The 56626-nt window shown below is 72.7% G+C and carries 51 protein-coding genes and 2 tRNA genes (2 of these 53 only partly in view); 19 read left to right on the forward strand and 34 right to left on the reverse strand.

Annotated features, from left to right (window positions below):
- Window positions 1-324 carry the end of a hypothetical protein gene (locus tag ACQEVC_RS00650; protein ID WP_432872289.1) on the forward strand. It extends 822 nt beyond the left edge of the window, so only the last 324 of its 1146 coding nucleotides appear in the window; the start codon falls outside the window, past its left edge; its stop codon occupies window positions 322-324.
- A gap of 27 nt (window positions 325-351) precedes the next feature.
- Here the strand turns inward: ACQEVC_RS00650 and ACQEVC_RS00655 are convergent, their stop codons facing one another.
- The gene (locus tag ACQEVC_RS00655) at window positions 352-1014 is read right to left on the reverse strand and encodes a DUF998 domain-containing protein (protein WP_432872291.1); all 663 of its coding nucleotides are present in this window, start codon (window positions 1012-1014) and stop codon (window positions 352-354) included.
- Window positions 1015-1927: 913 nt separating this feature from the next.
- On the opposite strand from ACQEVC_RS00655, the gene ACQEVC_RS00660 reads away from it, so the two are divergent.
- A complete protein-coding gene (locus ACQEVC_RS00660; protein WP_432872293.1) occupies window positions 1928-2710 on the forward strand; it encodes a helix-turn-helix domain-containing protein in 783 nt (260 codons plus the stop codon).
- Window positions 2697-2888 (forward strand): DUF397 domain-containing protein, encoded by a 192-nt coding sequence (locus ACQEVC_RS00665; protein ID WP_432872295.1) that lies wholly within the window; start codon window positions 2697-2699, stop codon window positions 2886-2888. The genes ACQEVC_RS00660 and ACQEVC_RS00665 overlap by 14 nt, the downstream gene beginning before the upstream one ends.
- A 15-nt stretch (window positions 2889-2903) precedes the next feature.
- Here ACQEVC_RS00665 and ACQEVC_RS00670 read toward each other — a convergent pair whose 3' ends face one another.
- From ACQEVC_RS00670 to ACQEVC_RS00690, 5 genes are all read right to left on the reverse strand, one after another.
- A complete protein-coding gene (locus tag ACQEVC_RS00670; RefSeq protein ID WP_432872297.1) occupies window positions 2904-3968 on the reverse strand; it encodes an ROK family protein in 1065 nt (354 codons plus the stop codon).
- 642 nt (window positions 3969-4610) lie between these two features.
- On the reverse strand, window positions 4611-5735 hold the full coding sequence (locus ACQEVC_RS00675; RefSeq protein WP_432872299.1) for a cystathionine gamma-lyase: 1125 nt from the start codon (window positions 5733-5735) through the stop codon (window positions 4611-4613).
- 26 nt (window positions 5736-5761) lie between these two features.
- Window positions 5762-6757 (reverse strand): NAD(P)H-dependent glycerol-3-phosphate dehydrogenase, encoded by a 996-nt coding sequence (locus ACQEVC_RS00680; RefSeq protein WP_432872301.1) that lies wholly within the window; start codon window positions 6755-6757, stop codon window positions 5762-5764.
- A gap of 111 nt (window positions 6758-6868) precedes the next feature.
- Complete coding sequence (locus tag ACQEVC_RS00685; protein ID WP_432872302.1) at window positions 6869-7591, reverse strand: lysophospholipid acyltransferase family protein; 723 nt, start codon at window positions 7589-7591, stop codon at window positions 6869-6871.
- Window positions 7588-7743 carry a hypothetical protein gene (locus tag ACQEVC_RS00690; RefSeq protein WP_432872304.1) on the reverse strand — a complete coding sequence of 52 codons (156 nt, stop codon included), beginning with the start codon at window positions 7741-7743 and terminating at the stop codon, window positions 7588-7590. The genes ACQEVC_RS00685 and ACQEVC_RS00690 overlap by 4 nt, the downstream gene beginning before the upstream one ends.
- A 94-nt stretch (window positions 7744-7837) precedes the next feature.
- On the opposite strand from ACQEVC_RS00690, the gene cofC reads away from it, so the two are divergent.
- The 5 genes from cofC (at window position 7838) to ACQEVC_RS00715 (ending at window position 14135) form a co-directional block, all read left to right on the forward strand.
- Window positions 7838-8482: a 2-phospho-L-lactate guanylyltransferase gene (gene cofC, locus ACQEVC_RS00695; protein WP_432872306.1), complete on the forward strand. Its 645-nt coding sequence runs from the start codon at window positions 7838-7840 to the stop codon at window positions 8480-8482.
- A 118-nt stretch (window positions 8483-8600) separates the two neighbouring features.
- Window positions 8601-8798 carry a cold-shock protein gene (locus tag ACQEVC_RS00700; protein WP_318395431.1) on the forward strand — a complete coding sequence of 66 codons (198 nt, stop codon included), beginning with the start codon at window positions 8601-8603 and terminating at the stop codon, window positions 8796-8798.
- 476 nt (window positions 8799-9274) lie between these two features.
- Window positions 9275-11572 (forward strand): RNA degradosome polyphosphate kinase, encoded by a 2298-nt coding sequence (locus ACQEVC_RS00705; protein ID WP_432890917.1) that lies wholly within the window; start codon window positions 9275-9277, stop codon window positions 11570-11572.
- A gap of 68 nt (window positions 11573-11640) precedes the next feature.
- Window positions 11641-13170 (forward strand): CHAD domain-containing protein, encoded by a 1530-nt coding sequence (locus ACQEVC_RS00710; RefSeq protein ID WP_432872308.1) that lies wholly within the window; start codon window positions 11641-11643, stop codon window positions 13168-13170.
- Window positions 13158-14135 carry an NUDIX domain-containing protein gene (locus ACQEVC_RS00715; RefSeq protein WP_432872310.1) on the forward strand — a complete coding sequence of 326 codons (978 nt, stop codon included), beginning with the start codon at window positions 13158-13160 and terminating at the stop codon, window positions 14133-14135. The genes ACQEVC_RS00710 and ACQEVC_RS00715 overlap by 13 nt, the downstream gene beginning before the upstream one ends.
- Before the next feature lie 229 nt (window positions 14136-14364).
- Here ACQEVC_RS00715 and ACQEVC_RS00720 read toward each other — a convergent pair whose 3' ends face one another.
- The 3 genes from ACQEVC_RS00720 to leuC all read right to left on the reverse strand — a co-directional run bounded on the left by ACQEVC_RS00720 (window position 14365) and on the right by leuC (window position 17184).
- On the reverse strand, window positions 14365-14952 hold the full coding sequence (locus ACQEVC_RS00720; protein WP_432872312.1) for an HU family DNA-binding protein: 588 nt from the start codon (window positions 14950-14952) through the stop codon (window positions 14365-14367).
- 174 nt (window positions 14953-15126) lie between these two features.
- A complete protein-coding gene (gene leuD / locus ACQEVC_RS00725; RefSeq protein WP_432872314.1) occupies window positions 15127-15714 on the reverse strand; it encodes a 3-isopropylmalate dehydratase small subunit in 588 nt (195 codons plus the stop codon).
- A gap of 15 nt (window positions 15715-15729) precedes the next feature.
- Window positions 15730-17184, reverse strand: a complete 1455-nt coding sequence (gene leuC, locus ACQEVC_RS00730) for a 3-isopropylmalate dehydratase large subunit (RefSeq protein WP_432872316.1) — start codon at window positions 17182-17184, stop codon at window positions 15730-15732.
- A 49-nt stretch (window positions 17185-17233) separates the two neighbouring features.
- On the opposite strand from leuC, the gene ACQEVC_RS00735 reads away from it, so the two are divergent.
- On the forward strand, window positions 17234-17920 hold the full coding sequence (locus tag ACQEVC_RS00735) for an IclR family transcriptional regulator (protein ID WP_101370253.1): 687 nt from the start codon (window positions 17234-17236) through the stop codon (window positions 17918-17920).
- Between the two features lie 841 nt (window positions 17921-18761).
- On the opposite strand, the gene ACQEVC_RS00740 is transcribed toward ACQEVC_RS00735, so the two are convergent.
- The 3 genes from ACQEVC_RS00740 to ACQEVC_RS00750 all read right to left on the reverse strand — a co-directional run bounded on the left by ACQEVC_RS00740 (window position 18762) and on the right by ACQEVC_RS00750 (window position 19897).
- Window positions 18762-18834 (reverse strand) — tRNA-Glu (locus ACQEVC_RS00740).
- Between the two features lie 81 nt (window positions 18835-18915).
- Window positions 18916-18990 (reverse strand) — tRNA-Gln (locus ACQEVC_RS00745).
- 103 nt (window positions 18991-19093) lie between these two features.
- Window positions 19094-19897, reverse strand: coding sequence for a fumarylacetoacetate hydrolase family protein (locus ACQEVC_RS00750; protein WP_432872318.1), 804 nt, complete (start codon window positions 19895-19897; stop codon window positions 19094-19096).
- Window positions 19898-20053: 156 nt separating this feature from the next.
- On the opposite strand from ACQEVC_RS00750, the gene ACQEVC_RS00755 reads away from it, so the two are divergent.
- Both ACQEVC_RS00755 and ACQEVC_RS00760 read left to right on the forward strand, forming a co-directional pair.
- The gene (locus tag ACQEVC_RS00755; protein WP_432872320.1) at window positions 20054-22036 is read left to right on the forward strand and encodes a hypothetical protein; all 1983 of its coding nucleotides are present in this window, start codon (window positions 20054-20056) and stop codon (window positions 22034-22036) included.
- A 126-nt stretch (window positions 22037-22162) separates the two neighbouring features.
- Window positions 22163-23044: a 3-methyladenine DNA glycosylase gene (locus tag ACQEVC_RS00760; RefSeq protein WP_432872322.1), complete on the forward strand. Its 882-nt coding sequence runs from the start codon at window positions 22163-22165 to the stop codon at window positions 23042-23044.
- 38 nt (window positions 23045-23082) lie between these two features.
- Here the strand turns inward: ACQEVC_RS00760 and ACQEVC_RS00765 are convergent, their stop codons facing one another.
- A complete protein-coding gene (locus ACQEVC_RS00765; RefSeq protein ID WP_432872324.1) occupies window positions 23083-23841 on the reverse strand; it encodes an SDR family oxidoreductase in 759 nt (252 codons plus the stop codon).
- A 147-nt stretch (window positions 23842-23988) separates the two neighbouring features.
- A complete protein-coding gene (locus ACQEVC_RS00770) occupies window positions 23989-24705 on the reverse strand; it encodes a TetR/AcrR family transcriptional regulator (RefSeq protein ID WP_432872326.1) in 717 nt (238 codons plus the stop codon).
- A gap of 92 nt (window positions 24706-24797) precedes the next feature.
- Between ACQEVC_RS00770 and ACQEVC_RS00775 the strand changes: the two genes are divergently transcribed.
- Entirely contained in the window at window positions 24798-25835 is a 1038-nt protein-coding gene (locus tag ACQEVC_RS00775; protein ID WP_432872328.1) for an aminotransferase class V-fold PLP-dependent enzyme, read from the forward strand.
- Between the two features lie 15 nt (window positions 25836-25850).
- On the opposite strand, the gene arfB is transcribed toward ACQEVC_RS00775, so the two are convergent.
- From arfB to ACQEVC_RS00800, 5 genes are all read right to left on the reverse strand, one after another.
- Window positions 25851-26273, reverse strand: coding sequence for an alternative ribosome rescue aminoacyl-tRNA hydrolase ArfB (gene arfB, locus ACQEVC_RS00780; RefSeq protein ID WP_318395443.1), 423 nt, complete (start codon window positions 26271-26273; stop codon window positions 25851-25853).
- A 17-nt stretch (window positions 26274-26290) separates the two neighbouring features.
- Complete coding sequence (locus ACQEVC_RS00785; protein WP_346256233.1) at window positions 26291-27163, reverse strand: S1C family serine protease; 873 nt, start codon at window positions 27161-27163, stop codon at window positions 26291-26293.
- An 85-nt stretch (window positions 27164-27248) separates the two neighbouring features.
- Entirely contained in the window at window positions 27249-28208 is a 960-nt protein-coding gene (locus ACQEVC_RS00790) for a VWA domain-containing protein (RefSeq protein ID WP_432872331.1), read from the reverse strand.
- Window positions 28205-29206: a DUF58 domain-containing protein gene (locus ACQEVC_RS00795; RefSeq protein WP_432890919.1), complete on the reverse strand. Its 1002-nt coding sequence runs from the start codon at window positions 29204-29206 to the stop codon at window positions 28205-28207. The genes ACQEVC_RS00790 and ACQEVC_RS00795 overlap by 4 nt, the downstream gene beginning before the upstream one ends.
- A gap of 53 nt (window positions 29207-29259) precedes the next feature.
- Entirely contained in the window at window positions 29260-30309 is a 1050-nt protein-coding gene (locus ACQEVC_RS00800; protein ID WP_432872333.1) for an AAA family ATPase, read from the reverse strand.
- Window positions 30310-30479: 170 nt separating this feature from the next.
- On the opposite strand from ACQEVC_RS00800, the gene ACQEVC_RS00805 reads away from it, so the two are divergent.
- Window positions 30480-31616, forward strand: coding sequence for a hypothetical protein (locus ACQEVC_RS00805; RefSeq protein WP_432872335.1), 1137 nt, complete (start codon window positions 30480-30482; stop codon window positions 31614-31616).
- A 98-nt stretch (window positions 31617-31714) separates the two neighbouring features.
- Window positions 31715-32680, forward strand: coding sequence for an endonuclease/exonuclease/phosphatase family protein (locus ACQEVC_RS00810; RefSeq protein ID WP_432890922.1), 966 nt, complete (start codon window positions 31715-31717; stop codon window positions 32678-32680).
- Window positions 32681-32819: 139 nt separating this feature from the next.
- Here ACQEVC_RS00810 and ACQEVC_RS00815 read toward each other — a convergent pair whose 3' ends face one another.
- Entirely contained in the window at window positions 32820-33335 is a 516-nt protein-coding gene (locus tag ACQEVC_RS00815) for a hypothetical protein (protein WP_432872337.1), read from the reverse strand.
- 528 nt (window positions 33336-33863) lie between these two features.
- A complete protein-coding gene (gene cimA, locus ACQEVC_RS00820) occupies window positions 33864-35453 on the reverse strand; it encodes a citramalate synthase (protein WP_432872339.1) in 1590 nt (529 codons plus the stop codon).
- Between the two features lie 462 nt (window positions 35454-35915).
- Between cimA and ACQEVC_RS00825 the strand changes: the two genes are divergently transcribed.
- Both ACQEVC_RS00825 and ACQEVC_RS00830 read left to right on the forward strand, forming a co-directional pair.
- Window positions 35916-36392 carry a PRC-barrel domain-containing protein gene (locus ACQEVC_RS00825; protein ID WP_432872341.1) on the forward strand — a complete coding sequence of 159 codons (477 nt, stop codon included), beginning with the start codon at window positions 35916-35918 and terminating at the stop codon, window positions 36390-36392.
- A 144-nt stretch (window positions 36393-36536) separates the two neighbouring features.
- Complete coding sequence (locus tag ACQEVC_RS00830) at window positions 36537-37274, forward strand: tyrosine-protein phosphatase (protein ID WP_432872343.1); 738 nt, start codon at window positions 36537-36539, stop codon at window positions 37272-37274.
- Window positions 37275-37571: 297 nt separating this feature from the next.
- On the opposite strand, the gene ACQEVC_RS00835 is transcribed toward ACQEVC_RS00830, so the two are convergent.
- Window positions 37572-38669 (reverse strand): branched-chain amino acid aminotransferase, encoded by a 1098-nt coding sequence (locus tag ACQEVC_RS00835; RefSeq protein ID WP_432872345.1) that lies wholly within the window; start codon window positions 38667-38669, stop codon window positions 37572-37574.
- Window positions 38670-38855: 186 nt separating this feature from the next.
- Window positions 38856-39887, reverse strand: coding sequence for a 3-isopropylmalate dehydrogenase (locus tag ACQEVC_RS00840; RefSeq protein WP_432890924.1), 1032 nt, complete (start codon window positions 39885-39887; stop codon window positions 38856-38858).
- A gap of 250 nt (window positions 39888-40137) precedes the next feature.
- Between ACQEVC_RS00840 and ACQEVC_RS00845 the strand changes: the two genes are divergently transcribed.
- Both ACQEVC_RS00845 and ACQEVC_RS00850 read left to right on the forward strand, forming a co-directional pair.
- A complete protein-coding gene (locus tag ACQEVC_RS00845) occupies window positions 40138-40998 on the forward strand; it encodes an FAD:protein FMN transferase (RefSeq protein ID WP_432872347.1) in 861 nt (286 codons plus the stop codon).
- Window positions 40999-41368: 370 nt separating this feature from the next.
- Entirely contained in the window at window positions 41369-41722 is a 354-nt protein-coding gene (locus ACQEVC_RS00850; protein WP_432872349.1) for a hypothetical protein, read from the forward strand.
- A 60-nt stretch (window positions 41723-41782) separates the two neighbouring features.
- Here ACQEVC_RS00850 and serA read toward each other — a convergent pair whose 3' ends face one another.
- The 6 genes from serA to ACQEVC_RS00880 all read right to left on the reverse strand — a co-directional run bounded on the left by serA (window position 41783) and on the right by ACQEVC_RS00880 (window position 51270).
- The gene (gene serA, locus ACQEVC_RS00855; protein ID WP_432872351.1) at window positions 41783-43387 is read right to left on the reverse strand and encodes a phosphoglycerate dehydrogenase; all 1605 of its coding nucleotides are present in this window, start codon (window positions 43385-43387) and stop codon (window positions 41783-41785) included.
- A 315-nt stretch (window positions 43388-43702) separates the two neighbouring features.
- Window positions 43703-44947, reverse strand: coding sequence for a mannosyl-3-phosphoglycerate synthase (mpgS, locus tag ACQEVC_RS00860; protein ID WP_432872354.1), 1245 nt, complete (start codon window positions 44945-44947; stop codon window positions 43703-43705).
- Window positions 44948-45149: 202 nt separating this feature from the next.
- Window positions 45150-46163 carry a ketol-acid reductoisomerase gene (ilvC, locus tag ACQEVC_RS00865; protein WP_203858481.1) on the reverse strand — a complete coding sequence of 338 codons (1014 nt, stop codon included), beginning with the start codon at window positions 46161-46163 and terminating at the stop codon, window positions 45150-45152.
- A gap of 70 nt (window positions 46164-46233) precedes the next feature.
- On the reverse strand, window positions 46234-46749 hold the full coding sequence (gene ilvN, locus ACQEVC_RS00870; RefSeq protein WP_101370234.1) for an acetolactate synthase small subunit: 516 nt from the start codon (window positions 46747-46749) through the stop codon (window positions 46234-46236).
- A 10-nt stretch (window positions 46750-46759) separates the two neighbouring features.
- On the reverse strand, window positions 46760-48697 hold the full coding sequence (locus ACQEVC_RS00875; RefSeq protein ID WP_432872358.1) for an acetolactate synthase large subunit: 1938 nt from the start codon (window positions 48695-48697) through the stop codon (window positions 46760-46762).
- 254 nt (window positions 48698-48951) lie between these two features.
- Window positions 48952-51270, reverse strand: coding sequence for a putative bifunctional diguanylate cyclase/phosphodiesterase (locus tag ACQEVC_RS00880; protein ID WP_432890927.1), 2319 nt, complete (start codon window positions 51268-51270; stop codon window positions 48952-48954).
- 293 nt (window positions 51271-51563) lie between these two features.
- Here ACQEVC_RS00880 and ilvD point away from each other — a divergent pair, with 293 nt between their 5' ends.
- The gene (gene ilvD / locus ACQEVC_RS00885) at window positions 51564-53411 is read left to right on the forward strand and encodes a dihydroxy-acid dehydratase (protein WP_432872360.1); all 1848 of its coding nucleotides are present in this window, start codon (window positions 51564-51566) and stop codon (window positions 53409-53411) included.
- 53 nt (window positions 53412-53464) lie between these two features.
- Here the strand turns inward: ilvD and ACQEVC_RS00890 are convergent, their stop codons facing one another.
- The 5 genes from ACQEVC_RS00890 to ACQEVC_RS00910 form a co-directional block, all read right to left on the reverse strand.
- Window positions 53465-54499 (reverse strand): hypothetical protein, encoded by a 1035-nt coding sequence (locus ACQEVC_RS00890; protein WP_432872362.1) that lies wholly within the window; start codon window positions 54497-54499, stop codon window positions 53465-53467.
- Entirely contained in the window at window positions 54496-54864 is a 369-nt protein-coding gene (locus ACQEVC_RS00895) for a GntR family transcriptional regulator (protein WP_432872365.1), read from the reverse strand. The genes ACQEVC_RS00890 and ACQEVC_RS00895 overlap by 4 nt, the downstream gene beginning before the upstream one ends.
- Before the next feature lie 103 nt (window positions 54865-54967).
- On the reverse strand, window positions 54968-55891 hold the full coding sequence (locus ACQEVC_RS00900) for an alpha/beta fold hydrolase (RefSeq protein ID WP_432872367.1): 924 nt from the start codon (window positions 55889-55891) through the stop codon (window positions 54968-54970).
- Window positions 55884-56354 carry a hypothetical protein gene (locus ACQEVC_RS00905; protein WP_432872370.1) on the reverse strand — a complete coding sequence of 157 codons (471 nt, stop codon included), beginning with the start codon at window positions 56352-56354 and terminating at the stop codon, window positions 55884-55886. The genes ACQEVC_RS00900 and ACQEVC_RS00905 overlap by 8 nt, the downstream gene beginning before the upstream one ends.
- A 146-nt stretch (window positions 56355-56500) precedes the next feature.
- On the reverse strand, window positions 56501-56626 hold the end of the coding sequence (locus tag ACQEVC_RS00910) for a TetR/AcrR family transcriptional regulator (RefSeq protein ID WP_432872372.1). Its footprint extends 483 nt past the window's final position; the window shows 126 of its 609 coding nt (coding positions 484-609); the start codon falls outside the window, past its right edge; it ends in the stop codon at window positions 56501-56503.

The following is a 56626-nucleotide window of genomic DNA, read 5'->3' on the forward strand; positions in this document are numbered from 1 at the left end:
GACTTCAGCCCGGAGTCATTGCTGACACTCGAACAGATCGTACGACGCCGGATCCCGGACAAGGATGCCCTGCGCGGACCGGTGGACGACGACTTCGTCCAGGGGGCGATCTGGTACATCGGCGGGATCGCCCGGCGCCACCGCAACGCACACTGGCGTTACCACCCCAACCGCACCGGCACCAGCAAGAACCCGTACGCGGGCAGGCCATTCGTCCCACAAGATCGCGGCGGAAACGACGCGATACCGCTGCTCGAACTGGAGGCCGCTGTCTTGTCCGACGAGACCGGCGTACTCCTGGACCGGTTCGAGGTGTTCGATTAGCAGCAAGACGGACGCCGACGCGGGCTCCTAGCGGGCCGGGACCGCCCGGGACGGGTTGCCGGCGACCCGATGCAGCCGGGCCACCAACACCGCGAGCAGCGCCAACTCGACCAGCACCAGGATCCGTTCGACCAGGCCCATCATCACCCGACCACCGGGAAACGCGACGTAGTAGAGCGCGAGCAGCGCGAGCACGCTGGTCACCGCCAGCGCCCGCAACCGGCGTACGGCATCCCGCCAGCGGGCGTCGGCGGCGAGCCGGCGGATGGCCAACAGCGTCGCGACCGGCAGGGCGACGAAGGCGGCGACCGAGACGTACCTGTGCACGTAGCCCTGGGTACTCAGCTCGACCACCCCGATCGGGTCGGTCGGGATCAGCGCCGAGGCGATCAGCCCCAGGCACCAGACCAGCAGCAGCGCCTCGGCGAGGCGTCCCACCCTGACCCGGGCGGCCCGCAACGCCAGTGGCACGGCCAGCGAGGTGATCCCGAGGATCAGGATCGCGACGTTCATCGGCCAGCCGTTGTTCGACACCGCGTAGTCGCTGATGGTGAGCGACAGCGGGCTCATCCCGGGGTCGGGGGCGAGGTGCGCCGCGACGCCCAGGGTCGCCGTCAAGCAGATGCCGAGCGCCGCGACCAGGGTCAGCGGTCGAGCGGTCCACGGCTGCGGTAGGGATCCGGACATCATGTGACCAGCGTCGTCGCGCCGCCGCGTCGGCGAATCCGGCGTGATCCCGGACCGATCCCGGGGATCCGCGACCCTGAGCAGGTCAGGGTCGGGTTTCCCCTACCGCCGGCACTCCCCCCAGCACCATCGACACGGGCATCCCGGCCCGCTTCCGCCGCGCCCCGGGCCGCCGTGGGAGACGACAGCAGCGACCGGGCCGCCGTAGGAGAGGACAGCGGCGACCCGGGGCGCCTCGTGCGCGGACCGTCGTCACGGCCCGCCGGTGGGAACCCGCCAATCCGGGTAATGCCTGGCCGTCGGAGGCACACAGGGCGCCTGTCGCTGCGCCGAGACCGCCGGAGGGGAAGAGGTGGCCGGGTGCGCCGGGAGACCGGCCATCCGTTGCGCGAGCGCCCGCCTGATCATCCTTTCCGTCGGAACCCAGCCGAGAAACCGGCGGTGCAGTTCGGCCGGGTACAGCCCGGGGTTCGGGCTCAGTCGGAAGAGGTCCCCGGCCGCCTCGAACAGGGCCGCCCCGAGGTACACGAACAGCGACAGCGGCTCTTGCCGGAACTCCACCAGCAGCGACCGTTACTCAACAGGCACGGCCAGGGGGAGCCGCACTGGCGGCACGTCCACAATGGGCGCCGGGGCGAGTGCGGCCGGTTCGGGTCGGTCACCTCTCAGCTTGGCGGACAAGAAGGCGGGGACCGCCAGTGCCGCTGAATCGGTCCCCGCCCCTTGACGGAAGCGGCCCCCGGGGAGCGGATTTGCGGGCCGCGCTCCCGGCATGTCGACGGGCCGTTGTGATGGCTCCTCCGTCTGACATCCACCCTGGACCGCCAACGCGGGGTAACGGAAGATGTGTGCGGAGTAGTGGTAGGCCAGTGCCAAGAGGCAACCCGCAGTAGGCCGCAACTATGGAGTAATAGGGATGAATGATCTTCGGGAACTACTCCGGCGGGAGCGCAACAACCGAGGATTGACGCAGGATCAAACCGGCGTAACGGTCAACGTCTCGGCATCGTCCATCGGGGCGTTCGAGACGGGCCGCATGGTGCCGATGCCCGACACGGCCAAGGCGCTGGATGCGCTGTTCGAGACCGGAACTCAGATCCAAGAGCTGTCCGCCAGGGCGCGGGCCGAGGCGTCGGCCCCGTGGTTGCGGCCCTGGACCGACAACGAGCAGCGGGCAACCCTGATCCGCTGGTTCGAACACTCTCTGATCCCTGGACTCCTCCAGACCGAGGCGTACGCCCGAGCGATTCTCACTGTCGGTCCGCACCGACGGGACAAGCTGGACGAGCTGACGGCAGCGCGGATCGAGCGCCAGACCGCCGCGCTCGGCCCCGATGATCCGCCGGCGCCGGTGGGGATCATCGGCGAGGCGGCCCTCCGGTACGGCGACGGCGCGCTCATGAAAGAGCAGCTAGAGCACCTGATCGACGTTGGCGACCGGCCGAACGTGCAGATCCGGATCCTGCCCATGTCAGCCGGTCTGCACGCCGGCTTGGCCGGTGCCTTCGTCGTCGCCAGCCTGCCCGGGGCCGGAAGCCCTCGCCTCGCTTACCTGGACGACCAGCTACGGGGACGGACCGTAGCGGATGCCGAGGAGATAGGCGAACTCGACCGAACGTGGGAGAGTTTGAGTGGCCTCGCGCTTCCGTGTGGCCAGTCCCGAGACCTGATCCTGAGGATTATCGATGAGCACACCTGAGCCGACCTGGCGGAAATCCAGCCGCAGTAGCTCGAACGGCGGCGCGTGCGTCGAGGTGGCCGACAACCTCCCCGGCCGTGTCCTCGTCCGGGACACCAAGGACCGTGCCGGCGGAACCCTGGCTTTCGGCCCGGCCGCCTGGCGGGCGTTCGTCAACCTGGCGAAGTCGCACGGCTGACGCCGGGCCGAAGTCTCAGTTGGCCGGCTGATCCTGCCCTCGGGCGGCCGGGCTGGCCGCGCCGTCCAGCAGCTTCAGCGCGGCGATGGCGGCCCCCCGGGCCCCGGCCATGTCGAGATCCGGTACCAGCGCGAACCGGGCCCGCTCGGCCTGCTCGGTCCTGAGCGCGGTGTGTTCCCGGACGGTGGCCAGGAACCAGTCCCGGAACTCCGGCGCCGCCTCCACCACGCCACCGCCGACGAAGTACCCGTCCGGGTCGGTGAAGTTGGCGACGATGGTGAAGAGCCGGCCCAGGGCCATCGCCTGCTGCTCGAAGATCCGCAGCGCCATCGGGTCGCCGTCCACCCCGTACGACCGGACCTGCTTGGCGGCGCTGGACGGGTCGAGTTCGCCGAGCGGGTGCCCGGCGTACCGGCCCAGCCAGTACGGCAGCAGGTTGCGCCGGATGCCGGTCAGCGAGGCGATGCTCTCCACGTCCCCGACGAACCCGCAGTTGCAGACCGGCACCGGCTGCCCCTCGGCGAGCAGGCCGAACATCGGGATGTGCACGTGCCCGAGTTCGCCGGCCATCCCGGCGGTACCGGTCACCACCTGCCCGCACACCACCACGCCGCCGCCGAGTCCGGTGCCCACGATGGCGGAGACCGACGACCGCTGCGGCGCCTCGGCGCCGAAGTAGGAGTGGTGTGCGTAGAGCGCGGCGGCGTTGCCGTCGTTGTGGTAGACGACCGGCAGGCCGAGCCGGCGTTCGAGGGCGCCCCGGATGTCGTAGCCGCGCCAGGCCGGCTGGGAGAAGTTCGTCGAGCCCTTCGACGAGATGACCCCGGTGGCGCTGGCCGGCCCCGGGGTGTCCAGCCCGACGGCCCGGACCTGCTCCGGCCGGGTGCCGGTACGGGCCAGCACCTGTGCCATCGCCCCCGCCAGCGCCTCGACCGCCGCCTCCGGGCCCTCCAGCACCTGGCACGGGCTCTCGACCAACTGGTCGACCAGGAACCGGCCGGTCGCGTCCAGCACGGTGGCGTTGTTGCTGTTACCGCCGTTGTCGAGCCCGACCACGACCGGTATTTCCGAGTTCGTCATGGTGTGCCTCCCGGTTCGCCGGCCGACCCGGACCGGATCCCGGCGTCGGCAGCCGCCCGATGTTCATACCCTGCCGTACCCGAGCCACTCCCGCACCCCCTGCCGCCCGTCGAGACGTCGCGACCGGCGCCGGAATCCGGACCACCGGTCGCCGGAAAGGGGCGTCGGCCAGCGTCGTCCAGCCCTCCGACGGCGCGTCGATCCGGTCCACCAGATGCGCGCAGGAGAGCGCGGTCCCGGCACCGCCCGGTACCGGGCCAGGCGCCGCCGGACCGCCCGGGGATCCGGCGGTCGGGTTCGCGGACGCCGATCCGCCTCTCCGTCCAGCGCTCAACGCCCGGAGCCGCCATGCCTCGCCGCCGGACATGACCCTGCTGCGGAGACTGTCGAGCTGGGTGCACAGACGGGGCGCCCTGACAGTCCGTGGGGCGAGTCCCTCCGGCGGCGGGCATGGGGGTTGCTGGTCGGGTCGGGGTTGGGTGCAGGGACGGGGCAGCTCGACAGTCGGCCGGGTGGAGTTGGTCTGGCGGGCGTGGGGGTTGCTGGTCGGGTGGGCGGGTCCGGGTTGGGCTGGGTGCAGGGACGGGGATCGGGGTCGGAGTGGCCGTGCCGTGCCCGCTACCCGCCTCGGAGGCCGAGGTGTTACCCGCCGGCCGCGTCGAGCGCGGTGGTCAGGTCGGCGACCAGGTCGGCGGCGTCCTCGACCCCGCAGGAGAGCCGCACGAATCCGGCCGACACGTCGTCGCCCCACTGGGCCCGCCGGTCGGCGCTGGTGTGCAGCCCGCCGAAGGAGGTCGCCGCGAAGACCAGCCGGCTGGCGGTCAGGAACCGCGTCACCCGGTCGGCATCGCCGAGGTCGAACGCGACGATCCCGGGCACCCGGCGGAGCTGCCGGCTGGCGATCGGGTACGCGGGGTCGTCGGCGAGCCCCGGCCAGCGTACGCCGGAGACGTCGGAGCGGCCCCGCAGCGTCGCCGCCACCGCCGCCGCGTTGGCGCTCTGCCGGGCCAGCCGCAGGTCCAGCGTGGCCAGCGACCGGTGCGCCAGCCACGCGTCGAAGGCGCCCGGGATCGAGCCGGTGGTGGCCCGCCAGCCCCGGATCGTCTCCAGCAGTCCGGCGGTCCGGCTGGCCACGTAACCGAGCAGCAGGTCCGAGTGCCCCGTCAACGCCTTGGTGCCGGACGCGACCACCAGGTCGGCGCCGAGGTCCAGCGGTCGCTGGCCGAGCGGTGTCGCGGTGGTGTTGTCGACCGCGAGCAGCGCACCGGCGGCGCGCGCCCGGGCGGCCAGTTCGGCGATGTCGCAGACGTCCAGGCCCGGGTTGGCCGGCGTCTCGACCAACACCAGCCGTACGCCGTCGAACGCCGGGTACGGGCCGGCGGTCGGCACGAAGTCGACCCGTACCCCGATCCCGCGCAGCGTCTCGGCGGCGAACGCCCGCACCGGGAAGTACCCGTCGGTGGGGAGCAGCACGGTGTCACCGGGCCGGAGCACCGAGAGCAGCAGCGCCGTGATCGCGGCCTGCCCGCTGGCGAAGGCGAGGCAGTCCCCACCTTCCAGCTCACCGATGGCCGCTTCCAGCCCGCGCCGGGTCGGGTTGTCCGGCCGGCCGTACCCGTTCGGGGTCGCCTCCGGGCCGATCGCCGGGTCCAGGTGGTAGGGGGCGGCGAAGACCGGCCCGGGCAGGAACGGCTGCCCGGGCACCGGCTCCGGCAGACCGGCGTGCACGCTCCGGGTGCCGTCACCGTAGGTCGACTGGTCGGGCATGGTGTCCTTCCGTGGATCGGTGCCGGTCACTCGGGCCTCGGCTTGCGGCTCATCAGCACGGCCATCGCGGTGTGCGGGTCGGCACCCTCGTGGCAGACCCGCTCGACCTGCTCGGTGATCGGCATCTCCACCCCGTGCGCCCGGGACAGGTCCCGGATCGCCAGGCAGCTCTTCACCCCTTCGGCGGTCTGCCGGGTCGCGGCCTGCGCCTGCTCCAGGGTCTCGCCCCGGCCGAGGTGCTCGCCGAAGGTCCGGTTCCGGGACAGTGGCGACGAACAGGTGGCGACCAGGTCGCCGAGGCCGGCCAGGCCGGCGAAGGTCAGCGGGTCGGCGCCGAGCGCCACCCCGAGCCGGGCCGTCTCGGCCAGCCCCCGGGTGATCAGGGTCGCCCGGGTGTTGTCGCCCAGCCCCATCGCGGTGGTGATGCCGTACGCCAGCGCGATCACGTTCTTGACCGCCCCGCCCAGCTCGCAGCCGATCACGTCGTCGTTGGTGTACGGCCGGAGGTACGACGTGCTGACCGACGCCTGCACCAGGTTTGCCCGGTCGGTGTCGGTGCAGGCCACCACGGTCGCGGCGGGTTGCTCGGCGGCGATCTCGGCGGCCAGGTTGGGGCCGGAGACCACGACGACGCGGTCGGCGGCGACCCCGGCGGTCTCCACGATCACCTCGCTCATCCGCTTGGTGGTGCCCAGTTCGATCCCCTTCATCAGGGAGACCAGCGTCGAGTCGGGTTCGAGGTGCCGGGCCCACTCGGCCAGGTTGCCGCGCAACGTCTGCGCCGGTACCGCCAGCACCACCAGGTCGGCGCCGGTGATCGCCTCGGCGGCCTCGGCGGTGCCGCGTACCGCCGCCGGCAGCCGCAGCCCGGGCAGGTAGTCGGGGTTGGTCCGGGCGGTGCGGATCGCCTCGGCCACCGCCGGACGGCGGGCCCAGAGCAGCACGTCCCGGCCGGCGTCGGCGAGCACCTTGGCGAAGGCCGTACCCCAGGAGCCGGCGCCGAGCACGGCGACGTGGCTCATGCCGGCACTCCGCTTCGCTCCGTGCCGCCATGAGGCACATCCGCACTGAGCTGGCCGATTCGCTCGCTACGCTCGCTCATGCCGGCACTCCGCTTCGCTCGCTGCGCTCGCTCATGCTCGGTCCTCGGTGCGGCGGTTCGGCTGCGCCGACCAGATCGGCGGGGGCGTCTCGCCCCGGATCTCGGCGAGCATGTCACGCAGCCGCAGCATGATGGCGTCGGTCATCTCGTCCAGTACGGCCTTGCTCGGCGCCGCGCCGGTCCACCGGCTCAGATCCACCGGCGGACCGGCGACCACCGTCACCGGGGTACGCGGCCGGAGGCTGACCTTCTTCGTCCGCGGGTCGAAGATCCGCTGTGGCCCCCACATCACCACCGGCACCACCGGGGCACCGGTGGCCAGGGCGAGCCGGGCGGCGCCGGTCTTGCCGCGCATCGGCCACAGCTCGGGCTCCCGGGTGGTGGTGCCCTCCGGGTAGATCACGACAGCCGCACCGGAGCGGACCGCCCGGTCCAGCGCCTCCAGCGACCTGGCCGCGTCGACGGTGCCGCGCTCCACCGGGATCTGCTGGCACTTCAGCAGGATTTTGCCGATCACCGGCACCTTGAAGACGCTTGCCTTGCCCAGAAAGCTGGGCCAGCGGCCGGAGTCGTAGATGAAGTGCGCCGAGACCAGCGGGTCGAAGTGGGAGAGGTGGTTCGGCACGATGATCACGCCACCGGAGGGCGGGACGTGCTCCATGCCGCGCCAGTCGCGCCGTGTCCAGACGGTCAGGACCGGCTTGACCACCGCGACGGCGAACCGTCGCCAGAATCCCAGCCTGCGCCGTGTCACTGTGCCTCCTCGTCGTCCCCACCCTGGCGCGGCCCGGCCGGGGCGCCATCCAGGCGTCCTGGCTCGGGTGGCGAGGTGACACCGCCCGTACCCACCCCGTCCGGCCCGCCACCGACCCGGGCCCGGGGTGCCGCCGCCCGCAGCGAAATCATGCCTGCCCGTCCCGGGTACGGCCAGCCAGGGGTATCCCCGGGGCCGGGTACGCCACACGCCGGGCGGCCGCCGGCGAGCTGGCAGGATTGTCGCGTGGCAGAGCGGAACTGGACCGTGGTGGTGCCGGTCAAGCGCCTCGGGTCGGCGAAGAGCCGGCTGCGCGGCGCGCTCGACGGTGTACCGCACGAACTGCTCGCCCTGGCCCTGGCCGAGGACACCGTCGAAGCCGTACTCGGCTGTCCGGCCGTCCGGGAACTGCTGGTGGTGACCGACGACCCGGCGGCCACCCGGACCCTGGGCCGGCTCGGCGCCCGGGTCGTGCCGGAGCCGCCGACCGCCGGGCTCAACCCCGCGTTCGTCCGGGGCGCGGCGGCGGCTTCCGACGGCCCGGTGGCGGCACTCACCGCCGACCTGCCGGCGCTGCGTCCGGCCGAGTTGGCCGAGGCACTGCGGGCCGCCGACGGTTCGCCCGGGGTACGCCGGTTCGTCGCGGACGCCCCCGGCACCGGCACCGTACTGCTCACCGCCGTCCCCGGCGCGGCCCTCGACCCCCGGTTCGGCCCGCACTCGGCGGCGGCGCACGCGGCCTCCGGCGCTCGTCCGCTCACCGGTGCCTGGCCGACGCTGCGCCGCGACGTCGACACCGCGGCGGACCTGCGGGCGGCGGCGGCGCTCGGGCTCCGCCGGCGCACCGCCGCACTGACCCGGCGGGCGGCACCGGCCGGCGCAGAGTGCTGACTCGCGACCCGACCAGCGACGCAAACCGCTGACTCGCGACCCGACCAGCGGCCCAGACCGGTGCCGGTGCCCCGGCAGGCCGACCCGCCACCCGGCGGACCGGTGTACGGTGCTGGGCATGCAGGGCACGGTGGCCGACTACGACCCGCAGACCAGGACCGGCACGCTGCTGCTCGACGACGGCTCCCGGGTCACCTTCCCGGCCACCGCGTTCGACGCCTCCGGCCTGCGCCTGCTCCGGTTGGGTCAGCGGGTCCGGCTGGAGCACGACGACGCCGGCACGCTGGTCCGGGTCACGCTGCCGACCTTCCCCTGACCCGCTCGGTCAAGTTCATTTTCCGTTAACCACCGCCGGGGAATGATGGGGTGGTGAGCACCCCGCCGTCCCGACGCCCCCTCTCCCAGCGCCAGTCGCGGTCCGGCGCCAGCGAACGGCCTACGCCGGATCCGGCACCGGACGGCACGGACGAATCCCGGCAGGCGAGCCCGTCCCGTCCCGCGCCGGCACCCCTGCCCGGGGCCGGTTCGACCCGCACACCCCGTACTCCCCGGGGTGGCCGGACGAACGGGGACCAGCCGCCCGGCACCACCCGTACCCCACGGGGTGGCCGGACGGGCGGAGACCAGGCGCCCGGCACCGCCCGTACTCCCCGGGGCGGCCGGGCCGGCGGTGGCGGGAAGCCGGCCGGCTCCGGTGACCGGCCGGAGGGGCACACCGACCGCGAGCCGGCGGGCGAGCCGGACGGCACCGTCGAGCCGGACACCGTCGCCGAGCCGGACCGGTCGGCGGCGCTGGACCAGGCGGCCGACTCGGCGCGCGCCGCGGCCGGCGGGCCGGACCGGAGCCCGGCGACCGGCCTGGCCGACAACCCGGCGCACGGCCGGCGCGGGTCACCGGCGACCGGCCCGGGCAGCGCCGTCCCGGAGAGCGCACTGGCCGCCCGCGCCGAGACGACCGAGCCGTCCGCCGAGCCGGTCGGGGAACCGGCCGCGCCGCTGCCGTCGGACCGGTTCCTCAACCGGGAGCTGTCCTGGCTGGATTTCAACGCCCGGGTGCTGGCCCTGGCCGAGGATCCGGACACCCCGCTGCTGGAGCGGGCCAAGTTCCTCGCCATCTTCGCCAACAACCTGGACGAGTTCTACATGGTCCGGGTCGCCGGGCTGAAGCGACGGTTGCAGGCCGGGCTGCCGGTCCGGGGCGGCGACCGGATGCCGCTGACCACCCAGCTCGAACTGGTCTCCGAGCGCGCCGCCGACCTGGTCGCCCGGCACGCGGCGTGCTTCGTCGACGAGGTGATGCCGAAGCTGGCCACCGAGAACATCGCACTGCTGCACTGGGACGAGCTGCCCGTGCCGGAGCGGCAGCGGCTGCGGGCGTACTTCCGGGAGCAGATCTTCCCGGTACTCACCCCGCTCGCCGTCGACCCGGCGCACCCGTTCCCGTACATCTCCAGCCGGTCGCTCAACCTGGCCGTGCTGGTCCGCGACTCCGACCACGGATCGGAACTCTTCGCCCGGGTGAAGGTGCCGAACAACGTACCTCGGTTCGTCCGGGTCGAACGGGACGCGCCCGGCTACCGGTTCCTGCCGGTGGAGGACCTGATCGCGGCCCACCTCGACCAGCTCTTCTCCGGCATGCAGGTGGTGGAGTGCCACCTGTTCCGGGTCACCCGCAACGCCGAGGTGGAGGTCGACGAGGACCGCGACGAGGACCTGCTGCAAGCCCTGGAACGGGAACTCGCCCGGCGCCGCTTCGGCCCGCCGGTACGCCTGGAGGTGGCCGCCTCCGTCTCCGACCACGTACTCGACCTGCTGGTCCGGGAACTCGACATGGACAGCCAGGACGTGCTGCGGGTGCCGGGGCTGCTCGACCTGACCGCGCTCTGGCAGGTCTACAACGAGTCCAACCGGCCCGAGCTGAAGGACCCGCCGTTCGTGCCGGCCACCCACCCCCGGCTCGCCGAGGGTGAGGTGCCGCGGAGCGTCTTCGCCACCCTGCGCGACGGCGACATCCTGGTGCACCATCCCTACCGCTCGTTCTCGACCAGCGTGCAGCGGTTCATCGAGCAGGCCGCCGCCGACCCGAACGTGCTGGCCATCAAGCAGACCCTCTACCGCACCAGCGGGGACTCCCCGATCGTCGACGCGCTGATCGACGCGGCCGCCGCCGGCAAGCAGGTGGTGGTGCTGGTGGAGATCAAGGCCCGGTTCGACGAGGTGGCCAACATCGGCTGGGCCCGGGTGCTGGAGCGGGCCGGCTGCCACGTGGTCTACGGCCTGGTCGGGCTCAAGACGCACTGCAAGACCGCGCTGGTGGTCCGGCAGGAGGGCAACCAGATCCGCCGGTACTGCCACATCGGCACCGGCAACTACCACCCGAAGACCGCCCGGCTCTACGAGGACTTCGGCATGCTCACCGCCGACCCGGAGATCGGGGCCGACCTGACCGACCTGTTCAACGTGCTCACCGGGTACAGCCGGCAGACGTCGTACCGGCGGTTGCTGGTGGCGCCGCAGGGCATCCGGCGCGGCCTGATCGAGCGGATCGAGGGCGAGATCGACCGGGCCCGTCAGGGCCTGCCGGCCCTGGTCCAGTTCAAGGTCAACTCGCTGGTCGACGAGGCGATCGTGGACGCGCTCTACCGGGCTTCCCGGGCCGGGGTGCACGTCGACCTGCTGATCCGGGGAATGTGCACGCTGCGGCCGGGCGTACCGGGGTTGTCGGAGAACATCCGGGTGCGCTCGATCCTCGGCCGCTTCCTCGAACACTCCCGGGTGTTCCGGTTCGGCGGCGGGGTCGCCGCGGTCGGCGGTGCCGGCGGGTCGGACGGCGGTGTCGAGTTCTGGATCGGCTCCGCCGACCTGATGCACCGCAACCTGGACCGCCGGGTGGAGGCGCTGGTGCAGGTGACCGACCCGACCGCCCGGGCCGAGCTGGACGAGTTGCTGACCGCCGCGATGAGCCCGCAGGTCGAGGCGTTCGACCTGACCGGGGACGGCTGCTGGACCCGGCGCAAGGGGACCCTGGAGGCACCGCTGGTGAACCTCCAGGAGGCGCTGCTGCGCCGGGTCGCCGGAGCTGCCAAGTGAGCCGCCGGGCGGTTCGCCGGGAACGGCGGACACTCGGCGGAGCCGACATTCCGGACTAGGCTTGGCCGATGCTGGAGGAGGAGCGGAAGTACGACGTCGACCCGGAGTTCACCCTGCCCGACCTGTCCGCGGTCGTGCCCGACGGGATACGGGTGGTGGAACTGCCCCCGGTGACGCTCACCGCGACCTACCTCGACACCACCGACCTGCGGCTGGCCCGGGCCGGGGTGTCGCTGCGGCACCGCAAGGGCGACGAGCTGCCCTGGACGGTCAAACTCCCGGCCGGCAGCCCCGGCGTACGGCACGAGATCTCCCGGACGGGCCGGCCGAAGAGCGTCCCGGCCGACCTGGTGGCGCTGGTGACCGCGTACTCCCGGGGCGCGGAACTCAAGCCGGCCGCGGTGGTCCGCACCGTCCGGCGGGCGTACGAGCTGCGCGACGGCGCCGACCGGACCCTGGCGGAACTCGCCGACGACGCGGTGCAGGTGCGCGACGGCAAGCAGGTCCGGTCGACGTTCCGCGAGATCGAGGTGGAGCGCAAGGACGGCGGGCGGGACCTGCTCGACGCGGTGGAGTCGGCGCTGACCGGAGCCGGCGCCCGGACCGGTGCCTTCACTCCGAAGCACGTCCGGGCACTCGGTGCGACGGCCGAGGCGGCGCCCGACCTGGTGCCCCCGGGCGAGCTGCCCGAGCGGCCCAGCGCCGGTGACGTGGTGACGGCGGCGGTCCGCCGCAGCGTCGGCCGGCTGCTCGCACACGATCCGCTGGTCCGGTTGCGGGCGCCGGTCGGCGACGACGACACCGCCGTACACCAGATGCGGGTCGGCTGCCGACGGCTCCGCAGCGACCTGCGGACGTTCGGGCCGCTGGTCCGCACGGCGTGGGCCAAGCCGTTGCGGGACGAGCTGAAGTGGCTGGCGGGGGTGCTGGGGCAGGCCCGGGACGCCGAGGTGCTGCGGGCCCGGCTGTCCCGGACGGCCGCCGCCGACCCGCTCAGCCCGCTCGACCCGGCGGCGGTGGAGCGGATGGACCGGGTACTCGCCGACCGGCACTCCACGGCGCTGGCCGAAGTCGACGAGGCGCTGGGCTCGGCGCGCTACCACGCCCTGGTCGAGGCGCTGGTCGACGCCACCCGGACGCCGCAACTGACCGCCCGGGCCGACGGGCCCGCCGAAGAGGTGCTCCCCCGACTGGTCGCCCGACCCTGGCACCGGCTGACCGACGGCGACGACGAGGTCGACGGCGCCGCCGACCTCGACCCGGCCGCCCCGGACGAGCGCTGGCACGCGGTACGGATCAACGGCAAGCGGGCCCGGTACGCCGTCGACGCCGTCGCCGGGGTACTCGGCGGCGACGCGGCGAAGCTGGCCAGGGCGCTGGCGAAGGTGCAGGACGTGCTCGGCGAGCACCAGGACGCGGCGGTCGCCGCCGAAACCTGGCGGTCGATCGCGGAACAGGACCCGGCCGACCACGCCGTGGCGGTCACCGCCGGCCGGTTGGTGGAACGGGAGCGGGCCGCCGTCCGGGCCGCCCGGGCGGCCTTCCCCGAGGCGTGGCGCCGGGCGAGCCGGGGACGCCGGACGGCATGGCTGGGGTGACACCGGTCCGCGCGGCGGGTGGCGTGGTCTGGCGCCACGGCGATGACGGCGTGCGGGTGTGCGTGGTGCACCGCCCCCGCTACGACGACTGGTCGCTGCCGAAGGGCAAGCTGGACCCCGGGGAACATCCGCTGACCGCCGCGGTACGCGAGGTGGCCGAGGAGGCCGACGTACGCGGGGTGCCGGAGGTGCGGCTGCCCCCGGTGCACTACCGGATGCGCGACGGTGCGCCGAAGACGGTCGAGTTCTGGTCGATGCGGGCCGGCGGCGGCGGCGGTTTCCAGCCGGAGACCGAGGTCGACGCCGTACGCTGGCTGCCGCTGCCCGAGGCCACCCGACTGGTCAGCTATCCGCACGACGTCCGGGTGCTGGAGGACTTCGCGGCCCTGCCGCCGGTGACCGTGGTGCTGGGCCTGGTCCGGCACGCCCCGGCGGGCAAGCGGGGCACCTGGTCCGGGCCGGACACCGCCCGCCCGCTGGACACCGCCGGTCTGGCCCAGGCCCGGGAGTTGGCCGAGCTGCTGGCACTGCTCCGCCCGGTACGCCTGCGTTCGGCGGCGCCCCGGCGCTGCGTGCAGACGCTGCAACCCCTGGCCGAACTGCTCGACCGGCCGATCGAGGTGGATTCCGCGTACGACGAGCCGAAGCCGGGGCAGGACGGTGAGGAGAACGCCCTGGCCGCCGCCGGAGCCCTGCTCGAACTGGCCCGGGCCGGCGAACCGGCGGTGGTCTGTAGCCAGGGAAAGGTGATCCCGCAGGCGTTGGCCCGACTGGCCGCCGCATCGGCCGAATCGGCCGCACCGACCGGCCCGGTCGTCCGGGGTGGCCCGGTCGCGCTTCGCGGGTCGGTGGAGGATTTCCGGGCCAGGAAGGGCACCGGCTGGCTGCTCGCCTTCAGCGGCGACCGGCTGGTCGGCGCGAGCCGGCTCGACGGCGCGGACCGGCTCGCCGCCATCGCACCCTGACCGCCTCTACCGGTTCGCCGCGCTGACATCCCTGTCCGAGCTCTGCCGGGACTGTCGGTCCAGGGGTACCCCGAAGGTCCGGCTCGGGCTTTCAGGGCGTCCAGGGGCCGCTGAGCGGCGTTAACGCCCTGTCGACGCCGGAGGACGGGACCGCGCAGCCCGGGCTTCCGTGCCGGACAACGTGAAGGGCGCCCCCGGACGAGCCGGAGGCGCCCTGACGGTACCCGGATCAGCGCTTGGCGGCCTTCTTGGCCGGGGCCTTCTTGGCCGGAGCCTTCTTGGCCGTGGTGGCCTTCTTGGTCGCCGTCGCGCGGGTGGACGTGGTCTTGGCTGCCGTCGTCTTCTTCGCCGCCGTCGTCTTCTTGGCCGTGGTGGCCTTCTTGACGCCGGTGGCCTTCTTCGCCGGAGCCGTCTTCTTCGCCGCCGCCTTGGTGGCGGTCGTCTTGGCGGGTGCCGCCTTCTTGGTCGTCTTCTTGGCAACGGTCGACTTGGCCGTTGACGCCGTGCCGGCCTTCTTCGCCGCCACGGTGTTCTTCGGGGCCTTGCCGCTGGCCACCATCTCCTTGAACCCGGCGCCCGGCCGGAAGGCCGGAACCGATGTCTTCTTCACCTTCACCGATTCACCGGTACGGGGGTTGCGGGCTGTTCGAGCACCGCGCACGCGCTTTTCGAACACCCCGAACCCGGTGATGGCAACCCGATCGCCCTTGGTGACCGCCGCCTGGACCTCCGCGAGGACCGCGTCGAGCGCCGACGTCGCCGTCTTCCGGTCTCCCAGACGAGCGGCGAGAGCCTCGATGAGCTCGGCCTTGTTCACGACTTCCCTCCCAATGTGCAACTGGACTCAACGCGAGCCATTCTGCGCGCACGGTATGCCCTGTGCCACCGGGACACAAACATCTGCTCGAAAAAACCCATTGTGTCGCAACGGATTCGCCCCCGCCGGGCGAACCGGCGGGGGCGAAAACGACTGTACGGTCGGCGGTTCGGCCTATGCCACCACGGGCCGGAAGGGGGATCGCCGGCCCTCGTAGGCGGTGATGTCCGCCTCGTGCCGGAGGGTCAGTCCAATGTCGTCCAAGCCCTCGATCAGCCGCCAGCGACTGAAGTCGTCCATCGGGAAGGACCAGGTGTCCTCCCCGGCCCGGACCTCCCGGGCGGTCAGGTCGACCGTGATCCGGACCGTCGGGTCGGACTCCACCAACTCCCACAAGGCCTCGACGGCCTTCAATTCAAGCTCGACCGGAAGGAGTCCTTCCTTGAGCGCGTTCCCCCGGAAGATGTCCCCGAAGCGGGGGGCGATGACGGACCGGAACCCCCAGTCGCGCAGCGCCCACACGGCGTGCTCGCGGGAGGAGCCCGTGCCGAACTCGGGGCCGGCCACGAGAATCGACGCCTGGGAATATGAGGAATCGTTGAGTACGAATGCCGGATCCTCCCGCCAGGCGCTGAAGAGGCCGTCGGCGAAGCCCGTCCGGGTCACCCGCTTGAGGTACACGGCGGGGATGATCTGATCGGTATCCACGTTGGACCGGCGCAGCGGGACCGCCGTACCGGTGTGCACGGTGAACTTGTCCATCTCAGGTCAGCCCCTTCACAGGTCGGCCGGCGCGGCCAGCCGGCCCACCACGGCAGTGGCGGCGGCGACCGGTGGCGAGACCAGGTGGGTACGCCCACCCCGGCCCTGCCGGCCCTCGAAGTTTCGGTTGGAGGTCGAGGCCGAGCGCTGGCCCGGCTTGAGGGTGTCCGGGTTCATGCCCAGGCACATCGAGCAGCCGGCGAACCGCCACTCGGCGCCCGCCTCGGTGAAGACCTGGTCCAGCCCCTCCTGCTCGGCCGCCTCGCGGACCGCTGCCGACCCGGGCACGACGAGCATCCGCACCCCGTCGGCCACCCGGTGCCCGCGCAGCACGTCGGCGGCGGCCCGGAGGTCCTCCAGCCGGCCGTTGGTGCAGGAACCGACGAAGACCACGTCCACCGGTACGTCCCGGAGCGGGGTGCCGGGCTTGAGGTCCATGTATTCCAGGGCCCGCCGGGCGGCGGTCTGCTCGGCGTCGGTGACGAAGTCCTCCGGGTCCGGCACGGCCGCGTCCAGCGCGGTGCCCTGGCCGGGGTTGGTGCCCCAGGTGACGAACGGGCTGATCCGACTGGCGTCCAGCACCACCTCGCTGTCGAAGGTCGCGCCCTCGTCGGTCGGCAGAGTCCGCCAGTATTCGACGGCGGCGTCCCAGTCCGCGCCCTGCGGGGCGTTCGGCCGGCCCAACAGGTAGGCGAAGGTGGTCTCGTCCGGCGCGATCATCCCAGCCTTGGCGCCCCACTCGATGGACATGTTGGCGATGGTCATCCGGCCCTCCATGGAGAGCCTGCTGATCGCCTCGCCCCGGTACTCCACGATGTGGCCGCGACCGCCGCCGGTGCCGACCTGGGCGATCAGCGCCAGCACCAGGTCCTTGGCGGTGACCCCGGGAGCCAGCTCGCCGGTCACGGTCACCGCCATGGTCTTCGGGCGGATCTGCGGCAGGGTCTGCGTCGCCAGGACGTGTTCGACCTCACTGGTCCCGATGCCGAACGCCAGGGCGCCGAACGCGCCGTGGGTGGCCGTGTGTGAGTCGCCGCACACGATGGTCAGGCCCGGCTGGGTCAGCCCGAGCTGCGGCCCGATCACGTGCACGATGCCCTGGTTGTCGTCGCCGAGCGGGTGCAGCTTGAGCCCGAACTCGGCACAGTTGCGGCGCAGCGTCTCGATCTGGGTCCGCGAGGTCGGATCGGCGATGGTGAGCAGGTCACCGCGCCGGGACCGGAACGACGGGTCGTCGTACCCGGTCGGGGTGTTGTGGTCCTCGGTCGCGAGCGTGAGGTCGGGCCGGCGGACCTTGCGGTTCGCCATCCGCAGCCCGTCGAAGGCCTGCGGGCTGGTCACCTCGTGCAGCAGGTGCAGGTCGATATAGAGCAGATCCGGCTCACCGTCAGCGGATCGCACCACGTGAGCATCCCAGACCTTCTCGGCCAGGGTCCTGGGCGAGGACGGCTCTGGAGTGACTCCCACCATCTGGACATCCTAAATTCTGGGAGGTAGGTTTCGGCTTGTGGGACACAGTATGAGCGGTGTCGGCGTTCTCGACAAGGCGGTGGTCATCCTGGCCGCCTGCGTCGACGGCGCCAGCCTGGCCGAACTCGTCGATCGCACCAAGCTGCCCCGGGCCACGGCCCACCGCCTGGCCCAGGCCCTGGAGATCCATCGGATGCTGGTCCGGGACACCCAGGGACGCTGGCGCCCGGGGCCGCGTCTGGGCGAGTTGGCGAACGCCGCCCCCGACGTACTGCTGACCGCGGCCGAGCCGCTGCTCTCGGCGCTCCGGGACGCGACCGGCGAGAGCGCCCAGCTCTATCTGCGCCGGGCCGACGAGCGGATCTGCGTGGCCGCCGCCGAGCGGGCCAGCGGACTGCGCGACACCGTACCGGTCGGCTCGGTGCTGCCGATGACCGCCGGTTCCGCCGCACAGATCCTGCTGGCCTGGGAGCCGCCGGAGGCGGTCATGCCCCTGCTCCCCCGGTGTAAGTTCACCGGCCGTACCCTCGCCGAGGTGCGCCGCCGGGGCTGGGCGCAGAGCGTCGCCGAACGGGAGGCCGGGGTGGCGAGCGTCTCGTCGCCGATCCGGGACCGGACCGGTCGGGTGATCGCCGCGATCAGCATCTCCGGGCCGATCGAGCGGCTCGGCCGGCGACCCGGCGACCGGCATGCGATGGCCGTGGTCCGGGCCGGCCAACGGCTGAGCGGCCTGTAACCCGACTCTTGCCGGCGGCCGGGCGGCGAATGGCCGCCGGGACCAACTCAACCCACCGACTCACCCCGAGGCGGGCTCAAGCCCGGAGTGGACTCTGCCCGGGGTCGCCTCCCGGGCGGCCTCCGCGCGGCAGGCCGCCAGCCGACCGACACCCACCCGGCCGGCAACCCGATGCCGACGCCGTCGCGCGACGGGACTCCCGCCCGGCGGACTGTCGAGCTGCCCCGTCCGTGCACCCACTCGGCTGCCCCGTCCGTGCACCCACTCGGCTGCCCCGTCCGTGCACCCAGCTCGACAGTCTCGTCCGTGCACCCAGCTCGGCTGCCCCGTCCGTGCACCCAGCTCGACAGTCTCGTCCGTGCACCCAGCTCGACAGTCTCGTCCGTGCACCCAGCTCGACAGTCTCGGCGGCGGTCGGCCAGCTCGGCGAGGAGAGACCTCGCCGCCGACGCCAGGACGACTGCCGAGAGCATGTCGACTCATGGCCAGCGAGGAGGCACGGGAGTTCGCGGGCGTCGGGCGTCGGTAACGGGGCGGAGCGGCGAGCGCGGAGCGCACTGGATCGCGGGCCACCGGAAGCGCGGGACCGCCGGCCGTCGGAGAACACCGGGATCCCTGCCCGTTCCGGGCCGGAGCACCGGCACGCCAAGTGGTTCGTTTCGAGTACCAGGTCGGGCCGGGTGTGCCATGCTCGACATCGGGAACTGGCTGACGCCCCGCTCGGCCGGGGGAGATCCTCGACGCCGAGGGCATGTCGATGACGTGCGGAAGGCGCGCATTCCCGGGAGGCGTACGGAACGGAAACGGCCCGCGCCACCGGAGTGACGCGGGCCGTCGGTCGTAGCCCCGACCGGATTCGAACCGGCGCTACCGCCTTGAGAGGGCGGCGTCCTAGGCCGCTAGACGACGGGGCCAGGACTTTCCGTTGTTGACCTTGCGATCAACGCTGCTGAACTCTACCAGAGACCAGCTACCGGCACCCTTTCGGGTTTCGGTGGCTGGGGTACCAGGACTCGAACCTAGACTAACTGAACCAGAATCAGTCGGGCTGCCAATTACCCCATACCCCATCGGTGCTCGTCGCACCGAAAGCGAACTTTACCGGACCCGGTGGTGCAGACCAAATCGGGTCGGTACCGGGCGACGCCGTACCGCCGCCGCCCCCGCCGGACCTCAGTCGAGGGCCACCACCGGGTTCGACAGCTCGCCGATGCCGCCGACGCGGACCGTGACGGTATCCCCGTCGACGATCGGACTAACCCCCGCCGGGGTACCGGTCAGCACCACGTCGCCCGGGAGCAGCGTCATCACGTGCGAGATATAGGACACCAGGGTCGGAACGTCGAAGACCATGTCCCTGGTCCGGCCGAGCTGGCGTACCTCCATCTCGTCCGCGCCCCGACCCACCTCGCAGCGGACCTCGACGTCGCCGACGTCGATCCCGGTGGAGATCCACGGGCCGAGCGGGCAGAACGAGTCGAAGCCCTTGGCCCGGGTCCACTGCCCGTCCGAGCGTTGCAGGTCCCGCGCGGTCACGTCGTTGGCGCAGGTGTAGCCGAAGACGGCCTGGGCGGCGGCGGCCCGGTCGGCCCGGCGTGCGCCGGGCGGCCCGATCACCACGGCCAGCTCGGCCTCGTGCTCGACCTGCTTGGACTGGGCCGGCAGCCGGATCGCGTCCCGGGGGCCGATCACCGAGGTCGACGGCTTGAGGAAGAGCAGCGGCTCGACCGGTACGTCGTTGCCGAGTTCGGCGGCGTGCTCGACGTAGTTGCGTCCGACACACACCACCTTGCTCGGCAGGATGGGCGAGAGCAGCCGGACGTCGGCCAGCGCCCAGCGGGCGGTGGTGAACCGGATCTCGCCGAACGGATGGCCCTCGATCTCGGCCACGGTCAGGCCCTCGGGACCGGCCTCCGGGTCACCCTCGACGACGCCGAACGACATTCCCTTTGCATGAGCGAAACGAGCGATACGCACGCCGCCAATCTATCCCCACCGGAAGCCGGTGCCGGCGCCCGCGTGCGGCGCGGCGGCACCATACCGCAGCAGGCCAGCCACTGGCGGGGGTTCGATCCTTCCCCGCCGGCCGGCCACCCGTCCGACTTAGCGTTCGGGGCGGGAGGAGACTTCGTGATGCCTGCATCGATCCGACTACGTGCGGTGGGGGCGGTGATCGCGGGTTGCCTGCTGGCCGCCACCGCGCCCGGCACCCCCGCCCAGGCGGCCACCGCCGCTGCCGAGGCGGCCCAGGCCCGAGCGGCCACCGCCGCTGCCAAGGCGGCCCAGGCCCGAGCGGCCACCGCCGCTGCCCGGGCAGCCGGCGCCCCGATCCGACCGACCAGTCCGCTGATCACCGTCGCGATGACCACGTCCGGCGATCCGGCGCCCCGCTACGAGATCCGGGTGCGCAACGGCACCGACGGCATGGTGAAGACGACCGTCCGGCAGGAGCTGCCGCCGGGCGCCACCCCGGCCATGATCAGCCAGGGCGGCGCGGCGAGTGCGCCCGGCACCATGCCGGGGCAACTCGGCACCGAGGTGGTCTGGCAGGTCCAGCTCGGCGCCCGCAGCACCGCGTTGCTCAGCACCACCCTCGTACCGCCGGCGCGCGGGGTCGACGTCACCGCCCCGGCCTGCGCCTTCGTCGCGGGCGGCAACATGCCGTACGACTGCGCGACCGTGACCTGGAACCGGGCCCGGGCGGCCGCCGCCGGTCCCGGCTCTGACGACTCGGCGCAGGCGCAGGCGGCCGCCTCCCCACCCTGGTGGCGCCGGGGCACCCTGCTGGGTACCGCGCTCGCGGCGCTGGTGCTGCTCGCCGCGGCCGGCGGCGCGCTCTGGTGGCGGCGACTGCGTCGGCGGCGCGCCGCCGACCAGGTCAACACCACGCCCGGAGACGGTACCGACCGACGGGCCGCCAAACGGGCCGCTAAGCGGGAAGCGGCGGAACAGCGCGCCGCCGAGAAGCAGGCCGCAGCGGCGCAGCGGCGGGTCCGCAGGTCCGGCAACCCGATCGCCCGGGCCCGGGCCCGGGTACGCGGGGACCACAAGATCCCGGTGCCGGAGAGCGTACGGCGTGCCACCGGCCACCGCCGGATCGGCGGGGCGGCGGAGCAGGCCGCCCCGGCGGCGCCCCCGGTGGCCAGGAGGGCCGGTGCGTCCGCTCACCGGTCCCAGCGCGAGGATCACCAGGCCGGGGGCGAGGATCACCGGACCTGGGCCCAGGATCACCAGATCCCGGGCGAGCAGGCGGGTGCGACCAGGGGCGGGGCTCCGCTGGAGCAGCGGCGGCCGGTCGACGACGACGCGGCGGTGGACGGCGGCGGGCTGCTCCGGGACGGTGGGCTGGCCGCAGCCGACGAACCGGCCGAACCGGGTGGCAACGAACCGGGTGGCCTGGTCGGCATCGCCGGCGGGGCCCGCTACGTCGGGCAGGCGCCGGTACCGCCCCGCACCGCCGCGCCGGCCGACGACGAGGAGCCGGCCGAGGAGCCCGTACCGGAGCCGCCGGAGCCGACCGACGAGGACCTCACCCCGGTGGTCGGCCGGGCCCGCCCCGCCCCGCATCCGGCCACCACCTACCGGCCGCCCCGACGGCGTCCCAGGCCCCCGGCGTGGGCCGCGGTCGGCTCCGCCGCCCTGCTGGCGGTGGCCCTGGCCGCGCTCACCGCGTGGACCGGGTCGAGCCAGGTGAGCGCGATCAACGGCAACCGGCAGCCGTCCAGCGGGGCGTGGGTGGGCAAGACCGTGGCCGGACCGGTCGGTACGAGCCTGCGGGAGAGCGCCTTCGAGTTCACCGTCTACCGGCTGGTCTGCCCACCGGCACCCGGCGGCTGCCAGGCGATCCTCGGGGTACGTAACCTGACCGACAAGAGCCAGCAGTGGCACGGCACGCTGCAACGGGCGTACCTGCCCAACGGGGACTGGGTCGGTGCCGACGTGGCGGCGACGCAGATCGCCAACGCCGGGAAGGACCCGTTCGCCGAACCGGTACCGGCCGGCCAACGCATGATCATGCCGCTGGTGTTCGCCTCGACCGGTGCGGTCGAACCGACCCGGATCGAGCTGCGCAGCGCCGTCTTCTCCGCAGGGGTCAGCGTCGACGTGCCGCACTGAACCTTTTCGACCTCCCCTTGCGGTCCGCCGTGGCCGCAGGTGGAAGCCGGGGCGCGTTCGCCGGGCTGTTCAGGTTGAAAAGGTTCGCCGGGCGGGGCCGCGCGGCGGGCGCCGTACCCTGGAGCGGTGACCGCCGCCCTTGCCCGTACCGTCGTGCTCGACGCGGCGGACTGGCGCGCCCGGCGGGCGGCCCACGAGCGGCGAGTGGACGAGTGGCTGGTGCCGCACCTGGCCCGGCGGGGCAGCGGCACCCGGCATCCGGTGCAGGACTTCCTCTTCACCTACTACTCGCACCGGCCGGCGCAGCTTCGCCGCTGGCATCCCGGCGCCGGAGTGGTGCTCCGGGACGCCGACCCGGCCGAGTTCGGCCGGGACTACCGCGCCGGGGACGCCGGCCTCACCCTCGACACCGAGGCGGTACGCCGGCGTCGGGGCGACTCGGTCGACTGGATCCGCACCCTGCTGACCCGTACCGCCGGCCGGCCCGGCCAGTTCGGCTGCTTCGGCATGCACGAGTGGGCCATGGTCTACCGGCAGACCCAGGCGGAGGTACGGCACAACGCCTGGCCGCTGCGGCTCTCGCCCGAGCAGACCGCCCGGGTGGTGGAGGGCAACCGGATCCGGTGCAGCCACTTCGACGCGTACCGGTTCTTCACCCCGCCGGCCCGACCGCTGAACCTGCTCGCCCCGAGCCGCGAGACGCAAGCCGACAACGAGCAGCCGGGCTGCCTGCACGCCAACATGGACCTCTACAAGTGGGCCTACAAGCTCTCCCCGCTGGTGCCGGGCGAACTGGTCGCCGACGCGTTCGCACTGGCCCGGGAGATCCGCACCCTGGACATGCGGGCCAGCCCGTACGACCTGGCCGCGCTCGGCTATCCGCCGGTCCGGGTGGAGACCCCCGAGGGCCGGGCCGAGTACGCCGCCGCCCAGCGCGGTTTCGCCGAGCGGGCCGCCCCGCTCCGGGCCCGGCTGCTCGCCGCACTGGCGGCGGCCGAGCCCGGCTGACGGTGCCCGAGCCACGCTGACGCCGGGCGCCGGTCGGGTCAGATGATTCCGCCGTTGGCCCGCAGCACCTGGCCGTTGACCCAGTGCCCGGCCGGGCTGGTCAGGAAGGCCACCACCTCGGCGACGTCGTCGGGAGTGCCGAGCCGCTCCAGCGGTGCCTGGCCCGCGAGCTGGGCGATCCGCTGCTCGCTGTTGGCCTGCAGGAACAGGTCGGTGGCGGTCGGCCCGGGTGCGACGGCGTTGACGCTGACATCCCGGCCGCGCATCTCCCGGGCCAGTACCAGGGTCATCGCCTCGACCGCGCCCTTGCTGGCGGCGTAGGCGCTGTAGTTCGGGAAGGCGAGACCGACGACCGAGGAGGAGAAGTTGACCAGCGCGCCGCCGGGGCGGAGCCGGCGTACCGCCTGCTGGTCGACGACGAAGGTGCCCCGGATGTTGGTCCGGTGCAGGTCGTCCAGGTCGGCCAGGTCGAGTTCGGCGAGCGGCGCCAGCGGCATCCGGCCGGCCGCGTGCACGACCACGTCGACGCCGCCGAAGGTCCGCTCGGCGGTGTCGAAGAGTTCGGCGACCGCGTGCTCGTCGGCCACGTCGGCCCGTACGGCGATCGCCCGGCCGCCGGCCGTCTCGACCTCCTTGACCGCGGCCTCGGCCTCGACCTGGTTGCCGGCGTAGCCGACCACGACGGCGAAGCCGTCGGCGGCGAGCCGGGTGACGACCCGGCGGCCGATGCCGCGGGAGCCGCCGGTGACCACAGCGGTACGACCGTTCGGGGTGGCGGGGATGGACGGGGTGGACACAGTGGTTCTCCTTGCTGTTCTCGCGGTTGTGGGGTGCGGGACATCGCCGGGCGTCGCCGGCTGCGACGTCCGCCGGGTTCGTCGTGCCGTTCTTCCGGTTCGGCCGCCGGCCGGTTCGGCCGCCAGCGGTTCGGCCGCCGGCCGGGGTCAGGCGGTGCCGGTGTGGTCGGCCAGTCGGGTCAGCCACTCCAGCAGCAGGGCGGTCTCGGCCGGAGACAGTGGACTGTCCGGCAGTGCCGGCAGCAGCGCGCCGAGGTTCGCGGCGGCCACCGCGACGTTGCCACCGGGTCCGGTCGACTGCTCCGGCCCGCCGGAGGCGTCCGGGGTCAGGATGGCGGTGACGATCGCCTCGCGTACCCGGGTCGCCACCTGGGTGACGTCGGGATAGATGGTCGGGCGGGTGATCAGCAGCAAGGCGACACCGGCGTTCGCCGGCATCACCATCTGGGCCGCCAACCGGGGACTGATCCGCAGCCGTCCGGCCGCGGCGCAGCGTTCGAGCACGCTCAGCAGCAACTGGTGCGCCTCGGTCGCGGCGGCGGGCGGGGTGGAGAGCCCCGGGGAGTACATCAGTCGGTAGAAGTTCGGGTTCTCCAGCGCGAAGGCGACATGGTTGTCCCAGCCGTCGCGGAGGTCGCGCACCGGGTCGTCCGAGGGGACCGCCGCCCGCTTGCCGGCCAGGTACTGCTCGAAACCGAAGTCGACCACGGCGGCCAGCAACCCCTCCTTGTCGCCGAACTGCCGGTAGAGCGCGGGTGCGCCCACCCCGGCGGCCTCGCAGACCGCCCGGGTCGAGACGTCCGCCTCCGGCGACCGGGCCAGCAACTCGGCCGCAGCGTGCAGTATCCGTGTTCTCGCGTCCACGTGAACGACGATAACACCTCGGGTAGCGCCGCTACAAAGAAAGTGTAATCGCCGTTACACAACCTCGTGGATCGCGGTACTACGCTGGCCGAGTGGATCTCGCTGAGGCACAACAGTTGTGGAAACCGGAGCCGGGCTGGCTGAACACCGCCAGCTACGGGCTGCCGCCGGAGCCCGCCTGGGAGGCGCTCCAGGCCGCCCTCGCCGACTGGCGCACCGGTCGTACCTCGTGGGAGGGGTGGGACGCCTCGACCCACCGCTCCCGGGCCGCCTTCGCCCGGCTGGTCGGCGTACCGGTCTCGGACGTGACCGTCGGGGCGACCGTCTCCCAGTTGCTCGCCCCGGTCGGGGCCGCACTGCCCGCCGGAGCCACCGTGCTGGTGCCGGAGGTGGAATTCACCTCCAACCTCTTTCCCTGGCTGGTACACGCCGAGCGCGGGGTGCGGGTCCGCACAGTGCCGGCGGACCGGCTCGCCGAGGAGATCGGGGCCGACACCGACCTCGTCGCGTTCAGCCTGGTCCAGTCGGCGGACGGCACCGTCGCCCGGTACGACGAGATCCTGGCCGCCGCCGAGGCGCACGACGCGCTGGTGGTGGTCGACGCCACCCAGGGCTGCGGCTGGCTGCCGTTCGACGCCGGCCGGGCGGACGTGGTCGCCGTCGGCGCGTACAAGTGGCTGATGGCGCCGCGCGGTGCCGCGTTCGGCTACCTCGGTCCCCGGATCCGGGACCGGATCACCCCGCTCGCCGCCAACTGGTACGCCGGCTCCGACCCGCACGCCTCCTACTACGGGCCGCCGCTACGGCTGGCCGACGACGCCCGCCGGTTCGACCTCTCCCCGGCCTGGTTCTGCTTCGTCGGTGCGGCTCCGGCCCTGGAACTCCTCGTCGGGGTGGGCGTGCCGGCGATCCGGGAGCACAACGTCGGGCTGGCCAACCGCTTCCTGGCCGGCCTCGGCCAGCCGCACCGGGACAGCGCGATCGTCACCGTCGACGTACCCGGTGCGGCGGAGAAGCTGGCGGCGGCCGGCGTCCGCGCCGCGGTCCGGGCCGGCCGGGTACGCGCCTCGTTCCACCTCTACTCCACCGAGCAGGACGTCGACCTGGCCCTGGCCGCCCTGACGTCCTGACCGGCCCCCGGGAGGTCAGTCCGCGTCGGGGCGGCGTAGCTGCTTGAGCTGGCTGCGGCGCTTCTTCTCGGCGAGCCGGCGCTCCTTGGCGCCGCGGCTCGGTTTGGTGGGTCGTCTCGGCGGCGGTGGTGGCGCGATCGCGTCGGCCAGCAGCGCGGTGAGCCGGGCCTGCGCGGCCTCCCGGTTGCGGAGCTGGGCACGGTGCTCCGACGCCGTGACCGTCAGTACCCCGTCGGAGAGCCGGCCGCCCAGCCGGTCCAGCGCCCGGGCCTTGAGCCGCTCCGGCAGCGCCGTCGAGTTCGCCACGTCGAAGGAGAGCTCGGCCCGGGAGTCGGTGGTGTTCACGCCCTGTCCGCCCGGGCCGCTGGACCGGGAGAACCGCCAGTGCAGTTCCGCCTCCGGGATGACGAGGCCGGGTCGGATGGTCAGGGGTGTCATGGTGTCAACCGTACGGCTCAGCCGCCCTTGCCGATGATGGTGTCCGCCGTCTGCTGCACCTGCTCGATCGGGATGGCGAAGCCGATCCCGATCGAACCGCTGCCGTCGATGGTGGCGATCGCGGTGTTCACCCCGACCACCTCACCCCGGGCATTGACCAGCGGACCACCGGAGTTGCCGGGATTGATGGAGGCGTCGGTCTGCACCGCGCTGTGCCGGTTCTCGCCCAGCTTCACCTGCCGGTCCAGCGCGCTGACGATCCCGGCGGTCACCGTGCCGGCGAGCCCCAGCGGCGAGCCGACCGCGAGCACCGGCTCGCCGACCCGGGTGGCGCCGGGCTTGGCCAGCGGCAGCGCCGTCAGTCCGGCCGACGGCGGCACCCGGAGCACCGCGATGTCGCTGCTGGAGTCCCGGCCGACGAGCCGGGCCGGGAACTGCCGGCCGTCCGAGGTCTCCACCATCACCGCGCCGCCGGGCTCCCCGCCGCCGCCCCGGGCCACGATGTGGTCGTTGGTGACGATGTGCTGGAGATCGTCGATGGCGAACCCGGAGCCGCTGGCCGACTTGCCACCCCCGGCCACCATCACCGAGACGACGCCGGGCACCACCTGCGCGGCGGCGGCCACCAGGTCGGCCGGGATGGCGGCCTGCGCCGCCCTGCCCCGCTCCGTCGTCTCCTGGCTGGCCACGTAGCCGCCGGCCAGGCCACCGGAGCCGATCGCGAGCGCGACCACCGCCAGCGCGGCGAGCAGCGCGCGCCGCCGCCGGGTCGCCCGGTCGGCCGCCAGCACCTCACCGGGTACGCCCGGAACGCCGCGCCCGTCCGGCTCCAGGTCCGGTGAGATGAACCATGGACCGCGCGGTTCGCCGAGTCCGGTCTGCGTTGCCATAGCTCACTCCTCGTCAGTCCATCGTCGGATCAGGGCAGCAGGTGTGCCGGTCCGCCTCGGCGGGGCCGGGCCGGTCCAGCGCGGTCTACGGCAGCCGGGAGAACCACGCCATCGAGCCACCCGCCGCCGCCAGGGCCAGCAGCAGCCCGATGCCGATGAACCGGGCGGAGATGTCCTGCTTCTCCGTGCGGTAGCCGACCGAGGTCCCGATGTCCTCGTACACGGCACGCAGCTCGGCGCTGCTGCCCGCCTCGTGGTAGCCGCCCTTGGTCTGCTCGGCGACCGCCCGCAGGGTCTGGCCGTCCACCGGCACCCTGATCGGCCGGCCACCCCGGGCGACGTAGCCGGAGGCGGTGCCGAACGAGATGGTGTGCACCGGTACGCCCACCTTCACCGCCTCCTCGGCGGCGGACATCGGGTCGCGTCCGGAGGTGTTCGCCCCGTCGGAGAGCAGCACGATCCGGGCCGGCGGCGGGTTCTTCGCGGCCTGGGCGTCGAAGGTCTTGATCGCCTCCAGCGAGGTGCCGATCGCCTCGCCGATCGCGGTGCCCTGCACTCCGGTGCTGCCCTCGGCGAGTCGTCTGATCCCGGAGTGCAGCGCCGACCGGTCGGTGCCCGGCGGCACGAGTACCGCCGCGCTGCCGGCGAAGGCGACCAGCCCGACGTTGAACTCGTCGGGCAGCGTCTCGGCGAACCGGTGCGCAGCCGACTTCGCCGCCGCCAGCCGGTCCGGTTCGACGTCGGTCGCCAGCATCGAGGTGGAGACGTCCACCGCGACCATCACGGTGGCCCGCTCCCGGGGCACCCTGACCTCCGCCTCCGGCCGGGCGAAGCCGACGACCAGCAGCGCCATCATGGCCAGGAACAGTCCGGCCGGCAGGTGCCGTCGCCAGGACGGCCGGTCCGGCGCGACCCGGTCCAGCAGCCGCAGGTTGGTGAAGCGGACGGCGTACCGGCTGCGGCGCCGTTGCAGCACGACGTACCAGATGCCGAGCCCGACCACGCCGAGCAGCAGGAACAGCCGCTCCGGAGACTGCCAGGTCATGCCGCGCCTCCCCGTACCGCTGCCACGGGCGGGCGGGCCGCGCCGGCCAGCCGCCGTTGGGTGTGTACGTGTCGGACGATGTCCGCGATCCAGTCCCGGTCGGTACGCAACGACAGGTGCGCGGCGCCCGCCCGGCGCAGCGCCTGCCGGACCAGTTCGCGCTGGCCGGCCGCTGCGGCGGCGTACCGCTGCCGGAGCCGGCGGTCCGCAGTGGACACCTCGCGCCGCCGGCCCGTCTCCGGGTCGACCAGGGTGACCAGTCCGACGTCCGGCAGCTCCAGTTCGCGCGGGTCGACCACCTCGACCGCCAGCACCTGGTGGCGTACGCCGAGCCGGCGGACGGCCCGCTCCCAGGCCGGCGTGCCGCCCTCGGTCTCGGGCAGCCCGTCGAGGAAGTCCGAGACCAGCACTGCCAGGCCCCGGCCGGCGGTGGCCCGGTGCAGCGTGGTCACCGCGTCGGCGAGCGCCGGGGCGCCGCCGGAGGTGTCGCGCCGGGGCGCCGCGAGCAGCATGTTGAGCAGGCCCAGCAGGTGGGTCCGACCGGTCCGGGCCGGGAAGCGGCGGATCCCGGTGCCGTCGAGCAGGTGTGCGCCGAGCCGGTTGCCCACCCCGGCGGTGAGGAAGCCGACCGCCGCCGTCGCGGCCACCGCGAGTTCCCGCTTGTCGAGCTCGGCGGTGCCGAAGTGCATGCTGGGGGTGGAGTCGACCAGCAGCCAGGTGGTCAGTTCCCGGTCGGCGTCCACCTCCCGGACGTGCGGCAGGGTGGTCCGGGCGGTCACCGCCCAGTCCATCCGGCGCACCTCGTCCTCGCCGGGCCGGTATTCCCGGGCGCCGCTGTACTCGCTGCCGGGGCCGGGGAGCAGGCCGAGGTGCTGGCCGTGCAGCAGCCCGTCGAGCCGGCGGGTGACCAGCAGTTCCAGCCGGCGCAGCCGGTGCTCGGGAGCGAGCTGACCCAGCGTGGGGTCGCCGCTGCCCCGCCGAGCGCCGTCGGAGCCGATCCGGGAAATCCGACCACCCGTCCGGGCGTCCTGGCCCGTTCGGCTGGCCCGGCTCACGCGACCGCCAGGCCGCGCCGGTGTTCCTCACGACTCGGCGCGATCCGGGGCGGCGGGACCGCCTCGACCAGCCGGCGTACCACCGACTCCGCCGGTACCCCGTCGGCGATCGCGTCGAACGACAGCACCAGCCGGTGCGCGATCACCTCGGAGGCGAGTTCGCGTACGTCGTCGGGGAGCACGTAGTCCCGCCCGCGCAGCAGGGCCTGGGCGCGGGCGGCGGCGACCAGCCCGAGGGTGGCCCGCGGACTCGCCCCGTACGCGAGCAGCGGCGCGACCTCCGGCACCCCGAACCGGGCGGGATCCCGGGTGGCCAGGATCAGCCGTACGACGTACTCGGCCAGCGCGTGGTGCACGAAGACCCGCGAGGCCCGGTCCTGGAGTGCGCGCAACCGCTCCGGATCCAGTACCGCCCGCGCGGTCGGCCGCTCCGCGCTCATCCGGTAGAGGATGGCCAGCTCGTCGGCGTCGGTGGGGTAGTCGACGAGGATCTTCAGCAGGAACCGGTCGCGTTGTGCCTCCGGTAGCTGGTAGACCCCCTCCGACTCGATCGGGTTCTGGGTGGCGAGGACCAGGAACGGCTCGGGTACCGGGTAACTCCGGCCGCCGATCGAGACCTGCCGTTCGGCCATCGCCTCCAGCAACGCCGACTGCACCTTCGCCGGCGCCCGGTTGATCTCGTCGGCCAGTACCAGGTTCGCCATCACCGGACCCAGCTCCACGTCGAAGCTCTCCGAGGAGGCGCGGTAGATCCGGGTACCGACGATGTCCGACGGCACCAGGTCCGGAGTGAACTGGATCCGGGAGAAGTTCCCGCCCACCGCGACGGCCAGGGTCTGCGCGGCGAGTGTCTTCGCCACCCCCGGTACGCCCTCCAGCAGGCAGTGCCCGTCGGCCAGCAACGCGGTGAAGAGCCGCTCCACCAACCTGTCCTGCCCGACGATCACCCGCTTGACCTCGAAGAGGGCCTGTTCCAGCTCGGGGCCGGCGGAGGCCGTCTCGACCGGCCTGGGGCGGGTGGCCACGGTGTCTGACATGTCCGTCACGGTGCGGGCTTCCCGAGGTCACCGGCGGCAAACCCCCGGTCGCCACAGTGTCATGACAAGTTCTGTCACACGCACAACTCGGGGCGCCGGAAACCTCCGCCGTACCAATAAAATCGGCGGCACACAAACCCGTCAGCGGAGCCGGGACGGGACGAAACGCAGGAGGCGCTGTGTTGCTGCGACGGTGCGGAGCGGTGCTGCTGGCGGTCGCCTCGGTGGTGGTCTTCGCGGCACCCGCCACGGCGGCTCCCGATCCGGGTCCCCCGCCGAGCTACGCCGGCTTCCGGCTGGTCAAGGCGGTCCCCGGCGAGCCCGGCACGCCGCGGATCACCCTGCCCGCCGGCTACGAACTCGTCCCCGGCACCGCGACCCAGGTGGCCAGCCGGGCCGAGTACTACTCCTTCGTCCGGGGGCCGCGCAGCGAGGCGGTCACCGTCACCGTCGACTGGCCCGGCACCTGGGTCGGCTCGGTGGTCGCCTCGGACACCCGGCTGGCGATCCGCCGGCACCCCGGCACGCCCTACCGGATCAGCTTCACCCTGCCGGTGACCTGGTCGTCGGTGAACGCCAACCAGGCGACCGTGCAGGTCTGGAGCATGCTCAGCCCGGACACCTCGACCGGGCTGCACTGGCGGATCGAGCACAACGACCCGGACCGGGTGGCCGGGCCGTGGACCACCGTCGCCTGGCCGGCCACACAGGCCGCCTCCGTGATCAACTACATGATCGCCAGCGAGGCGGCGCTCCAGGACTCCGGGCTGGTCGCCGAGGCACGCCGCAAGGGGCACTTCTTCTCGCTGATGGGCTTCGAGACCAACAACGTGCTGCACCCGGACAACCCACCGCACTGGCACCTCGCGTACTACCCCGGCCTCACCTACGGCGCGCCCAGGGCGCACGTGCCGCACTTCTGGGTCGACGCCCAGGGCAAGACCTACTACAACGGGATGGACATCCAGGGCCAGGGTCGCAGCCGCTTCTACGCCGGTGACCCGGCGCAGATCCACGACCTCGACAACAACCTGGTCGTCACCCTCACCATCCGGGCCGACGGCGGGCTGGACATCGATCCGCCGGCCGGACCGCGCTACTCGATCACCGCCCCGGACGGGAACTTCTCGCACCAGGTCGACGTCGCCCGGGACGGCGTACCGTGGCGCTCGGTGGTCAGCCGGGACCACGTGAAGATCGGCGTACTGGTCACCCAGGTGAAGGACCACCAGTCGCGCGGTACGCACCGGACCACCGTCCACCGGTACGACGCGCTGACCGGGGTGCTGACCAACACCTGGCCCGGCGGGCACTAGACCGGCACCCCGCACACGTTCTTCACCGGCTCTCCACACCCGAGGGTTAGCGTGCCGGTGTGGATGTCGATCTCGACCCGGAGCCCCCGCCCACGGCCGTGCCGGGCCGGACGCGTCGGCGGCTGCTGACCGGGCTCTGCTGGTTGCTGGTGCTGCCCGTGCTCGGCCTGCTGGCGGTACGGCTGGCCGGGCTGGAGCGGGGCCCGCTGGTGCAACTGCTGGCCTTCACGCCGTACCTGCTGGCCTGGACGCTGGTGCCGCTCGGGCTGGCCCTGGCCGCCCGGCGCTGGTGGCCCGCGGGCGCCGCGGCCGTCGCCGCGCTCCTGCTGGTCGCGCTGGTCGCGCCCCGGGCACTGCCGGACCGTCAGCCGGCCGCCGAGGGCACGCCGCTGCGGGTACTCACCGCCAACCTGCTCGCCGGGGCCGCCGAGCCGGAGGCGCTCGTCGCGCTGGTCCGGAGCGCCCGGGTCGACGTGCTCGCCGCGCAGGAGTTCACCCGAGAGGCCGAAGCGGCACTGGACCGGTTGGGCCTGGCCGAACTGCTGCCGTACCGGCAGGTCAATCCGGAGGTTGGCACGACCGGGTCGGCGCTGTACTCCCGCCATCCGCTCCGGGAGACCGGCACCCGGCGCAACGGGGGCGGCTTCTCCCAGGCGTACGCCACGCTCCAGCCTCCGGACGGGCCAGCGGTACTGGTGGAGTCGGTGCATCCGATGGCGCCCGCCACGCTGGCCTGGCTGGCCGCCTGGCGCGCCGACCTGCGGGCCCAGCCACCGGCCACTCCGGACGGGCCGCTGCGGATCCTGGCCGGGGACTTCAACGCCACCCTCGACCACGCCCCGCTGCGTGACCTGCTCGACACCGGGTACGCCGACGCCGCCGACTCGGTCGGGGCGGGGCTCACCGGCACCTGGGGCCCGTACGACGGCGACCCGATCCCGCCGGTGACCATCGACCACGTACTGGTGGACCGGCGGATCGCGGTCGACCGGGTGGCGGTGTTCCGGCTGCCCGGCTCCGACCACCGCCCGGTACTGGCCGAAGTGGTCCTGCCGGCTCGCTGACCGAGCATCGGGATTCGGTTCCGACGCGGACATCGCCCGGGCAGGGCGACCTCGTGTCCGCCGGGCCACCACCTCCACCGGACGCCGCCGGCCTCCGTGTCCGTTCGGGGGGACACGGAGGCCGGCGGGCACCGGGGGGTCAGGGCAGGAACACTGCCAGGTGGAAGCTCCGGTTGGCCGGCTGGTTGGCCGCGTTCCAGGTCTGCACGAAGACGCCCTGGGCCAGGTTGGTCCGGCCGACCACCGAGATGAAGCCGGACGGTGAGGTGCCGACGCTGCCGGTCAACCCGATGGTGGCGACGAACGCCCCGGCGGCCACCGGCACGTTGAAGACCACCTGGTAGAGGCCGAGGCCCAGTGAGGTCGCCGAGACCGCCTGGTTGCTGCGGATCAGGCCGCCGTTCGCGCTGACCACGGCGAAGAGCTGCGCGCTCGACGCCTGGACGCCCGCGTCGCCCTTGAGTAGCGCGGACTTGGCCAGGTCGATGTCGGCCTGGGTCACCGGCGGCTGCTGGACCATCTTGCCGTTGACCCGGACCGCGTCGGGGTCGGCACGGTGGCTCGGCCCGGCGACGGCGATGCCGCCACCGACGAGGGTCAGCGCGAGTGCTCCGACGACTAGCAGGATCGTCTTACGTCCAAAGATTCTGGCCATGACGTCATCTCTTTCTTTCTACCCACGATGGTGATGGTCGTCTCCGACGATGGAGATGGTCCGAACTGTCGACCTGCTGTTCCGGGTACGCCCCCGCCCGGCGAGACTCGCGACCGAAATTGACTGCCCGACAATTGCCATGGGCACTTTCGGTACGAGTCACCGGCGGACAGGAAGGCTGCGTCAGTCCTTGACGCACGATTGTTTCGCTCGTTGAACGCCCGACCGACGCCGATCGTCATTCCGCGTTCACCAGCAGATACTACTTAGAGTGGCCACTCAACAACCATGAGCGAACATAGCATTCGGCAAAGCAGCAGGTCAATAGCGGTTTCATCTGCCCGGGGAACCCGCTTGGCCGGCGCACAACGGGCCGCCACACTCCGCGCATGATTTCCGGGAATGCGTAACGCACTCAGATCTCACGTTCATTTTCGCTTTTCCGGAAATGGCGACGGGTGTGCCCGGGAACGGAACGGCCCCGCTCGCGGTCGTCACCGCGGCGGGGCCGTCACTCGGGTCGTCGGCTCAGACCTCGGCGGGGGTACGCGCCACCCCGTACGTCAGCGCGTCGACCAGCGCGTGCCAGCTCGCCTCCACCACGTTCGGGTGTACGCCCACCGTGGTCCAGTCCCGGCCGCCGCTGTCGGCCGTCTCCACCAGTACCCGGGTGATCGCACCGGTGCCGTGGCTGCCCTCCAGGATCCGAACCTTGTAGTCGGCCAGCTCGAACCCGCGCAGTTCCGGATAGTGCCGGAGCAGCGCCACCCGCAGCGCCTCGTCGAGGGCATTGATCGGCCCGTTCCCCTCGGCGGTGGCGATCACCCGCTCGCCGCGTACCCGGAGCTTCACCGTCGCCTCGGAGACCACCGCGCCGTCCTCGCGGTGCTCGACCTGTACCCGGTACGACTCCAGCGCGAACGGCCGGGGCGCGCTCATCCCGGGCAACTCGGCGCGGACCAGCAGCTCGAACGAGGCGTCGGCGGCCTCGAACGACCAGCCGCCGGCCTCCAGCTCCTTGACCCGCTTGGTGACCCGCGCCGCGGCGTCGGGATGGCCGGCCAGGTCCAGACCGAGTTCACGGCTCTTCAGCTCGATGCTGGCCCGGCCGGCCATCTCCGTCACCAGGATCCGCATGTCGTTCCCCACCACGGCGGGGTCCACATGGTTGTAGAGCAGCGGATCCACCTTGATCGCGCTCGCGTGCAGCCCCGCCTTGTGGGCGAAGGCGGCGGCCCCGACGTAGGCCTGGTGGGTGTCGGGGGCGATGTTGGCGATCTCGGCGATGGCGTGCGAGACGCGCACCATCTGCTCCAGGCACCCGTCCGGTAGGACCGGTAGCCCGAGCTTGAGTTGCAGGTTGGCGACCACCGCGAACAGGTCGGCGTTGCCGGGCCGTTCGCCGTAGCCGTTGGCGGTGCCCTGGAAGTGGCGTACCCCGGCCTCGACCGCGGCGATGGTGTTCGCTACCGCGCAGCCGGTGTCGTTCTGGGTGTGTATGCCGAGCCGGGCCGGCGAGATCCCGAGCCGCTCGGTCAGCTCGCCGATCGCCGCGGTCACCTGGGAGGGCAGCATCCCGCCGTTGGTGTCGCACATCACCACGACCTCCGCGCCGGCTTCGAGGGCGGTCTCCACCACCGAAGAGGTGTACGCCGGGTCGTGCCGGAAGCCGTCGAAGAAGTGCTCACAGTCCAGGAAGGCCCGCCGCCCCTGCCCGACGAGGTGGGCCACGCTGTCCCGGACCATCGCCAGGTTCTCCGCCCCGGTGGTGCGCAGCGCCCGCTCGACGTGCCGGATGTCGGACTTCGCGACCAGGCAGACCGCCGGAGTCTCGGCGTCCAGCAGCGCGCGAAGCTGCGGGTCGGCGTCGACGGCCACGCCGGCCTTGCGGGTGGAGCCGAAGGCGACCAGGACGGCGTGCTTCAGGTCCAGCTCCGTCCGGGCCCGGCGGAAGAACTCGGTGTCCTTCGGCATCGCCCCCGGCCAGCCCCCCTCGATGAAGCCGACGCCGAACTCGTCGAGCAGCCGGGCCACCGCCAGCTTGTCGACGACCGAGTAGCTGATCCCCTCGCGCTGCGCGCCGTCGCGCAGCGTCGTGTCGAACACCTGGTACGTCATCTGATCTCCTTCGAGAAGGGCGCAGCCCCTGCTCCGATGCCTTCCTGGCCCGACAAACAAAATGACCCCCCGCGGATGCGGGAGGTCTGCGCGCTCGGCGGGGGAGGATGCCGGCGCGCTAGTTGCCAATAATGAGTGCGGAGCAGGTCACGGACCGTACTCTGCCACGGTCGCAAGAAATCTGGGAGAAAAAATCCACATCCCGGGACCGAAGGGCCCGACCCGCAGGTCCGGAGCGGCGGGCCGGACGCCGGGCGGTCACCTCGCCTTCCTCCTACGGTCGTCGCCGATGAACACTCTCGTTCGCCGACCCGGCCGGCGCGGCGCCCGGGTCGCGGCGCCCGGGTCGCGGCGCCATGGCAAAGCCGTCGAAGGTCTTGCGTGTAGGGATCGACCACGGTGGGTAGGTGTCCTCGGGACAGCGGAGAACGTCGAGACAGTCGAGAAGAGGAGTGATAGCCAGTGGACAGGCTCGATCCTCAGACGACCCCGCAGCAACAGACGCCGGATCCCCTGATCCATGGTGGCGGTGGCGCGTTCGCGGGCGGCACGCCTGCGGGCGAGTTCGACCCGTGGCGCTACCGGGACGACGCCGGGGTGACCGGCGCCGACCTGGTGGGCTACAAGGTGGAGGCGACCGACGGCGGCATTGGCAAGATCGACAGTGCCAGCCACGACGTGAACGCCAGCTACCTGGTGGTGGACACCGGCCCGTGGATCTTCGGCAAGAAGGTCATGTTGCCGGCCGGCGTGGTGAACCACGTCGATCACGACGACCGGAAGGTGTACGTCGACCGGAGCAAGGACCAGATCAAGGCCGCCCCGGAGTTCGACGGCGCCGAGTACGAGGATCCGGCCTACCGGGACAAGCTCGGTGGCTACTACGGCGGGACGTACGGCCCCTCGGGCTGGACGATTCCGCCGGGCCGCGCCATGTGACACGCGACCCGCAGTCGACTGGCCGGTGGGGCGTCCGCCCCGCCGGCCAGCGGCGTCTCCGGGGTCCACCCGCCCGAGCACCGCGGACCCCCGCACCGGAAAGCACCGGCGGGGGTGGTCCGGCACAGGCACTACGGTGGTCGGGTGGACGGAACTTCGACGCGTACGACGGCCTTCGAAACCCTCTTCAACTTCCGGGACGTCGGCGGCGTTCCCGGGCTCGACGGCCGGCCGGTCCGTCGCCGGCGGTTGTACCGGTCGGACTCACCGCACCGGATCGACGGCGTGGACCGGGAGGCGTTCGAGGCGCTCGGCATCCGCACCGTGGTCGACCTGCGTCGCCCCGCCGAGGTACGCCGGCACGGCCGGGTACCCGCCTACGACGGCCTGGTCTACCAGCACATCCATCCGGAGCACCCGCTGTGGGAGGAGTCGGGGTACTCCGAGGAACTGGGGCTGGCCCGCTGGCTGGCGGACCGCTACCACGACCTCGCCACCGCCGGCTCGGCAGGCCTGGTGGCGGCGATCGAGGTGATCGCCGACGCCGGGGCCGCGCCGGTGCTCGTGCACTGCGTGGCCGGCAAGGACCGGACCGGGGTCGTCTGTGCGCTCACCCTGTCGCTGCTCGGCGTCGCCGACGCCGACATCGCCGACGACTACGCCCGGAGCACCGCCGCCTCGGCCCGGTTCAGCGAGTGGCTGGCCAGCACCATGCCGGACGATCCGCCGCTGCCGGCACCGTTCCTCGCCTCGCCGGCCGAGGCGATGACCCTGTTCCTGGCCGAGCTGCGCGACCGGCACGGCTCGGTGCCGGACTACCTGGTCGGCGCCGGCCTGGCCGCGGCCCGGATCGACGCGCTCCGCACCCACCTGCTGGACTGAGCCGGTCGGCCGGTCGGCCGACCGGCCGAGCCGCGCACCGTACCGGTACGGGCCGGGTCCGACGGACCCGGCCCGCCTGGGCGATCTCCTCCCGGATCTTCGCCCGCCGCCGCTCGATCCGGTTCTGCCGGATCGTCTCGGCGGATCTCGGCCCGCTCGTCCGGGGGATGCCACACCCCCGTCAGCCGATGACGCTGCGAGGCGCACGATGCCGTCCCCGCCGCGCGCAGTCCATGACGCCGCCGAACCCACCGCCGGGGACGCCGCGCCGCACTCGGCCGATCACGCCGCCCGCGCTCAGTCGATCCGGTGGATCCAGCCGTTGCGGTCCTCGGCCCGGCCCCGCTGGATGTCGACCAACTGCTGCCGCAGCCGCATGGTGACCTCGCCGGGGCTGCCGTCGGCGATCGGGAACTCCCCGTCGGGGTAGCGCACCTGGCCGATCGGGGTGATCACCGCAGCGGTGCCACAGGCGAAGACCTCGCGCAGCCGGCCGCTGGCCGCGTCGGCCCGCCACTCGTCGAACGCCACCGGCCGCTCCAGCACCGTACCGCCGGACTCCCGGACCAGCGTGATCAACGAGTCCCGGGTGATGCCGCGCAGGATCGTGCCGCCGAGCGGCGGGGTGACCAGGGTGCCGTCGTCGTAGACGAAGAAGATGTTCATGCCGCCGAGTTCGTCGACGTACCGCCGCTGCACGGCGTCGAGGAAGACCACCTGGTCGCAGCCGTGCTCGATCGCCTCGGCCTGGGCGACCAGCGAGGAGGCGTAGTTGCCGCCGAACTTCGCCTCGCCGGTGCCGCCGGGCGCGGCCCGGGTGTAGGTGGGCGAGACCCAGACGTCGACCGGCTGCACGCCCCGGGCGAAGTACGAGCCGACCGGCGAGGCGATCACCATGTAGAGGTATTCGTTGGACGGGCGCACCCCGAGGAAGACCTCGTTGGCGAACATGAACGGCCGGAGGTAGAGGCTGCCCTCCTCGGAGGTCGGCAGCCAATCCCGGTCGATCTCCACCAGGTGCCGCAGCGAGTCCAGGAACGCCGCCTCGGGCAGCTCGGGCATGGCCATCCGGCGGGCCGACTCGGCGAACCGGGCGGCATTGGCGTCCGGCCGGAACATCGTCACCGAGCCGTCCGCCGCCGAGTACGCCTTCAGCCCCTCGAAGATCTCCTGGGCGTAGTGCAGCACCGCGCTGGCCGGGTCCATCGGGATCGGCGCCCGGGCCTCCACGCGGGCGTCGTACCAGCCCTTGGTCTCGGCGTACCGGATCGTGACCATGTGGTCGGTGAAGACCCGTCCGAATCCCGGGTTGGCCATCAGCGCCGCACGCTCGGCGGCGGCTACCGGCTGAGGATTCTGACGGATCTCGAAGTCGAGCTTGTCACCACCGCTCATCGTGCTGACCTCCAGAGAGTGGACCGGTGCCCGGGCACGGGCGGACCGGAACATGGGAGTTGTGCCTGAAACTTACCCGAACGGTCGTTCAACCTCGACCCTCCGGGCGACCGGCGAGCCGCACCACCCGCGCCTTCGCCCAGATCCGGCGGTTGCCGGAGCCCTGGGCGGAACGGGTCGGGCGGCTCAGGACGCCGCGTGGGCGGCGAGCCGGTCTCCGACATCGGCGGTGCGCCGCGGCGAGCCCGAGGTGCGGGTGGCCAGCTCGGCGGCGACCGCCTCGGTTACTCGGCGGGCCGCGTCGGGGTGGCCCAGGTGGTCGAGGAGCAGCGCGGTGGAGAGCACCGCGGCGGCCGGGTCGGCGACGCCCTGACCGGCGATGTCCGGCGCCGAGCCGTGCACCGGCTCGAACATCGACGGGTACGCCCGCTCGGGGTTGATGCTGCCGCTGGCGGCCAGCCCGATCCCGCCGGTGACCGCGGCGGCGATATCGGTGAGGATGTCCCCGAAGAGGTTGTCGGTGACCACCACGTCGTACCGCTGCGGCTGGGTGACCAGGAACATCGCGGCCGCGTCGACGTGCTGGTATTCGGTCTCGATGTCCGGATGCTCGGCGGCGACCGCGGCGAAGGCCCGGGCCCAGAGCGAACCGGCGTGGGCCAGCACGTTGGTCTTGTGCACCAGGGTCACCTTGCGGCGCTCCCGGCGGCCCGCCCGGGCAAACGCGTCCCGGATCACCCGCTCGACGCCGTGCCGGGTGTTCAGGCTCTCCTCGGTGGCGATCTCGGCCGGGGTGTCCCGGTGCAGCGTGCCGCCGGCCCCGGCGTAGAGGCCCTCGGTGCCCTCCCGGACGACCACCAGGTCGATCTCGTTCGGCTTGACGCTGGCCAGCGGGCCGGTGGTGCCCGGCCAGAGCCGGGACGGCCGGAGGTTGACGTACTGGTCGAACTCGAAGCGGAGCTTGAGCAGCAGGCCGCGCTCGAGCACCCCCGGCGGCACGGTGGGGTCGCCGACCGCGCCGAGCAGGATCGCGTCGTGCTCGGCCAGTTCGGCGAGCACGGAGTCGGGCAGCACCTCACCGGTCCGGTGGTAGCGGGCGGCCCCGAGATCGTATTCGGTGGCCTCGACCCCGGGCAGTACGGCGTCGAGCACCTTGCGGGCCTGTTCGACCACCTCCGGCCCGATGCCGTCGCCAGCCACCACCGCGATCCGCGCCACCGCCACGTCCCAGCTCCCTTGCCTCCGTCGTGTCTAGGGAACGTTAAGGGACCGTCCCGGGTCCCGGTACGGCACTCCCAATATCTGGAAAGTCAACTGCACAGGAGCTTCTCAGCCAGCACTCATGCTCTAGCCATCTTCGCTACCTAGGGTGAGCGCGAAGAACGGCTCACGGGCTGGAAGCGGCCCGCCGGGCTGGAGGGGCTAGACGCGGATCCAGGGGGCGAACGTGCGGATCCAGGGGGCGAACATGCGAATCCCGGGAGCTGGCCGGGTTCGGGGACAGCGTAGCCGGAGCCTGCCGCCGGCGCCCGCCGTGGGCCGGGGACGGCCGGACCTGCGGTTGGGCGCCGGCTGGCGCAACGTCCGGCCCGGCGCGACCCTGACCGACCGGGTGGTCGCCCGGCACACCGTGCAGACCTCGATCGCCGAGTACACCCTGGTGCTGAACGGGATGGGCGCGGTCGGCTGGCGCGGGGTCGGGGACGCGCTGCGGGACGCCGTCGCCGAGCTGCGGGCGATCGACCTCACCTACAGCCCGGCCCGGCCGGCCAGCCTGGTCTCCCGGCTGCGCCGGGGCGAGATCTCCGCCGACGCCTACCCGCCGCTGGCCGACATCGTCGCCCGGTGCGCCGCGATGCGGGCCGCCACGGACGGCTGGTTCGACGCCTGGGCGGTGCCCGGCGGCTTCGACCCGGGCGGCCTGCTGGTCGGCTGGGCGGTGGAGCGGGCCGCCGCCCGGCTGCGGGCCGCCGGCATCGAGGACTACGCCGTGGTCAGCGGCGCCGACCTGGTGGTACGCGGCCACGCGCCGCACGGCGGCCCCTGGCGGATCGCGGTGCACCACCCGACCCAGAGCGAGCGGCAGCCGACGATGCTGGAGATGACCTCCGGCGCGATCGGCACCTCGGGCGTCGCCGGCCGGCGCGGCCACGTGATCGACCCGCACACCGGGCAGCCGGCCGACAAGTTGGTCGCGGCCACGGTCGCCGGTCCGGATCTCGCGGTCGCCGACGGGTACGCCACCGCCCTGTTCGCCGCCGGCCGTCCCGGCCTCGACTGGTTCCCCACCCGGGACGGCTACCGGGCCCTCTTCGCCACCGCCCGCTGACCGATCCGCCGGCAGGAAGCCGGAGGATCGCGCGCCCTTGTGGAACGGCGCCTGAGGACTGGAAACGCGATCGGCCCCCGCGATCTCGGCAACGATCGCGGGGGCCGATCAGCGACGAGTGCGCGTGGCTCGCGCACACGGGGGTGCTGGCTACCCGGCCGGCGCGACGCCTCATCACCCGAAGACGAGTCCACGCCCAGGAACTCGCCGGGTATCCGCGTCAATACGCTATCGACCCGACGTGAGTCCCCGCAAGAGTTGCCCGTTCCGCGTGTCGGCGGGCTATCCGAGAAAAGGTCACCGACTCAGTGGCACCCTGTACCCCCGTGAGTTCTGATCTGTCAACACTCTTGGGACACGGGAGCCCGGTGTGAGCTTCGATCTGATCGTATGGGCGCTCGGGCCCGGCGCCGGCGCCGAGGACGTACGCGCGGCACACCGTCGGTGCCGGCAGGGTGTCCACGTCGGGGGAAAACCGGAACCACGGATCTCGGCGTTCCACCGGGCGATCATCGCCGGCTATCCGGACCGGCCGGGGCCGGGCACGCCGTGGGCGGTGACTCCACTGCACCTCGCCGTCGACCACGTGGAGATGAACCTCGACGAGTCCTGTCCGGACCAGGTACTGCTCGACATCGAACGGTTGGCCGCACAGCACGGCCTGATGCTGCTCGACCCGCAGGACGGCTCGGTCTATCCGCCGCCGACCCCGGTGAGCGGCTGACCCGGACGGGGCGGCCGGGCAACGATCGCCCCGTCCGGGCACCGCGGGCTCAGGCCCCGCTCACGCCTCCTCGTCGCGCAGGTCGGCGGCGCTCGCCGCGACCGCGCCGATCGAGTCGGCCGCCGAACTGAGCAGCTCCGCCGCGGTCGCCGAGTCCACCGTCAGGGTCATCAGCGCCTCGCCACCGGCCTCGCGCCGGGCCACCTGCATCGCCGCGATGTTGACGCCCGCCTCGCCGAGGATCGATCCGATGGTGCCGACCACGCCGGGCTTGTCGACGTAGCGGAAGAAGAGCAGGATGCCGTCCGCGCCGAGTTCCAGGTCGAAGCCGTCCACTTCGGTCAGCTTGAGCACGTCGCGGGTGCCGGCGTGCACGGCGGTGCCGGAGACCGACACGGTCCGGCCGTCCGGCAGCGCGCCGCGCACGGTGACCAGGTTCGGGTGGTCGATGGTCTCCGCGTGCGTGGTCAGGGCCACCGTGACGCCCCGGTCGGCGGCGAGCAGCGGCGCGTTGACGTAGCTCACCTGCTCCTCCACGACCGAGGTGAACAGGCCCTTGGTGGCGGCCAGCTTCAGCACCGAGACGTCGTTGGCGACGATCTCGCCGCGTACCTCGACGGTGACGCTGGCGGCCACCCCGCCGGCCACCGCGGTGAAGACCTTGCCCAGCTTCTCGGCGAGCGGCAGCAGCGGCCGGACGTCCTCGGCGACCACGCCGCCGGTCTGCACGTTCACCGCGTCCGGCACGAACTCGCCCTGCAGGGCGAGCTTGACGCTGCGGGCGACCGCCAGGCCCGCCTTGTCCTGCGCCTCGGCGGTGGAGGCGCCCAGGTGCGGGGTGGCCACCACGTTGTCGAAGGCGAACAGCGGCGAGGCGGTGCAGGGCTCCTTCGAGTACACGTCGATGCCGGCGCCGCCGACCCGGCCCTCGGCGATCGCGTCGGCGAGTGCCTGCTCGTCGATCAGGCCGCCCCGGGCCGCGTTGACGATCCGGACGCCGGGCTTGACCAGGGCGAGTTCCTTCTCACCGATCAGACCGACCGTCTCCGGGGTCTTCGGCAGGTGGATCGAGATGAAGTCGCTCTCCCGGAGCAGTTCCTCCAGCCCGACCAGGCGTACGCCGAGCTGCGCCGCCCGGGCCGGCTGCACGTACGGGTCGTACGCGATCAGCCGGGTGCCGAACGCCGCGATGCGCTGCGCGAAGAGCACGCCGATCCGGCCGAGCCCGACCACGCCGACGGTCTTGCCCTGGATCTCCACGCCGGTGTACTTGGACCGCTTCCACTCCCCCGCCTTCAGCGCGGCGCTGGCGCTCGCGGTGTTCCGGGCGACGGCCAGCAGCAGCGCGAGCGCCTGCTCGGCGGCGGAGACGATGTTGGAGGTCGGCGCGTTGACCACCATCACGCCCCGGGCGGTCGCGGCTGCCACCTCGACGTTGTCCAGCCCGACGCCCGCCCGGGCCACCACCTTGAGCCGGGGTGCCGCGGCGACGGCCTCGGCGTCGACCTGGGTGGCGCTGCGTACGATGACCGCGTCGGCCTCGGCGAGCGCGGCCAGCAGGGCCGGGCGGTCGGTGCCGTCGACGTGGCGTACGTCGAAGTCGTGCGCGAGCACGTCGATTGCGGCGGGAGCGAGCTCTTCAGCGATCAGTACGACGGGAGTCATTGGTCCTCGTATATGTCGTCCGGGCGAGGTCTGCGGCGACGTGGGCGCCGCACTGCGTCCCGCGCTCCGCCAAACGGGTGCTTCCCTACGGTGCGGACGCACCTATCTGCCGATCGTAGGCGCCGGGCTGCGCACGGTGCGGCGCAGAACCGCGTGAGTGCCCTCACAGGGTGCGCCGCCGGGGCGGTCCGGTCGGCGCGGGCGAATCCCGCGACACCGGGCGGAACCGCTGGTCACCGCCGCACGACCGGCCGGGCGGAACCGCTGGTCACCGCCGCACGACCGGCCGGAGGGAAGGGACGGCGTGCCGGCGGCTCAGGCCGAGGTGAAGACCTCGGGTCCGGGCAGCGCGGGGTGCGGCCGGAGCTGGCTGACCAGCGACCGGGTACCGAGCTGGCGGAAGGTCCCCGCCTCGGTCTCCAGTACGTCGCGCAGCAGGTCCAGGTCGAGCGAACCCACCGGCGGATAGATCCGCTCCCGGGGCGGCTCCTCGCCGGGCGCGAGCGCCTGCTGGGCGACCATGAAGTCGAGGATCGCCTGGCGGACCGCGGGCAGCGCGACCGGCGAGTGGTAGAGCACGTTCAGCGCCTGCATCCGCATGCCCTGCACGTGGTCCTCGCCCTTGTTGTCGTGGAAGTGTGGGTTACGGGTCTCGATCTGGAGTACCGGAACGGAACTCGCCATCACCTCGGGATGGGCGGTGTCGAGCAGCCCGCCGAACTGTTCGAACAACTCCACGAACTCGAACGGCTCCACCGCGAAGCCGCCGGCCAGCCGCATCCGCAACCCGAGGTCGAGACTGAGTGCGTGCTCGCCGGCATTGCCGGTGGCGATCACCTCGGTGCCGAACCCGGAATACTCGGCCACCAGCCGGTTCAGGAACTCGTTGGTGATCTCGGAACTCCGGCCGCGCCGGCTGAAGAAGAGCCGCCCGTCCCGCAGTTTCGGCTTCGAGTGCCAGGAGATTCGGACCATCGCGTACGGATTGGCCGCGAGGTGCAGGCCGGCGGCGTACACCTTGACGTACTCGTGCACGGCGCCCGGCACATAGTTATCCGCATCGATATAGCCGAGGTACTTGCGACCGGTCAGCGCGGCGACCGCCATGCCGATCAGCATCGCCTCACCCTTGCCGGCCCGGACCAGCCCGTCGTCGTCGATCAGCTCCGGCATGCCGGCGGCCTTGACGGCGGCGGCCAGCCCCGGATCCTGCTGGTGCACCATGATCGCCGGCCGCTCGGTCGCCCGGCAGTACTGCTCCAGGGTCTGCGCTTCCATGTCGTAGCGATCGACCGGATGCCTGGCGCTGTTCGAGACCAGCACGATCAGGCAGTCGTGCGGAATCCCCGAGAGCACGCCTTCGATTACTCTGCGTGTCTCATTCATACAGGGAATGACGATGACCATCTGCCGCTCGATCGCGCGCATCGCCGCCTGCGAGACGATCCCCTCGCCGGTGGTCCCCGTGGCGTCTCCCGAGTCCAGCTGGATGACACGCTGGAGTTCGTGGATACGGACGGCGCCGAAACGCTCGGTGCGGTGCGATTGCTCCAGACGCATGCGGCGACAGTACCCGAGCGGACGCATTAACCGCGCGTAACCGCCGACCATTTCCTGACGACAACGGTCCGGGTAGCGATTGGACGCCGAATGGCAATGATCCGGTAACTCGCCGGGAGAAGATCCGGTAACGACATTGATCTCCAGCCCCGTGCGGGTGCCGCTCCGGGCCGGTGTGCTCACCGGCCCGGAGCCCGCCGCGTCAGGCCGTCTCGGTGATCGGCCGGTCGACCCAGCTCATCATGCCGCGCAGCTTCTTGCCGGTCTCCTCGATCGGGTGCGCCGCGCCCTCGGCCCGCCACTTGGTGAAGTTGGGCCGGCCCGCGTCGTCCTCGGCGATCCACTCGCGGGCGAACTCGCCGGACTGGATCTCGGAGAGGATCTTCCGCATCTCGTCCTTGACCCGGGCGTCGACCACCCGCGGGCCCCGCGAGTAGTCGCCGTACTCGGCGGTGTCGGAGACGCTGTAGCGCATCCGGGCGATGCCGCCCTCGTACATCAGGTCGACGATCAGCTTCAGCTCGTGCAGGCACTCGAAGTACGCCACCTCGGGCGCGTACCCGGCCTCGGTGAGCACCTCGAAACCGGTCTGCACCAGCGCGGAGGCGCCACCGCAGAGCACCGCCTGCTCGCCGAAGAGGTCGGTCTCGGTCTCCTCCTTGAAGGTGGTGCGGATCGCACCGGCCCGGGTGCCGCCGATCGCCTTGGTGTAGGCGAGTGCGAGCGGGAAGGCGGTGCCGGTGGCGTCCTGCTCCACCGCGACCAGGCAGGGCACGCCCTTGCCGTCGACGTACTGCCGGCGGACCAGGTGACCCGGGCCCTTCGGGGCGACCATCGCCACGTCGACGTCGGCCGGCGGGGTGACGAAGCCGTACCGGATGTTCAGGCCGTGGCCGAAGAACAGCGCCTTGCCCGCGGTCAGGTGCGGCGCGATGGCCTCGGCGTAGAGCGACCGCTGCGCGGTGTCCGGCGCCAATACCATGATCACGTCGGCCTCGGCCGACGCCTCGGCCGGGGTCAGCACCCGAAGGCCCTGCTCCTGCGCCTTCGCCCGGCTCTTGGAACCCTCCGGCAGACCGATCACCACGTCGACGCCCGAGTCGCGCAGCGACAGCGCGTGGGCGTGGCCCTGGCTGCCGTACCCGAGCACCGCGACCTTCTTGCTCTGGATGAGCCCCAGGTCGGCGTCGTCGTCGTAGAACACCTCAGCGGTCATGACTTTCCTCTCCTGCGGCGCGACCCGGCCGGGCCCGCCGTTGCCAATCGTTATGCGGGGTCCGCCGTGGTCAGGCGGCCCGCAGCGCCGAACCGGTGGTGATCGAACGGGAGCCCCGCCCGATGGCCACCAGACCCGACTGCACCATTTCCTTGATTCCGAACGGTTCGAGATCGCGCAGCAGCGCGTCCAGCTTGTCAGCGGTGCCGGTCGCCTCGATCGTGAGGGTGTCCGGCGCGACGTCCACCACCCTGGCCCGGAACAGGTTCACCGTCTCCAGCACCTGGGCCCGCTGCGAGCGGTCGGCCCGGACCTTGACCAGCACCAGCTCCCGGGCCACCGAGACGCCCGGATCCAGCTCGACGATCTTGAGTACGTTGACCAGCTTGTTGAGCTGCTTGGTGACCTGCTCCAGCGGCGAGGTCTCGGCGTTGACCACGATGGTGATCCGGGAGACGTCCGGGTTCTCCGTCTCGCCGACCGCCAGCGAGTCGATGTTGAAGCCCCGGCGGGAGAAGAGCCCACTCACCCGGGCCAGGACACCGGGCTTGTTCTCCACCAGCACGGACAGGGTGTGCTTGCTCATCGCTCCGGCCTCACAGCTCGTCGTCGTCGAAGGCGGGGCGGACCCCACGGGCGAACATGATCTCGTCGTTGCTGGTGCCGGCGGCCACCATCGGCCAGACCATGGCGTCCTTGCCGACCACGAAGTCGACCACCACCGGCGCGTCGTTGATCTCCATCGCGGCCTTGATGGTCCTGTCCACGTCGGCCTTGCTCTCGCAGCGCAACCCGACGCAGCCCAGCGCCTCGGCCAGCTTGACGAAATCCGGGATGCGGTGCTTGTGGGTGCCGAGTTCGGTGTTGGAGTAGCGCTCGCCGTAGAAGAGCGTCTGCCACTGCCGGACCATGCCCAGGTTGCCGTTGTTGATCACAGCGATCTTGACCGGGATCCCCTCCAGGGCGCAGGTCGCCAGCTCCTGGTTGGTCATCTGGAAGCAGCCGTCGCCGTCGATGCCCCAGACCGTGGTGTCCGGCTTGCCGACCTTGGCGCCCATCGCCGCCGGCACGGCGTACCCCATGGTGCCCAGGCCGCCGGAGTTGAGCCAGGTGTACGGCTTCTCGTACGAGACGAACTGCGCCGCCCACATCTGGTGCTGGCCGACCCCGGCCACGTAGATCGCCTCCGGACCGGCGATCGCGCCCAGCCGCTCGATCACGTACTGCGGGGCCAGGGTGCCGTCGGTCGGCTCGTCGTAGCCGAGCGGGTAGCGGTCGCGCAGGTCGTCCAGCTGCGCCCACCACTCCGTCCGGTCGATCGCCGCGGTCTGACCGGCGGCTGCCGCCCGGACCGCCTCGATCAGCTCGTCGATCACGTATTTCGCGTCACCGACGATCGGCACGTCGGCGGCGCGGTTCTTGCCGATCTCCGCCGGGTCGATGTCGGCGTGCACGATCGCCGCCCCCGGGGCGAACGAGTCCAGCTTGCCGGTCACCCGGTCGTCGAACCGGGCCCCCAGCGCCACGATCAGGTCCGACTTCTGCAGGGCGTAGACCGCGGCGACCGTACCGTGCATGCCGGGCATGCCGAGGTGCTGCGGGTGCGAGTCCGGGAAGGCGCCCCGGGCCATCAGCGTGGTCAGTACCGGGATGCCGGTCAGCTCGGCCAGCTTGCGCAGCCCCTCGGTGGCGCCGGCCTTGAGCACGCCGCCGCCGACGTAGAGCACCGGGCGGCGGGCCGTGGTCATCAGCCGGGCCGCCTCGCGGATCTGCTTGCCGTGCGGGTGCAGGGTCGGCCGGTAGCCCGGCAGGTCCAGGGTGGGCGGCCAGCTGAAGGTGGTCTGCGCCTGGAGGACGTCCTTGGGGATGTCGACCAGCACCGGGCCGGGCCGGCCGGTGGCGGCCAGGTGGAACGCCTCGGCCAGGATCCGCGGGATCTCCTCGGCGGTCTGCACCAGGAAGTTGTGCTTGGTGATCGGCAGGGTGATGCCCTGGATGTCCGCCTCCTGGAAGGCGTCCGTGCCGATCGCCGGCCGGGCCACCTGACCGGTGATCGCCACCATCGGCACCGAGTCCATGTACGCGTCCGCGATCGGCGTGACCAGGTTCGTCGCGCCCGGCCCGGAGGTGGCGATGCAGACCCCGACCCGGCCGGTGGCCTGCGCGTACCCGGTGGCGGCGTGCCCGGCGCCCTGCTCGTGGCGGACCAGGATGTGCCGCACCGACGAGTCGTAGAGCGGGTCGTACGCCGGCAGGATCGCCCCGCCCGGGATGCCGAACGCGACGTCGACGCCGAGCGACTCCAGCGACTTCACCAGCGAGCCGGCCCCGGAGACCTGGACCGGTGCTACCACCTGCCCGGTTCCGGCCGCCCGGCCCGGCTCGGCGAGCGGGCCGGGCTGGTCAGCGGCCGGCTGGGCACCCGGGCGGAGTCGGCGGGGGAACTGGTCGGAGGGGTCGTTGCTCCCCTCGGCAGCGGCGGACCGGTGGCGCCGCGCGCTGTTGGCCAGGGTCTCGGGTGTGGGTCTCGTCATGGCTATTCAGGCCTTCGGCTCGGAGCAGTGATCTTTTCCAGATGTACGGGGCGGTGCGGGCGGGCCGCCTCGACCGGCGGCCGATCCACACAAACCGGCAGGAGTGGTACGCCAACCGGGGCGACTGCGCCGCCAGCGCGGGATACGTGGCCAATAAAAACGGCCCTCGTGCTGATGCACGGGGCCTGCGCACTCTCGGGAGTCGAGAGTGCGCTCAGATAAGTACTCGGAAGGACCTGGTCGCAGACATGCGGCTAAGCCTGACGCATCTCACGCGATGAGTCAACTGATCCCGCATTTTGGGCACTTTCGGCTTTCGGGTCCGCCGGCCCGTCGCTGGGCCTGCGCTGCCGGGGCGCGCTGCGGTTGTTGCCGCCGATCCGGGAGGTGGACGTGCCGGCGTCGCCCTGCGGGCGGGACTCCGATCCGCTCCCCTCGGGCGGGCTGGCCGCCTCCAGCATCGCCTCCAGGTGCTCGGCCGGCACCCCCCAGCCGAAGAGCTGGCCCTGCCCGAACCGGCAGCCCGCCTCGACCACGGCGGCGAGTTCGGTCCGGTTGGTCACCCCCTCGGCGATCACCTCCAGCCCGAGCTGGTGGCCGAGCCGCATCACCACGTCCACCATCGGGGCGAAGGCCCGGCCGTCCGGTGGCCGGATCGGCTCCGGGCCGGCGACCAGGCTGTGGTCGATCTTGAGGATGTCGATCGGCAGCCGGCGGAGCTGGCCCAGTGACGAATATCCGGCGCCGAAGTCGTCCAGCGCGATGCGTACCCCGGTCAGCCGCAGTGTCCGGAGCCGGCGGATCAGCTCGTCCAGGTCGGTCGCCACGGCGTGCTCGGTCACCTCCAGCACCAGCCGCTGCGGCGGCACCCGGTGCGCGCGCAGCGCCTCGGTGACCTGGAGGACGTACTCCGGAGCGTGCAGTTCCCGGGGCGACACGTTGACCGACACCCAGACGTCGTGCCCGGCCGCCAGCCAGAGGGAGAGCTGGTGGCAGGCCCGGTGCAGTACCCAGGCACCGAGCTTGGCGATCATCCCGCACTCCTCGGCGAGCGGGATGAACTCGTCCGGGCCGACGTTGCCCAGCTCGGGATGGTGCCAGCGGAGCAGCGCCTCGGCGCCGACCGGCCGGACCGACGGGACCGCCACCACCGGCTGGAACGCGAGGTGCAGCTCGTCCCGCTCGATCGCGCCGCGCAGCTCGTGCTCCAGCGTGGTACGCCGGCGCAGCAGGTTGTCGTAGGCCACGTCGTACCGCTCGACGCGGTTCTTGCCGCGCTGCTTGGCGTACCGCAGGGCCAGGTCGGCGTTGCGCAGCAGGGTCTCCACGTCACCGGCGTCGGCGCTGTCCGCCACCCCGATGCTGACCGACAGGAAGACCGACCCGGCCTCGTGCCGGTACGCCGAACCGACCACCCCGAGCAGCCGCTGCGCGATCCGCTGCGCCTCGGCGGGCCGGGCACGCATCAGCACGGCGAACTCGTCGCCGCCGAGCCGCGCGGCCAGGTCGCCGGGGCGTAGGTTGCTCTTCAGCCGCTGGCCCACCTCGATCAGCACCGCGTCGCCGACGTCGTGCCCCCGCATGTCGTTGACGTTCTTGAAGCCGTCCAGGTCGAGCCCGAGCAGCACCCAGGGCGTCTCCGAGTCGGCCTGCTGCTGCACCGCCCGGAGCAGCCCCCGGCGGTTGGCCAGCCCGGTCAGCGGGTCGGTGTGCGCCAGTTCCCGGAAGTGCGCCTCCCGCTCGGCGAGCCGACCGGCGTAGGCCCGTACGTCGGCCAGCGCCAGGTATTGCCGGGCGACCAGGCCGAAGCCCTCGACGATGCCGGCCACCACCGCCAGGATCGTGAAGGTACCGCCGACCAGCAGGTGGTAGACGGCGGAGACGGCCATCGCCATCATCGGCAGCACGGCGTAGGTGCCGCGCCGGATGACGTCGCCGTCCGGCCCGCCCGCCGGGTCGGGTGCCCGGCCGGCCAGCGCGACCATCAGCAGGCCGAACGGCAGCAGCACCGCCCCGACCAGCGCGACCACCGGACCGGCCTGACAGATCCCGGCCGAGATGGCCAGCCCGGACCCGGTCACCACGGTCACGCCGGTACCGGCCAGCAGCAGCCCGCGCCGGGGCGCCCGCGCCCGGGCGCCGACGATGAAGGTCAGCCCGACCGCCACCGCCGCCGTGACGGTGGCCACCAGGATGGCCAGGCAGCCGATCGGGGTGAGGTCGCCGAGCACCCGGGTCGGGTCGGTGAGCAGCACCCAGCCGACGAACCAGAGCGCCGCCCCGATCACCAGCCCGTCCAGCACCAGCCGGAGCGCCGCGGCGGGCGTCTCGGCGACGCCGGGCAACCGGAGCAGACCGGCGCAGAGCAGCGCCCCGCTGACCGCCATCCCGGCCGCGATCAGGGTCGCCAGGCCGCCGCGCTGGGCCTGCTCGTGCTGCCAGTGCTCGGTCATGGTGACCAGCGCGAACAGTCCCAGTGCGGCGCTGGCCGCCGCGAGCGCGCCACCGATCGCGAGCAGCCAGTGCCCGAACCGGCGCGCACCGGTGTGCCGGTGCGCCGACAACGCCAGCATGACCGGCCCGCAGCAGGATGCGAGACCGGTCGCCACGGCGAGGACCGGCGCACCGGAGAGGAGTTGCACGGGTTCACTCTGCCGGATCGACCGCACTCCATGGGGGAGCGCGCGCCGGTTCCTCGATCAGAGGCACAGACCGCCCATTCGGGCATCACCGGGATCATCGGGCCAGATCGAGCCGGCCCGCTCCGGCGGAGGCTGGCCGGGTCGGGCCCCGCCGGCGTCCCGCTGGCTGGACCCGGCGGACCGCGAAGGCGGCGGAGCGCGGCCCGAAGTGCCACACTGGTCGAATGCCTGACCTGCGGTCGAAGACCTCCACACACGGCCGGACGATGGCCGGCGCCCGCGCGCTGTGGCGGGCTACCGGGATGACCGACGACGACTTCGGCAAGCCGATCGTCGCCATCGCGAACAGCTTCACCCAGTTCGTACCGGGGCACGTCCACCTCAAGGACCTCGGCGGGCTGGTCGCGGACGCGGTGGCGGAGGCCGGCGGTGTCGGCCGGGAGTTCAACACCATCGCGGTCGACGACGGCATCGCGATGGGGCACGGCGGGATGCTCTACTCGCTGCCCAGCCGCGAGCTGATCGCCGACGCGGTCGAATACATGGTCAACGCGCACTGCGCGGACGCCCTGGTCTGCATCTCCAACTGCGACAAGATCACACCCGGGATGCTGCTCGCCGCGCTCCGGCTGAACATCCCGACGGTCTTCGTCTCCGGCGGCCCGATGGAGGCCGGCAAGACGGTGGCGATCGAGGGCATCGTGCACGACAAGATCGACCTGATCGACGCGATGATCGCCTCGTCCAACGACGCGGTCACCGACGACCAGCTCGGCGCGATCGAGCGCTCCGCCTGCCCCACCTGCGGCTCCTGCTCCGGCATGTTCACCGCCAACTCGATGAACTGCCTCACCGAGGCGATCGGCCTGGCACTGCCCGGCAACGGCTCGGTGCTGGCCACCCACGCCGCCCGCAAGGCGCTCTTCGAGCGGGCCGGGCGGCTCGTCGTGGAGATCGCCAACCGCTGGTACGCCGACGACGACGCCTCGGTACTGCCCCGGTCGATCGCCTCCCGGGCCGCTTTCGAGAACGCCGTCGCCCTGGACGTGGCGATGGGCGGCTCCACCAACACGGTGCTGCACCTGCTGGCCGCGGCCCGGGAGGCGGAGCTGGACTTCGGCGTCGCCGACATCGACGAGATCTCCCGCCGGGTGCCCTGCCTGGCCAAGGTCGCCCCGAACTCGCCGAAATACCACATGGAGGACGTGCACCGGGCCGGCGGCATCCCGGCGATCCTCGGTGAGCTGGACCGGGCCGGGCTGCTGCGCCGGGACGTACACGCGGTGCACTCGGCCGACCTGGACGGCTGGCTGGCCGACTGGGACATCCGGAGCGGCAAGGCGAGCCGGGAGGCGATCGAGCTGTTCCACGCCGCCCCCGGCGGGGTACGCACCACCGAGCCGTTCTCCACCGCCAACCGCTGGTCCACGCTGGACACCGACGCGGCCGAGGGCTGCATCCGGGACCGGGCGCACGCCTACACCGCCGACGGCGGGCTGGCCATCCTGCACGGCAACCTCGCCCCGGAGGGTGCGGTGGTGAAGACCGCCGGGGTGCCCGCCGACTGCCTCACCTTCCGGGGTCCGGCCAAGGTCTACGAGTCGCAGGAGGCCGCCGTCGACGCGATCCTCGGCAAGCGGGTCGTCGCCGGTGACGTGGTGGTGATCCGGTACGAGGGTCCGAAGGGCGGGCCGGGGATGCAGGAGATGCTCTACCCCACCTCGTTCCTGAAGGGACGCGGCCTCGGCCGGGAGTGCGCGCTGATCACCGACGGCCGGTTCTCCGGCGGCACCTCCGGGCTCTCCATCGGACACGTCTCCCCCGAGGCGGCCGGCGGCGGGCTGATCGCGCTGGTCGAGGAGGGCGACGAGATCGTCATCGACATCCCGGCCCGGAACATCGAACTGGCGGTGACCCCGGAGGTGCTGGAGGCGCGCCGGATCGCGCAGGAGAAGCGGGAGCGGCCGTACACGCCGGTGGACCGGGAGCGGCCGGTCTCCGCCGCGTTGCGCGCGTACGCCTCGATGGCGACCTCGGCCAGCGACGGCGCCTACCGGCGCGTCCCGGAGTGAGCACGGCGGCGAGCGCGGGCGCCCCGACGGGGTGACCCACGCTCGCCGCCGCGTCAGGCCTGGCGGGCCCGCAGGGTGTTCACCATCGCCACCGCGGTCGGCACGTCCCGGCAGGTGACCAGCCGGCGGCTGCCGTCGGTCAGCCGGAGCGCCAGCGCCGGGCCGGGCAGCAGCGGCAGGTCGCGGGCGGTGGCACCGCGCAGCATGCCGCGGAGCAGCCAGTCCTCCACCGCCAGGTGGTCCGCCTCGGCGGCCGCGATGGCGGAGATCGGCACCCGCCGTCGCAGCGGGCCGATCGCCACCCGGACCGCCTCGCCGTCGATGACCAGGCGGTAGCGGGTGAACGGCACCATCGCCAGGGCCGACACCGCCGGTGCGGCACCGGCCCAGCCGACCACGCCGACCAGCGGCACCAGGACGGCGACCATCAGCACCCCGGTGAGGGCCAGCGCCCCGGTCGTCCAGAGCACCGGGCGCAGCGCCCGGAACTCCCACCAGAGCAGCCGCTCGTCGCCTCCGGCCGCCAGCACCGGCCCCGCCGCGACGGTCTGCTCCGGGACGTCGCGCCCGGCCGCCGCCCGGGCGAGGGTCGGGGACCCGGTGCCGGGTGACGCCGGGGGCGCCGCCCCGGCCAGCAGGTACGCCAGCAGCCCGGCGACCGCCGCGGCCACCATCGGCAGCGCCATCAGCGCGGCGAAGTAACCCCAGGAGAGGCGTACGTCGGCGGCCGTCGGCGCGTCCAGTGCGGCACCGAGCATCATCAGCAGCACGGTGCCGCTGGCCGCGGCGGTGCCGTTCACCGCGACCTGGGCGCCGAGCCGAAGCCAGTGCCGCCCGGTACCGGAGATCCGGCGGGTCAGCGCGAAGACCAGCAACCCGGTCACCCAGACCGCGAGTGCGGAGCCGAGCAGCACTCCGGCCAGGGTGTCGACACCGACCGTGCTGAGCATCGGCCGGTCACCGACTCCGCCGGAGTTGGGCAGGCTCTCCGGGAGGCGGCTCCGCCAGGCCAGCGTCACCGCCGCCGCACCGCCGACCAGGGCCGCGGGCAGCAGACCGCTGCCAATCGTCCACCGGACGCTCCTCATGCGCTCACCTCTCTCGAATACTGCTGCCGCAGCAGCGCGACGGCCTCGTCCAGGCCGACACCGGCGCGGCGGGCAGCCGTCACAAACTCCCGTACCGACTCGATCACCCGGGCCCGCTCGTGCGGGATCTGCCCGGTCACCACCGCGCCCCGGCCTCGGCGAAGCTCGATCAGCCCCTCCTCGCGCAGCGCCGCGTACGCCCGGAGCACGGTGTGCATGTTCACGTCGAGCGTGCCGGCCAACTCCCGCGCGGCCGGCAGCCGGTCTCCCGGGCTGAGTGCGCCGTCGGTCAGTGCCCGGCGCACGCTGCCGGCGATCTGCTCGGTCAGCGGTACGCCGCTGCCCGGTGCCACTCGAAACAACATGTTCGTATTCTACTAGAACAAGTGGCACTATCCGCAAGCACCTACGCCGGGCTCAAGCCACGCACGGGACCGTTCGTGCCCTGTCCGGACGGGAGCGGGCGCGTTACCGGCGAAGGAACCGGGTGATCAGTTCGGCCAGTTCGCCCGGGCGCTCGGCGACCATGGCGTGGCTGGCGCCGTCGAGTTCGCGCACCTCCAGCCACGGGTTGTCCCGGACCGCCGCCAGCCGTTCCAGAACCCGACGCCGGTGCGCGGCGTACAGGTCGTGGAAGGGGCGCTGTTCGGGCATGTCCGCAGTGGCCAGCACCAGCAACAGCGGACAACGGACGTCGCGGTAGACCGGGACGAGGTCCAGCGACTCCATGGCCAGTCGCAGTTCCTCGGTCAGCCCCGGATCGGGACGCAGCCGGCTCGCGTCGCCGTCCGCCGGCACCAGGTTGCGCCGGAACGCCTCCACCCAGATCTCCTCGGCGGAGCCGTACTGCCGGGCCATGGCCCGCTGTCCGGCGACCGCCGCCGCGACCTGCTCGGCGGTGAGCGGCCGGGCCGTCGCGGCGGACATCCCGGCGAAGACCTGGCGGAGCCGGGCGAGTTCGGCCGCCGCCCGGTCCGGCTCCAGGCCGGCGAGGTCCTCCGGCCGGCTCGGCGTGGGATTGCCGTCCAGGCTGACCGCGCCGGGGCAGTCGGGGTGGCGGGCCGCCCAGAGGCTGGCGAGCATGCCGCCCAGCGACATGCCGACCACCGACGGACGGGTCAGCTCCCGCTCGTCGACGACGGCAGCGAGGTCGTCGAGCACCTCGTCCCACTTCCACGGGCCGTCGCCGGAGCGGCCGTGCCCGCGCAGGTCCACCGCGACCACCCGATGCGCCGGGCGCAGCGCCTCGGCCAGCCCGGTCATGGTGACGAGGTTGCCGCCGGCGCCGTGCAGCAGCAGCATCGGGGCGCCGGAGCCGCCGAAGTCCCGGGCGACGATCGGCACCGGGCCGGAGTCGATGGATATTTCGGAGTTGGCAGATAGTTCAGACACGGCGGGGCCGTCCTTCCTCCAGTAGCCGGTCGCGGACGGAGGAGGGCAGCACACCGCCTTCCGGATGACGGACCAGCTTTCCCCGGTTGACCAGGTCGTGGACGCCCTGCCGGGTGATCCCGAGCATCGCCCCGGCCACCGCGTACGTCACCGAACCGGCGGTGGGGTGCCCGACCCGGCGCGCGACGACCTGGCCCAGCGGGCTGCGCCACCAGTCGAGCGGAGGCTCGAACGGACCGTCGCCGGGATAGAGCGTCGAGACGACCCGCATCGCGGTGCCGACCGCCTCCCGGTCGTCGCCGTCGACCAGCCGGTGCGCCCACGCCTCGGCCCGAACCCGCACCACCGCACGCAGCGCGTCGACCACGTCGTCCCCGTCCAGCAGGATCTCCAGCGGATCGAGCAACCGGACGTCCATCGTCCGGAGGAGTTGCTCGACGAGTTCGTCATGGGTCGGCGGCATGCCACCCTCCTCACTTGACGTTCAGTGTCAAGTACTTGACGGGCACTGTCAAGTACTTGACGGGCACTGTCAAGTACTTGACGGGCACTGTCAAGTACTTGGTGGCCGGCCCGGTCGCCGACGGCCGGTCCGGTGGACGACGACGGTCAGGTCTGGGCGCGGACCGGATTGAGCAGCGCGACGAGCACCCCGTCCACCCGGTCGAGCAGCGGGCCGGCGTCCAGGCCGTCCACCAGGGCACTCTCCATCACCCCGTGCAGCCCGTGTAGCAG

This window comes from Plantactinospora sp. CA-294935 (genome assembly GCF_050936445.1).
Classification (GTDB): domain Bacteria; phylum Actinomycetota; class Actinomycetes; order Mycobacteriales; family Micromonosporaceae; genus Plantactinospora.

Bases quoted from the DNA above. Each gene is read 5' to 3' on its own strand.
- ACQEVC_RS00655 (WP_432872291.1), bottom strand. From the start codon at position 1,014: ATGATGTCCGGATCCCTACCGCAGCCGTGGACCGCTCGACCGCTGACC.
- ACQEVC_RS00660 (WP_432872293.1), top strand. From the start codon at position 1,928: ATGAATGATCTTCGGGAACTACTCCGGCGGGAGCGCAACAACCGAGGA.
- ACQEVC_RS00665 (WP_432872295.1), top strand. From the start codon at position 2,697: ATGAGCACACCTGAGCCGACCTGGCGGAAATCCAGCCGCAGTAGCTCG.
- ACQEVC_RS00670 (WP_432872297.1), bottom strand. From the start codon at position 3,968: ATGACGAACTCGGAAATACCGGTCGTGGTCGGGCTCGACAACGGCGGT.
- ACQEVC_RS00675 (WP_432872299.1), bottom strand. From the start codon at position 5,735: ATGCCCGACCAGTCGACCTACGGTGACGGCACCCGGAGCGTGCACGCC.
- ACQEVC_RS00680 (WP_432872301.1), bottom strand. From the start codon at position 6,757: ATGAGCCACGTCGCCGTGCTCGGCGCCGGCTCCTGGGGTACGGCCTTC.
- ACQEVC_RS00690 (WP_432872304.1), bottom strand. From the start codon at position 7,743: ATGATTTCGCTGCGGGCGGCGGCACCCCGGGCCCGGGTCGGTGGCGGG.
- ACQEVC_RS00700 (WP_318395431.1), top strand. From the start codon at position 8,601: ATGCAGGGCACGGTGGCCGACTACGACCCGCAGACCAGGACCGGCACG.
- ACQEVC_RS00710 (WP_432872308.1), top strand. From the start codon at position 11,641: ATGCTGGAGGAGGAGCGGAAGTACGACGTCGACCCGGAGTTCACCCTG.
- ACQEVC_RS00715 (WP_432872310.1), top strand. From the start codon at position 13,158: ATGGCTGGGGTGACACCGGTCCGCGCGGCGGGTGGCGTGGTCTGGCGC.
- leuD (WP_432872314.1), bottom strand. From the start codon at position 15,714: ATGGACAAGTTCACCGTGCACACCGGTACGGCGGTCCCGCTGCGCCGG.
- leuC (WP_432872316.1), bottom strand. From the start codon at position 17,184: ATGGTGGGAGTCACTCCAGAGCCGTCCTCGCCCAGGACCCTGGCCGAG.
- ACQEVC_RS00735 (WP_101370253.1), top strand. From the start codon at position 17,234: ATGAGCGGTGTCGGCGTTCTCGACAAGGCGGTGGTCATCCTGGCCGCC.
- ACQEVC_RS00755 (WP_432872320.1), top strand. From the start codon at position 20,054: ATGCCTGCATCGATCCGACTACGTGCGGTGGGGGCGGTGATCGCGGGT.
- arfB (WP_318395443.1), bottom strand. From the start codon at position 26,273: ATGACACCCCTGACCATCCGACCCGGCCTCGTCATCCCGGAGGCGGAA.
- ACQEVC_RS00785 (WP_346256233.1), bottom strand. From the start codon at position 27,163: ATGGCAACGCAGACCGGACTCGGCGAACCGCGCGGTCCATGGTTCATC.
- ACQEVC_RS00790 (WP_432872331.1), bottom strand. From the start codon at position 28,208: ATGACCTGGCAGTCTCCGGAGCGGCTGTTCCTGCTGCTCGGCGTGGTC.
- ACQEVC_RS00815 (WP_432872337.1), bottom strand. From the start codon at position 33,335: ATGGCCAGAATCTTTGGACGTAAGACGATCCTGCTAGTCGTCGGAGCA.
- cimA (WP_432872339.1), bottom strand. From the start codon at position 35,453: ATGACGTACCAGGTGTTCGACACGACGCTGCGCGACGGCGCGCAGCGC.
- ACQEVC_RS00835 (WP_432872345.1), bottom strand. From the start codon at position 38,669: ATGAGCGGTGGTGACAAGCTCGACTTCGAGATCCGTCAGAATCCTCAG.
- ACQEVC_RS00845 (WP_432872347.1), top strand. From the start codon at position 40,138: ATGCGAATCCCGGGAGCTGGCCGGGTTCGGGGACAGCGTAGCCGGAGC.
- serA (WP_432872351.1), bottom strand. From the start codon at position 43,387: ATGACTCCCGTCGTACTGATCGCTGAAGAGCTCGCTCCCGCCGCAATC.
- mpgS (WP_432872354.1), bottom strand. From the start codon at position 44,947: ATGCGTCTGGAGCAATCGCACCGCACCGAGCGTTTCGGCGCCGTCCGT.
- ilvC (WP_203858481.1), bottom strand. From the start codon at position 46,163: ATGACCGCTGAGGTGTTCTACGACGACGACGCCGACCTGGGGCTCATC.
- ilvN (WP_101370234.1), bottom strand. From the start codon at position 46,749: ATGAGCAAGCACACCCTGTCCGTGCTGGTGGAGAACAAGCCCGGTGTC.
- ACQEVC_RS00875 (WP_432872358.1), bottom strand. From the start codon at position 48,697: ATGACGAGACCCACACCCGAGACCCTGGCCAACAGCGCGCGGCGCCAC.
- ACQEVC_RS00880 (WP_432890927.1), bottom strand. From the start codon at position 51,270: ATGCTGGCGTTGTCGGCGCACCGGCACACCGGTGCGCGCCGGTTCGGG.
- ilvD (WP_432872360.1), top strand. From the start codon at position 51,564: ATGCCTGACCTGCGGTCGAAGACCTCCACACACGGCCGGACGATGGCC.
- ACQEVC_RS00890 (WP_432872362.1), bottom strand. From the start codon at position 54,499: ATGAGGAGCGTCCGGTGGACGATTGGCAGCGGTCTGCTGCCCGCGGCC.
- ACQEVC_RS00895 (WP_432872365.1), bottom strand. From the start codon at position 54,864: ATGTTGTTTCGAGTGGCACCGGGCAGCGGCGTACCGCTGACCGAGCAG.
- ACQEVC_RS00905 (WP_432872370.1), bottom strand. From the start codon at position 56,354: ATGCCGCCGACCCATGACGAACTCGTCGAGCAACTCCTCCGGACGATG.